Genomic DNA, 55,365 nt, shown 5'->3' on the forward strand with positions numbered 1-55,365 from the left:
GAGCACCGAGGCCAACCTGCCCGACCTCACGACGGCCTATGCCGAGGCGGTGCATCGCCTGGCGGTGCTGACCGGCCGGGCGCCGGCCGAGCTCGACGCCCGCCTCAACAAGCGCGGGCCGATCCCGCGGCCGCGCAAGCCGGTGCCGACCGGCCTGCCGGCCGATCTCCTGGTCAACCGGCCGGACGTGCGCGAGGCCGAGCGCCAATATGCGCAGGCGACGGCCAAGATCGGCGTCGCCGCCGCCAACCGCTATCCGTCCGTCAGCCTGAGCGGCGCGCTGGACACCACCGCCAGCAAGGTGGGCGATCTCGGCAAATCGTCGTCCATCTCCTGGAGCTTCGGGCCGTCGCTGTCGGTGCCGATCTTCAACGGCGGTGAGCTGGCCGCCGCGCAGGAGGTGGCCGAGGCGTCGCGCGACCAGTATTTCGTCGCCTACAAGGCGGCGGTGCTGGGGGCGCTGGAAGATGTCGAGAACGCCATCGTCGCCTATCGACAGGAGCGGGTGAAGAACACCAAGCTCGCCGCTTCCGCCCAGTCCTACCGCCGGGCGGCGGAGCTGGCGCGCTCGCTCTACGAATCGGGCTCGTCGAGCTTCCTCGACGTGCTCGACGCCGAGCGGTCGCTCTATTCGGCCGAGGATTCGCTGCTCACCAGCACGGTCGCCATCGCCGACAACTACATCACGCTCAACAAGGCGCTGGGCGGCGGCTGGGATGGCATCGTCGACGCCTCGAAGCCGGAAGTCGTCGATACGAACACCGGCCCGCGCCTGCGGACGGCGTCCACCAACTGACCTCCCCACTGGCCTCGAGCCGCGAGCCGGCGCTTCCCCGGTAAACCCATGAAACGATGCCTTCCGAAACGAACAGCGCAAAGACTTCCGTCAGCACCCTCAGGCTGACCTTTATCCTCGCCGCCCTCACGGCTTTCGCGCCGCTGTCGACGGACATGTATCTGGCGAGCTTTTCCAGCCTGGCCGCCACCTTCGCCACCGACGAGGGGCGGGTGCAGCTTTCGCTGTCGGTGTTCTTCTTCGGTCTGTCGGTCGGCCAGCTCATCTACGGTCCGCTGATCGACCGCTTCGGCCGCAAGCCGCCGCTGATCGTCGGCCTCGTGGTGTTCACGCTGGCGTCGGTGGCCATCGTCGTGGTGCCGACCGTCGACGGCTTCATCGCGCTGCGCCTGTTCCAGGCGCTCGGCGGCTGCGCCGGCATGGTGGTGAGCCGGGCGGTCGTCTCCGACCTGTTCGACGAGCGCGGCACCGCGCGCTTCCTGTCGCAGATGATGCTGGTGCAGGGGCTGGCACCGATCCTGGCGCCGCTTCTGGGCGGCTACATCCTGGCGGTGGCGCCCTGGGAGGGAATTTTCGCCGTCCTGGCGCTGTTCGGCGCCGGCTGCATCGTCGCCGCGGCGCGCGGCCTGCCGGAGACGCTGCCGCCCGAGCGGCGCCAGGCCGCCGGGCTCGGGGGAATCGGCCGCGCCTTCGGCAAGGTGCTCGCCGACCGGGCCTTCATGGCGCCGACGCTGGCCGGCGCCTTCGCGGCCGCCAGCCTGTTCGCCTTCATCAGCGGCTCGCCCTTCGTCTACATGCAGTTGCATGGCGTCAGCCAGCAGCACTATGGCTGGCTGTTCGGCTTCAACGCCTTCGGCATGATCCTGGCCTCGCAGTTCAACCGGCTGCTGCTGCGCTGGCTCTCGACGAGAACGGTGATGGTGGGCGCGCTCCTCTTCAACATGACCATGGCGGTGGTGCTCGTCGTGTTCGCCGCCCAGGCGTCGCTGCCGGTGCTGGTCGGCCTGTTGTGGCTGTGCCTCGCCACCGGGCCGCTGATCGGCGCCAACGCCATGGCGATCGCCATGAGCCGGGCCGGCGACCATCGCGGCACGGCGTCGTCGGTGATGGGCGTCACCCAGTTCGCCGTCGCCGGCCTTGCCAGCGCGGCGGTCGGCCTGCTGCACGACGGCACCGTCTATCCCATGGTCGGCATCATCCTGGCCGGCGGCGTCCTGGCGTCGCTGGCCTACGTTACGGGACGCCACGCATGACCGCCACACCGCGCCAGCGCAAGAGCCGTCGCGGCCTGATCCTCCTCGTGGCGCTGGTCGTCGCGGCGGCGGTCGGCTATTTCGTCAAGGTCCGCTACTACACGACACCGGCCGTCACCATGATGACCGCCAGCGTCGCCCGCGGCAGCATCGAGGAGACGGTGCTGGCCACCGGCCAGCTCCGGCCGGTGAAGCTGGTCGCCGTCGGCGCCCAGGCGTCCGGCCGGATCACCTCGCTGCATGTCGAGCTCGGCGCGCAGGTCAAGGCGGGCGACCTCATCGCCGAGATCGATTCGGCCACCCAGCAGAACAACCTCAAGACGGCCGAGGCGTCGCTCGCCAACATCCACGCCCAGCGTGCCGAGAAGGAGGCCTCGCTGACGCTGGCCCGCCAAACGCTGGCCCGCCAGCGGGACATGGCCTCGCAGAACGCCGTCGCCCGCGCCGACCTCGAGAGCGCCGAGGCGGACGTCAAGACCACCGAGGCGCAGATCGCCTCGCTCGACGCCCAGATCGAGTCGGCCGAGGTGGAGGTGGAGACGGCCAAGGTCAATCTCGGCTATACCCGCATCACCGCGCCGATCGACGGCACGGTGCTGGCCATCGTCAGCCAGGCCGGCCAGACGGTCAACGCCTCCCAGTCGACGCCGACCATCGTCGTGCTGGGACAGCTCGACACCATGACGGTGCGCGCCGAGATATCGGAGGCCGACATCGTCCACGTGAAGCCGGGCCAGAAGGTCTACTTCACCGTCATCGGCGATCCCGAACACCGCTACGACGCGGCGCTGGAAAGCATCGATCCGGCGCCGGAATCGATCCGCAGCGACGCGGCCATCGCCTCGTCGAGCTCGTCCTCGTCTTCGTCGACGAGCTCGTCGTCCACCTCGGCCATCTATTATTACGGCAATTTCGACGTGCCCAATCCGGACGGCAGTCTGCGGACCTACATGACCGCCGAGGTGAACATCGTGCTCGGCAGCGCCGAAAACGTCCTGACGGTGCCGGCGGCCGCGCTGGGCAACCGCGATCGGGACGGGAAATACAGCGTCAAGGTGCTGAATGCCGACGGCAGCACGGCGGAGCGCCGCGTCGAGATCGGCCTCAACGACAAGGTCAACGCCGAGGTGAAATCCGGCCTCGAGGAGGGCGACAAGGTGGTGACCGGCGAGATGACCGCCGCCCAGCGGTCGGCCTCCGCCGCGTCGATGAGGCTCGGCCGTGGCGGCGGCGGGCCGCCGCCGGGGATGTGAGCCATGGCCGAGCTCATCCGGCTGGAAAAGCTGCGGCGCGAATTCCCGTCCGGCGAGGACACGATCACCGTGCTGAAGGACCTCGACCTGGTGATCGAGGCCGGCGAGATGGTGGCGATCGTCGGCGCCTCCGGCTCCGGCAAGTCGACGCTGATGAACATCCTCGGCTGCCTCGACCGGGCGACCGCCGGCAGCTACCGCATCTCCGGGCGGGAAACGGCCATGCTCGAGCCGGACGAGCTCGCCGCCCTCCGGCGCGAGCATTTCGGCTTCATCTTCCAGCGCTACCACCTGCTCGGCGAGCTCGACGCGCTCGCCAACGTGGAGATCCCCGCCATCTACGCCGGCATGACGCCGCGCGACCGGCGGGCGCGCGCCGCGGATCTGCTCGACCGGCTCGGCATGAGCGACCGCACCGATCACCGGCCGGGGCAGCTCTCCGGCGGCCAGCAGCAGCGCGTCTCGATCGCCCGCGCCCTGATGAACGGCGCCAACGTCATCCTCGCCGACGAGCCGACCGGCGCCCTCGACAAGCATTCCGGCGAGGAGGTGCTGCGCATCCTCGAGGAGCTGAACGCCGAGGGCAAGACGATCATCATCGTCACCCACGACATGAACGTGGCGAGCCGCGCCCGCCGCATCATCGAGATTTCCGACGGCGTCATCATCTCCGACCGTGCCAACGCGCCGGAACGGCCGGCTCCCGCTCCGGTGGCGACCGCCGCCGCCGAGCAGACGCGGCGCGGCGGCTACCTGCGCTCGCTGGCCGACCGCTTCAAGGAGGCGTTGCGCATGGCGGTGCTGGCCATGGCGGCGCACCGCCTCAGGACCTTCCTGACCATGCTCGGCATCATCATCGGCATCGCCTCGGTGGTGTCGGTGGTGGCGATCGGCCAGGGCACGCAGCAGCAGGTGCTCGCCAACATCTCCAACCTCGGCACCAACACGCTGGAGATCTTCGCCGGCCGCAGCTTCGGCGACACGCGCTCGGCCCGCATCACCACGCTGGTGGTGGCCGACGCCGAGGCGCTGGCCCGGCAGAGCTACGTCGCCGCCGTCACCCCCACCGTCTCCACCAGCGCGACGCTGCGCGTCGGCTCGCAGGAGGCGAGCGCGCTGGTCAACGGCGTCGGCGAGCAGTATTTCGCGGCGCGCGGCACCAAGCTCGCCGAGGGCAGCTTCTTCGATGCGGCGTCGGTGCGCAACCGGGCGACCGACGTGGTCATCGACGAGAATACCCGCAAGACGCTGTTTGCCGACGGCGCGAGCTCGCCGGTGGGGCAGGTGCTGCTGATCGGCAACGTGCCGGCCCGCATCGTCGGCGTGACGCAGCCGCAGCAGGGCGGCTTCGGCTCCAGCCAGAACCTCTCCGTCTACCTGCCGTACACGACGGTGCAGACCCGCTTCCTCGGCACCATGTCGCTGCGCTCGATCACCGTGCGCGTCGCCGACGAGGTCGACACCAGCCTCGCCGAGCAGGACGTGACGCGCTTCCTGACCCAGCGCCACGGCAGCCAGGACTTCTTCATCCTCAACACCGACGACATCCGCCAGACGATCACCTCGACGACGCAGATGCTGACGCTGCTGATCGCCGCCATCGCCGTCATCTCGCTGGTGGTCGGCGGCATCGGCGTCATGAACATCATGCTGGTGTCGGTGTCGGAACGGGTGAGCGAGATCGGCGTGCGCATGGCGGTCGGCGCCCGGCAGGGCGACATATTGCAGCAGTTCCTGATCGAAGCGGTGCTGGTGTGCCTGATCGGCGGCCTTTGCGGCATCGGCGCCGCCTTCGGCATCGGCCAACTGGTGCAAGCTCTCTCAAGCGATTTCACGCTGATCTATTCGACCACCTCGATCGTCGCCGCCTGCGTCTGCTCGACGCTGATCGGCGTCGTCTTCGGCTTCCTGCCGGCCCGCAACGCCTCCCGGCTCGACCCCGTGGTGGCGCTGTCGCGCGATTGAGGAGTAGCCGCAGGGATATTTCCGGCGGAGCTCCTTTTTGCGGTCCTACGTCTCGGTGTAGGAACAGAATTATATAATGAAAACATATATATAGATTGTTATCCTACGCGAAGGCGTAGGACCTCGGGCAGGAAAAGGCGCCACGCGGATATCGAAGGCCTGTTTCCGGATGCAGCAGTTTTATTCGTAAATCAGTCGATTGACTGAATTGCTGGCGGGTGTAGAGTGAAGGGCATGACGAAGGCACCTTCCACCCGTTCCGCCGGCGATGCCGCCAGCCCCGACGGCACGCGCGAAAAGCTCCTCCTGGCCGCGCTCGAACTGTTCGGCCGATACGGCTTCGAGGGCATCTCGACGCGCAAGCTCGCCGAGCGGGCGGGCGTCAACCTCCAGGCGATCAACTACTATTTCGGCAACAAGCGCGGCCTCTACAACGCCGTCGCCGACTATCTGATCGAGCGGCTGCAGATGCGCCTCGGCGAGCGGCGACGCATGGTGCTCGATCGCTTTGCCGAAGCGCAATCCGGCGGCCGGCCGATCGACGCCCCGGAGGCGCGCGCCATCCTGACCATGCTCGGCGAATCCATGCTGACGCTGTTCGCCGACGACGAGTCGGCCGTCTGGGTGCGCTACATGGTGCGCGAGCAGGCCGAGCCGACCGAGGCCTACGACCGCATCTACGCGGGTTTCATGCAGCCGGTGCTCGCCGCCGCCCGCCATCTGGTCGGCATTCTCCTCGAAGCCGATCCCTTGTCCGAGCGGGTGCGGCTCCGGACGCTGTCGCTGGTCGGCTCGCTGATCATCTATCGCGTCGACCGGGCCACCATCCTGCGCGAGATGGGCTGGTCGGCGGTCGGTCCCGAGGAAATCGCCGCGATCCGCGGCATCGCCGCCGATCTGGTCGCCGGCATCCGTCCCAGCGGGGAAAGCGCAGCATGAACAAGATCGTCCCCGTCGTCCTGCTCGTTGCCGCCGCCGGTGCCGCCGCCGCCTGGTACTGGGGCGTGCCGCAGCGCTACGGCTACCTCCTGCCGGCGCCGCCGACGCAGGAGATCTACGGCAACGTCGACATCCGCCAGGTATCGCTCGGCTTCCGGGTCGGCGGCCGGCTCGCCGCGGTGGCGGTGGAGGAGGGCGACGCGGTGAAGACCGGCGATGTGCTGGCCCGCCTCGATGCCGGTCCCTACGAGATCGCCGTCCGCGCCGCCGAGGAGAACGTCGCGGCGCTCGGGGCGACGCTCGACAAGCTCAAGGCGGGCGCCCGTCCGTCGGAGATCGAGCAGGCGCGCGCCGCCTACGAGGAACAGGTCGCCAGCCTCGCCAATGCCGAGCAGGCGCTTTCGCGCGCCGGGCAGTTGCGCAGCCAGGGCACCGTCGCCCAGTCGAACCTCGATGCGGCGACCGCCACCAGGGATATGGCGAGCGCCCGCGTCGCCAGCGCCAAGGCGGCGCTCGCCCTGATCGAGGAGGGCAGCCGGGCCGAAGACATCGCCGGTGCCGAGGCGCAGTTGCGCGCCGCCGAGGCGCAGCTCGACAGCGCCCGCACCTCGCTCGCCGACACCGAGCTGAAGGCGCCGGCCGATGGGGTGATCCTGTCGCGCGTCAGCGAGCCGGGCGCCATCGTTGCCTCGTCGACCAACGTGCTGGTGCTGGCGCTGACCGAGCCGGTGTGGGTGCGCGCCTATGTCTCGGAAGCGGACCTCGGCCGCGTCCATCCCGGGCTGAAGGTCAAGGTCACGTCCGACGGCACGACGGGCGCCGGCTACCAAGGGCAGGTGGGCTTCATCTCGCCGGTGGCGGAATTCACGCCGAAGTCGGTCGAGACGCCGGATCTCCGCACCGACCTCGTCTATCGCCTGCGCATCATCGTCGACCATCCGGGCAAGGACCTGAGGCAGGGCATGCCGGTTACCGTTCATCTGCCGCCCTCGGCAAGCGAGGCAAGATGAGCACCGTCGCCGACGACGGCGGCGCGTCCGTCCTCGTTCGTCTCGACGGCGTCACAAAGCGCTTCGGCGACGGGCCGCCGGCCCTCGACGACGTTTCGGGCGACATCCGCGGCGGCGAGATCACCGGCCTCGTCGGCCCGGACGGCGCCGGCAAGACGACGCTGATCCGCCTGATGACCGGACTGATGCAGCCCGAGGCCGGCCGCGTCGTCGTGCTCGACCACGACGCGCGCACCGAGGCGCCGGCCATCCAGGCGGCGATCGGCTACATGCCGCAGCGGTTCGGTCTCTACGAGGATCTTTCGGTTCAGGAGAACCTCGATCTTTATGCCGACATGCGCGGCCTGCCGCGCCGCGAGCGGCCGGCCGTCTTCGACGAGCTCCTGACGTTCACCGACCTCAAGCGCTTCACCGATCGCCTGGCCGGCAAGCTGTCCGGCGGCATGAAGCAGAAGCTCGGCCTCGCCTGCGCGCTGATCCGCAAGCCGCGCCTGCTGCTGCTCGACGAACCGGGCGTCGGCGTCGATCCGATCTCGCGGCGCGAACTTTGGAAGATGGTGGAGAACCTCACCGCCGAGGGCATCGGCGTCGTCTGGTCGACCGCCTATCTCGACGAGGCGGAGGCCTGCGACCACGTCCTGCTGATGAATGCCGGCAAGCTGCTCTACGCCGGCACGCCGTCCGGCCTGACCGACCGCGTCGAGGGGCGGGTGCGGCGGCTCACCGGCATCGACGGCAGCCGCCGCCGGCTGCTCGCCCGCCTTCTCGACGACGACAAGGTGGTCGACGGCGTCATCCAGGGCGAAGCGATCCGGCTGGTTCTGGCGAGCGAAGGCGATGCCGAGGGCGTCGCCAGGGCGGCGGGGGGCGAGGCCGATCATCTCGTTGCCGCGACGCCGCGCTTCGAGGACGCCTTCGTCGACATGCTGGGCGGTGGTCCGAGCGGCCGCTCGGCGCTGGCCGAAGCGCAGGCGCCGCGCGAGACGGGCAACGGCCGACCGGTGATCGAGGCGCGCGGCCTCACCAAGCGCTTCGGCGATTTCACCGCCGCCGACCGCATCAGCTTCGATATTCCGCGCGGCCAGATCTTCGGCCTGCTCGGCCCCAACGGCGCCGGCAAGTCCACCACCTTCAAGATGCTGTGCGGCCTTTTGAAGCCGACCGAGGGCGAGGGCAGGGTGGCCGGCTTCGATCTCCGCCGCGACGCCGCCGAGGCGCGCAACCGGCTCGGCTACATGGCGCAGAAGTTCTCGCTCTACGGCGATCTCTCGGTCGGCCAGAACCTCGATTTCTTCGCCGGCGTCTATGGCCTCGCCGGTGCGCGTCGCCGGGAGCGCATCGCCCTGATGCTCGACATCTTCGATCTCACGCCGCAAGCGGCCATGTCGGCCAAGGACCTGCCGCTCGGCCTCAAGCAGCGCCTGGCGCTGGCCGCCGCCGTCATGCACGAGCCGGAGGCGCTGTTCCTCGACGAGCCGACGTCGGGCGTCGATCCGATCACCCGCCGCGAGTTCTGGACGCATATCAATGGCCTCGTCGAGAAGGGGGTGACGGTGCTGGTCACCACCCATTTCATGGACGAGGCGGAATACTGCGACCGCATCTCGCTGATCTATCGCGGCAGGTCGATCGCCCTCGGCTCGCCGGACGAACTCAAGGCCAAGGTGGCGACCGCCGATCGGCCCGATCCCACCATGGAGGACGCCTTCATCGCGCTGATCGAGGCGAGCGAACGGGAGGCCGCCGCATGAACGCCCATCGCCGCGGCCGGGCGCGCCGCCTCGTCGCGCTGATCCGCAAGGAAAGCTTCCAGATCGTCCGCGACCCCTCCAGCATCCTGATCGCGCTGGTGCTGCCGCTGATCCTGCTGTTCCTGTTCGGCTACGGCGTGTCGCTCGATACCACGCGGACGCGCGTCGGCCTCGTGCTCGAGGAGACGACGCCGGTCACGCTCGATCTGGCGGCGAGTTTCCAGAACTCCCGCTATTTCGACGTGACGGTGGGTCGCGACCGGCGCGAGTTCGCCGAGGACCTGGTCGAGAGCCGCATCGGCGGCATCCTCGTCATACCCGGCGGTTTCACCGCCGACCTCACGGCCGCCCGCCATCCGGTGGTGCAGGTGATCGTCGATGGCGCCGATCCCAACACGGCCAGCTTCGTGCAGAACTACGCGGCCGGCACCGTCTCCACCTGGGAGGCGCAGCGGGCGGCCGAGCGGGCGCTGACGGCAACACCGCTCGGCGTCCAGCAGCGCTTCTGGTTCAATCCGGAGCTCAAGAGCCGCTATTTCCTGGTGCCGGGCTCGATCAGCATCGTCATGACGCTGGTCGGCACGCTGCTCACCTCGATGGTGATCGCCCGCGAATGGGAACGCGGCACCATGGAGGCGATGATGGCGACGCCGGTCACCGCCTGGGAACTGCTGGCCGGCAAGATCGTTCCCTATTTCCTGCTCGGCCTCGGTTCGATGAGCCTCTGCGTCGTCCTCGCCGTATTGCTGTTCGACGTGCCGTTCCGGGGATCGATCCTGGCGCTCTACGCGCTGTCGGCCGCCTTCCTGATGCCGGCGCTCGGGCAGGGGTTCCTGATCTCGGCGGTCACCAAGAACCAGTTTCTCGCCTCCCAACTGGCGCTTCTGTCGGGCTTCCTGCCAAGCTTCCTGCTGTCCGGCTTCATCTTCGAGATCAACTCGATGCCGCTGGTGATCCAGTACGTCTCGCTGATCGTGCCGGCCCGCTACCTGATCCCCAGCCTGCAATCGGTGTTCCTGGCCGGCGATATCTGGCCGATGTTCCTCCGCTCGATCCTGATCCTGGTCGGCTTCGGCGTCGTCCTGTTCGCCGTCGCCATCCGCAAGACCGCCAAGAGGATCGCCTGACATGGGCTTGACCCGCCTCCTCGCCCTGGTTCGCAAGGAATTTCTCGCCCTCTTCCGCGACCCGAAGAGCCGCATCGTGCTGATTGCGCCGCCCGTGCTGCAATTGCTGGTGTTTTCCTACGCGGCGACGCTGGAGGTGCGGAACATCGACGTCATGGCGCTCAACCGCGACGCCGGCCATTGGGGCGCCGAACTCATCAGCCGCATCGAGGCGTCGCCGCAGTTCCGCATGGTCCGGCGTACGGATGATCCGGCCGTGCTCCGCGAGGCGATCGACCGCGAGCGGGTGATCGCCGCCGTCGAGATCGGACCGGATTTCTCGCGCGACATCGAGGCCGGCGCGACCGCCGACGTGGCGGTCCTCCTCGACGGCCGGCGTTCCAATGCGTCGCAGATCGTCTCCGGCTACATCTCGTCCATTGCGGCGGGCCTTGCTGCCGACACGCCGGCCGGGCAGCGGCTCGCTGCCGTCCGCGTCGGCACGGTGGCGCGCAATTGGTTCAATCCCAACCTCGAATTCAAGTGGTTCATGGTGCCCGGCCTCGTCGCGTCGATCGCCATGCTGGTGGGGCTCCTGGTGACGGCGCTCTCCATCGCCCGTGAACGCGAGCTCGGCACCTTCGACCAGTTGATGGTGTCGCCGCTCAGGACGCACGAGATCCTGATCGGCAAGGTGATCCCGCCGATCCTGATCGGCTTCGTGCACATCACGCTGTTCATTGTCGCCGCCGTCTGGATCTTCGACATTCCGCTGCGCGGGTCGGTGCTCGCCCTCTATGGCGCCGCCTTCTTCTACCTGATCTCGCTGGTCGGCTTCGGCCTGTTCATCTCGGCGCTGGCGGCGACGCAGCAGCAGGCCATTCTCGGCGCCTTCCTGTTCCTGGCGCCGGCCATGCTGCTTTCCGGCTTCGCCACGCCGATCGCCAACATGCCGGAATGGCTGCAGGTGCTCACCTACGTCAATCCGCTCCGCTATTTCCTGGTGATCGTGCGCGGCGTGTTCCTGAAGGAAATCCCGCTCGCCGAGATCGTCGCCGAGACGGCACCGATGGCGCTGATCGCCGCGGTGACATTGCCGGCCGCCGGCTGGCTGTTCCGCAGCCGGCTCGAGTGAGACGAAAGGGAAGCGGCGGCCGGGGAGGCCGCCGCGAGGTTGCTGCCGAAGTCCGCCTGTCAGGCGCTACGCACCGACGACAGGAAGCGGCTCACCTCGTCGCGCAGCGTATCCGACTGGCGGGCGAGGTCGTCGGCCGAGGCTTGCACCTGGGTCGCGGCGCTGGAGGATTCGGTCGCCGCCTGGGTGATGCCGACGATGTTCTGCGACACCTGGTGGGTACCCGACGACGCTTGGGCGACGTTGCGGGCGATCTCGTTGGTGGCCGCGCCCTGCTGGTCGACGGCAACGGCGATCGACGAAGCGATGGCGTTGAGCTGCTCGATGATCGAGGTGATGCCGACGATCGCTTCGGCCGACGACTGGGTCGACGACTGGATCTCGCCGATCTGGTGGGAGATCTGCGAGGTGGCCTTCGACGTCTGATCGGCGAGCTGCTTGACCTCGGCGGCGACCACCGCGAAGCCCTTGCCGGCCTCGCCGGCGCGGGCCGCTTCTATGGTGGCGTTCAAGGCCAGAAGATTGGTCTGGCTGGCGATGTTCTCGATGAGGTTGACCACCTCGCCGATGCGGTTGGCGCTGTCGGCCAGCTCGCGGACGCGATTGGCGGTGGCCTGCGCGTCGCTGGCGGCGCGGGAGGCGACGCGGGTGCTCTCGTCGGCCTGGCGCTTGATTTCACCGATGGAGGAGGCGAGCTCCTCGGCCGAGGCCGCCACGGTCTCGACATTGGTGGAGGCTTCCTCGGCGGCGCTCGCCACGGTGACCGACTGCCCCGACACCTCCTCGGTGGCCGAGGTCATCGACCGCGCGGCAAGCTGCAATTGCGCGGAGGCGCTGACCACCGACTGCACGACGCCGCCCACCGCCATCTCGAAGGCATTGGCGAGCTGGTTCATCTCGCCGCGGCGGCGTTCCTCTGTCGCCGCCTTGGCGTGTTCCTGCTCGACGCGCAGCCGCTCGTTCTCCTGCAACCCGTCCTTGAACACGTTGAGCGTCGAGGCCATGGTGCCCACCTCGTCGCTCCGGCCGAGACCGGGAATCGCCACCGCCAGCTCGCCCGCCGAAAGGCGCTGCATGGCGCGGGTGATCGAGACGATCGGCCGGGAAATGCCGCGACCGAGCAATACGGCGAGCACGAGGCCGAGCACGAGGCCGCCGGCCGAGATGCCGCCCAGCATGGTTTCCGACGAGGCCAGCATCCGCTCGGACTTGGCCTGCAGCGCCGCCTGGCTCTTGTTGGCGACGCCCATGAAGGCATTGAGCGTGTCGGTGATGGCGGCGACCTTGTCGCTCAGCGCCGCGACGTCCTTGATGTTCTGAAGGCTGGAGGCCTGGATGACCGTGAAATCGGATTCGTACTGGCTGGCCTTGTCGCGCAACTCGGCGAAGGTCGAACGCAGGTCCTTGGGACCGGTCTTGGCGGTGGAATCGATCCAGGTGTCGGCGGTGGTCAGCGTGTCGAGCGCCGCCTGCAGGGATTCGTCGTCGAGGTTGGCAAGGGCGACGTTGACCTGGTTCTGCACCAGCAGCACCAGTCGCAGGATCTCGTTGACGGTGTCGCGCGTGCCGCCGTCGCTGGTGGCCAGCGCAATGGCGGCGATGTCTTCGAGGCCCTTCTGCACGGCGGCGATGGCCGGTTCCATCGACTGGGTGCGCATGGTCGCCAGCTTGGCTTTTTCGGCGCCGATGCGCGTGAGCTCCGTCGCATAGGATTCGAACTCGAGGCTCAGTTCCTGCAGCGTGTCGCGCTGGCCGAAGTCGGAAATCTTGCCGATGCCGTCGGCGATGGCGGCCCGCAGCACCTCGGCCTGCTTTTCGGTCGCCTGGGCCGTGCCGGGCAGCGAGGTGTAGATGAGTTCGCGGCTGAGGCGATGGTATTCGAGGAATTTCGCCTGGATGTCGTTGGCGATGCTGACTTCCAGGTTGCGGACGGCGAGGTCGGTGACCACGCTGTTCGACTGGGAGAAGGTCCTGAGCGCGACGCCGGCGACGATAGCCATTAGCGTTAGCGCTACCAGGAAGCCGAAAACGATCTTTCCCGATATGCCGAGCCGCCAGACCTTTCCCTTGAGCTTGCCAATCGTCCAGCGCATCTCTCTCTCCCAAAAATCCGTTCGGCCAAATGCCTTGTCTGGACCGCGCGTCCAGCGTGTGTCGGGCTCAATTCAGGACCGCACGGGTTAAGCCGCCGTTTATTCGATGGGCGAACTTGAACATCTGATCACGTCGTTTGCACAAATGAACAGGTAATTCTCAATGTAATCTATTTTGGATTGACACGAAACGATACATGGAAAGATTATTCTTTCTGATTTCTGCGTATTTTATTGCCGCAGCAAAGTATATTGTGGCATCGAGTGAAAGGGTGTCGTAATGCCGCTGTAAAGAAGGGGTCGCCTGGCAAACGAGGTACTTCTCGTCGGGCGGCAAGCTGATGTCGTCTGGAGATGCAGAGGGCAGATATTGGCCATAGCGGCCGGCGACAGGCGATCGCACCCCCGGTTTCTTCACCGGATTCTGACGCGAGCGTTGGCCCGCTATCCACTTGGGTGAAGATACGTATAGACCAAAGAACTAGGTGTTTCTGGCCGCCCGGCAACAGCCTGCGAGAGGCGTCGCAGGACACGGGATTCCGATAAGTCCGCCGATTCGACCATGATTTTTCCACCGTGCCGTCTCGTCTTGTGGGCGGATGGAGGAAGTTTCCGGCCCGGTGCCGGCCGTCGTCGAACCGTCACGGGGAAGCAATGCCCCTGTCATATGCCGCTCCTACTGCTTGCCGTCACCGACAACCTCGAAAGTAGGAAGACGCCATGCTGACGCGATCCCTCATCGCCGGGCTTGCCCTGACCTTTTTGTCCAGTTCCTCGTTCGCGGCCACCGAGATCACCTGGTGGCACGCCATGGGCGGCGAGCTTGGCAAGAAGCTCGACGAAATCGTCGCCAAGTATAACGCCTCGCAGGACGACTATAAGGTGACCGCGGTCTACAAGGGCTCCTATCCCGAGACCATGACGGCCGCCATCGCCGCCTTCCGCGCCAAGCAGCAGCCCGACATCGTCCAGGTGTTCGAGGTCGGCACCGGCACCATGATGGCCGCCAAGGGCGCCATCTATCCGGTCTACGAGCTGATGAAGGACACCGGCACCGCCTTCGATCCCAAGGCGTTCCTGTCGGCCGTGGTCGGCTACTATACCGACGCCGACGGCAACATGCTGTCGATGCCGTTCAACTCGTCGACGCCGATCCTCTACTACAACAAGGACGTCTTTCAGAAGGCCGGGCTCGATCCCGAGCAGCCGCCCAAGACCTGGGAGGACGTCGAGGCCTATTCGAAGAAGATCATGTCGTCGGGCGCCGCCAAGTGCGGCTTCACCACCGGCTGGATCTCCTGGGTGCAGCTCGAGAACTTCTCGGCCTGGCACAACAAGCCGATCGGCACCCTCCAGAACGGCATTGGCGGCATGGACGCCGAGCTGACCGTCAACGGCGACCTGCAGGTCCGTCACTGGACCAACCTCAAGACGTGGCAGGACGAGGGTCTGTTCCAGTACGGCGGCCCGGGCGGCGGCAACGACGCGCCGCCGAAGTTCTACAGCCAGGAATGCGCCATCTACATGAACTCGTCGGCCTCGCTGGCCGGCGTGGTCGCCAACGCCAAGGACTTCAAGGTCGGCTTCGGCATGCTGCCCTACTACTCCGACGTCGAGGGCGCGCCGCAGAACTCGATCATCGGCGGCGCCACGCTCTGGGTGCTGAGGGGCCACGGCGAGGCCGAATACAAGGGCGTCGCCAACTTCTTCACCTTCCTGTCCTCGCCGGAAGTGCAGGCCGACTGGCATCAGTATTCGGGCTATCTGCCGATCACCGAGGCCGCCTACAAGCTCGGCCAGGAGCAGGGCTTCTACGCCAACAATCCCGGCACCGACGTCGCCATCAAGCAGATCACGCTCAATCCGCCGACCGACAACTCCAAGGGCCTGCGCTTCGGCAACTACGTGCAGATCCGCGACGTGATCGACGAGGAGTTCCAGAACCTGCTGGCCGGCAAGAAGACGCCGAAGGATGCGCTCGACTCGGTGGTAACGCGCGGCAACAAGCTGATCGCCGACTTCCGCGCCGCCGCCAACGGCTGAGCCGCCTGCCTTTCACCGAAATCCGGCGCCGACGGGCCGCTCCCGTCCGGCGCCGGTGTTCATGCGGGCGAGGGCCGAACCCCCGGCTCCGCCACGCTCCTCGATCCGGTTTCCTCCATGCAGACCAAGCGCACCGTCTTCGGCAACCGCCTGCTGCCCTACGCGCTCCTCCTGCCGCAGCTCGCGGTGACCGTCGTGTTCTTCCTGTGGCCGGCGGCGCAGGCGGTCCTCCAGTCCTTTCAGCGCGAGGATGCCTTCGGCCTCTCCACGACCTGGGTGGGCCTCGCCAACTACGCCGATCTCCTCGACGAGCCGACCTATCTCAATTCCTTGAAGGTGACGGCGATCTTCGCGCCGGCGGTGACGGCCCTGTCGGTCGGTCTCGGCCTGGTGTTCGCCGTCAGCCTCGACCGGCTCGTTCGCGGCAGCCGCATCTACGCGGCGCTCCTGGTCTGGCCCTACGCGGTGGCGCCGGCCGTCGCCGGCATCATGTGGTGGTTCCTGTTCAATCCCACCATCGGCCTTCTGCCCTATCTTCTCGCCGCGGTCGGCTATCGCTGGGACCATGCGCTGCAACCGACCGACGCCATGATCCTGGTGGTGATCGCCGCCAGCTGGAAGCAGGTTTCCTACAATTTCCTGTTCTTCATGGCCGGCCTGCAGGCGATTCCGAAGTCGATGATCGAGGCGGCGGCCATCGACGGCGCCGGGCCGGTGAAGCGGTTCTTCACCATCGTCCTGCCGCTCCTGTCGCCCACCACCTTCTTCCTTGCCGTCATCAACCTCGTCTACGCGATGTTCGACACCTTCCCGGTGATCCACGCCACCACCGGCGGCAACCCGGCCCAGTCGACCAACATCCTCGTCTACAAGGTGTTCGTCGACGGCTTCATCGGCCTCAACCTCGGCTCGTCGGCGGCGCAGTCGGTGGTGCTGATGGCCATCGTCGTGGCGCTGACGGTGATCCAGTTCAAATGGGTCGAGCGCAAGGTAACCTATTGAGGAAACGGCCATGATCGACCGCCATCCCTGGCTCGACGCGCTTGCCCATGCCGTGCTGATCGCCGGCGTGGTGCTCGTCGCCTTTCCGGTCTACGTCGCCTTCATCGCCTCGACGCACGGCCCCCACGACTTCATGTCCGGACTGGTTCCCTTGCTGCCGGGCAGCGAAATGGTCGCCAACTATCGCGCGATGCTGACCGACGGCCTGTCCAGTTCGGGCGCCCCGCCGCTCGGCGGCATGCTGTGGAACTCGCTGATGATGGCGCTGATCATCGCCTTCGGCAAGATCGCCATCTCCATCCTGTCGGCCTATGCCATCGTCTACTTCCGCTTTCCCTTCCGGGCGGTCGCCTTCTGGATGATCTTCGTCACGCTGATGCTGCCGGTCGAGGTGCGCATCGTGCCGACCTTCAAGGTGGTGGCCGATCTCGGCCTGCTCGACAGCTACGCCGGCCTCACCGTGCCGCTGATCGCCTCGGCGACCGCCACCTTCCTGTTCCGCCAGTTCTTCCTGACGGTGCCGGACGAACTGATGGAGGCGGCGCGCATCGACGGCGCCGGGCCGCTCAAGTTCTTCCGCGACGTGCTGCTGCCGCTGAGCCGCACCAACATCGCCGCGCTGTTCGTCATCCTCTTCATCTACGGCTGGAACCAGTATCTCTGGCCGCTGATGGTCACCACCACGTCCAGCCACTACACCATCGTCATGGGCATCAAGCGCATGTCGGACGTCGCCGACGCACTGCCTCAGTGGAACGTCGTCATGACCACCGTGGTGCTGGCCATGCTGCCGCCGGTGGTCGTTGTGGTCGGCATGCAGCGGCTGTTCGTCAAGGGCCTCATCGAAACGGAGAAGTGAGCATGTCCGCCATCGAAATCGCCGCCGTGAGCAAGGTCTACGCCGGTGGTGTCCGAGCCGTTTCCGATGTCAGCCTGTCGATCGCCGACGGCGAGTTCATCGTGCTGGTCGGTCCGTCCGGCTGCGGCAAGTCGACGCTGCTCCGGATGATCGCCGGCCTCGAGACCATCACTTCGGGAACCGTGGCGATCGGCGGCCGGGTGGTCAACGAGGTCGATCCGGCGGCGCGCAACATCGCCATGGTGTTCCAGAACTACGCCCTCTACCCGCACATGAGCGTCTACGACAATCTCGCCTATGGCCTCCGCAATCGCGGCGTGCCCAAGGCGGATATCGACGCCCGCGTCGCCGAGGCGGCGCGCATGCTGGAGATCGCGCCGTTCCTCGATCGCAAGCCGAGGCAGCTTTCCGGCGGCCAGCGGCAGCGCGTCGCCATGGGACGGGCCATCGTCCGCAAGCCCGATGCCTTCCTGTTCGACGAGCCGCTCTCCAATCTCGACGCCAAGCTGCGCGTTTCGATGCGCGGCGAGATCCGCCAGTTGCAGCGGCGGCTCGGCGTCACCTCGGTCTATGTGACGCATGACCAGCTCGAGGCGATGACGCTGGCCGACCGCATCGTCGTCCTGAACGGCGGCCGCATCGAGCAGGTCGGCCGGCCGCTCGACGTCTATCACAGCCCGGCTTCGACCTTCGTCGCCAGCTTCATCGGCTCGCCGGCGATGAACCTCGCTGACGCCGAGGTGGCGGGCGGTGCCGTGGCGATCGGCGGGCAGGTGGTGGCAAGCGGCGTCGGCGGCATCGCCGACGGCAAGCTGACCGTCGGCCTCAGGGCCGAGGACATTCTGCCGACGCCAAACGGCGCCGGCGTGCCCTTTGCCGTCCGCTATATCGAAGAGCTCGGCGCCACGCGGCTCGTGCACGGCTCGGTCGAGGGGCGTCATCTCACCATGGCGCTGTCGCCCGATCTGCCGCTCGCCGACGAGATCAGGATAACGGTCGCCGCCGACCGGCTGCACTTTTTCGACGGCGAAAGCGGCCGCCGGGTGGGACGGTGAGGAAGCCTACGACCGCGCCGCAGGTTTTCCGGAAGTGCTCCATTCGATCTGGCGAAGATCGCGGGCGCCGTCGACCACGCGAACGATCCGCACGAGCATTTCGTCGATGCAATAAAGGACGAGCCAGCGCTCGCTGACGAGAACGCGGGCGGCTTCGGCGATTTCCGGTCGTACAGGCCCCATTTCGGGATGGTTTGCGAGCATCGAGACACGCCGCTCGATACGCTCGATGAGAGTATCGGCCATGGTCGCGCCGCTGGTCTCGGCAATCCAAAGCCACACGTCGAGCATGTCGGCGCGGGCTTGCCGAGAATAGACGACTTCGGCCATGTCTCAGGCTTTCGCCGCCAGCCGCTTGCGGCCCTCGGCCTTGACCGTCTCGATATCCAGCGGCCCAAAATCGCCACTGCTGATGCCTTCGGCCCACGCCTGTTGCAGCCAGCGGAGCTTGTCTTCGTGCTGGTCGTGTTCTTCCAGCAGGCGAAGCGCTTCCCGCACTACCTCGCTGGAAGACGTGTACTGCCCGGATTCCACCTTGGCCCTGACGAAGCTCGCCAATTCGTCGGTCAGTGACACGCTGAGATTCACGGCCAATCTCCTTTTGTTCCACTCTGGGGTCGGCCACGGAAAATGTCAAACCGCGTCATTTTCCGTCGGCCTTCAAACGCGACCGGCAGCGCGGTTGGTTATCTCCTGAAATGACATTCTTCATCCCGGCAGGTAGCCGATTACCTCGTCGGTGCTCATCACCGAGCAGTAGATCATGTTCATGATCTCGAGCTCGCGGTCGTGCAGCTCCAGGGTGCCGGCGGCGCAGGCATCCTCGGCGACGATGACGTCGAAGCTCTCGTCGGCGAGGCTGCGCACCGTCGAGGCGACGCACTGGTCGGTGAAGATGCCGCAGCAGATCACATGGGTGATGCCGAGATTGGCCAGCACCAGGCGCAGATTGGTGCCGGTGAGGGCGCTGTCGGTGGTCTTGGTGACGACGATCTCGTCGCCTTCGGGCGCGATGGCCGCAACGATCTGCGACGGCGCCTCGTCCTTCGGCAGCAGAAGATTGTTCCAGCCCGGCTTCTTCTGGCTGAGCGAGCGGTCGCGGCCGTCGTGGCGCAGCGCCGCGATGCGGGCATAGAGCACGTCGAGGCCGCGGCCGCGGAAGGCGGCGAGCAGCCTTTGGATCGACGGGATCACCGTGCCGTGCATGCGCTCGTGGAACGGCGTCCAGGCGTGATAGCGGCTGAGGTCGTCGCCGGTGAGCGTCGCGGGATCCGGGCGGTCGAGATAGACGTTCTGAACGTCGATGACGAGCAGCGCCACCTTGCCGGCGGTGAGCACGGGATCTTCCGGCTCGGGGGCGCCGTCATAATAAAAGGAACGACGGGCGGTCTTCCAGGTCATTGTCGGTCCTCGGCTTTGGCGTTGCCCTCTATCCCTCGACAGATTTCAGGAAATCGGAAACGGTCGCAAGGCATCTTGCTTCCTCTTCGACATGCGGCATGTGGCTCGACTGCTCGAACAGCACCCAGCGGATGCCCGGCACCTTCTCGACGTAGGGGCGCACCACTTCCGGCGTCGCCTCGTCGTATTTGCCGGAGATCAGCAGCGCCGGCACCTCGATCAGCGGCAGGCGATCCTCGATCGTCCAGTCCTTCATGGTGCCGATGACGTGGAATTCGGTAGGGCCGTTCATGTTGATGTAGACGGTGTTGTCGAGGTCCATCAGCTCGAAGGTGCGGCTCACCTCCTTCGGCCAGGGATCGAGGCGGCAGACGTGACGGTTGTAGAACACCCGCGACGCGGCGACATAGTCGGGATGGGTGATGGTGCCGGCCGCCTCGTGCTTCAGGAGTGTCGCCTGCACCTCGGGCGGCAGGGCCTCGCGCAGGCGATTGGCCTCGCTGACCCAGGTGTGCATGTTGGCCGGCGAATTGGCGATGACCAGCGCTTTCAGCCCCTTCGGCCGGCGCACGGCGTGCTCGGCGCCGAGCATGCCGCCCCAGGACTGGCCGAGGTAGGCGTAGCGATCGCCGATGCCGAGATGCGAGAGGAGGGCGTCGAGCTGGTCGAGGAACAGCCCGATCGTCCAGAAGTCCTTGCCTTTGTCGGGCAGGTGCGTCGAATTGCCGGAGCCGAGCTGGTCGTAATGGATGACGGCGCGGCCGTCGAGGTCGGCGATGCGCTTGAAGCTGTCGACATAGTCGTGCGTGCAGCCCGGACCGCCGTGGGCGACGATCAGCGGCAGTCGGGGCGACGACAGCGAGCCGCTGATCCGGTACCAGGTTTCATAGGCGCCGAAGGGCGCAAATCCTTCCACGACGTCGACCACCGTTCACTCTCCGCGCTGCATATGTGTTAGGCAAAAACATAGCGCGGCGAAAAGCTGAGCAGCAGCTATCAGAAGTTATAGGTCGGGGGTTCGTCGAGCAGCCGATAGTGGATGGCCCGCACCACGGCCTGGGTGCGGTTGCGGGCGCCGAGCTTGCGGATCGCCGAGTTGAGGTGCATCACCACCGTCGGCACCGAACGGTCGATGATGCGCGAGATTTCCTTGGCCGACAGACCGTCGGCGGAGTGGCGCAGGCACTGGCGCTCGCGGTCGGTGAGGCGCGGCATGGCGCCGACGCGGGCCGGCGCGTCGAAGGCGGCATAGGCCGTTTCGTGGAACAGGTGAGCGAGGAGCCCGAAGTCGGCGATGGAGCCCTCGGCCGTGCGCTGGAAGTCGGCGCCGGCGCCGAAGCGGACGCCGGTCACCGTCGCATAATCGCCGCGCGGCAGGTGCACCGGCACGGTGACGCCGGAGGTCAGGCCGCGATCGCGGAGATAGCTCTCCACCGGCCGGCTGTCGTCCGAGAGATAGCGGCGGATCGCCGTATCGGCGTCCCGGTCGTAGTTCCAGAAGAAGGGCGTCGAGGTCCGCAGGGCGAGTTGCTGCACCGGGTCGAAACGGAAGTAGCCGCGGCCGCACCAGTATTCGTGCATGTCCTCCGGCACGTTCCTGAGCTTCAGGAGCGAGGGGATGTTCATGCTGCCGTCGACGTCGTAGGGCACCGGCGTATAGTCGTAGATGAGCGCGTCGAAGCCGAAGCCCTTCACCATGTCGAAGGCCCGGTCGATGCATCCTTCCAGGCTGGTCTCGGTGGCGAGCCGCTGTTTGATGGCGGCGATATCGACGGGCATCTATAGCTTCTCCGGAGTGGAAAACCCCGCGGACGGTGGCTCGTGCTCCTCCATCTCCCGAACCCTATCACTTCTAATAGCTGGTGTTGAGCGACAATTCATCCAAAATTTGGTCACGCTCAAATCGTGAGCTTTGACTCGGATTGCGGAGAACGGCCATGTGGCGGGAAATCGCCCCTGATGCCAGGCATGTGGTGAAGGTCGACGGCTACAACGTCGTCGCCTACGAGTTCGGCACGGGCGACGAGGTGGTGTTGCTGGCCAACGGCGGCCCGGGTCTTCCCTGCGATTATCTGCGCGAGGCCCATTCCTGCCTGATCGATCAAGGCTATCGCGTCATCGCCTTCGACCAGCTCGGCACCGGCGCTTCCGATCGCCCAACCGATCCGGCGCTCTGGACGATCGGCCGCTATGTCGAGGAGACCGAGACGGTGCGGCGGGCGCTCGGCCTCGGCAAGGTGCATTTCCTCGGCCATTCCTGGGGCGGCTGGCTCGCCATCGACTATGCGCTGACCTATCCGGAAGCGCTCAGGACGCTGATCCTCGAGGACACCGTCGCCGACATGCCGCACCTCATCGGCGAGCTCGAACGGTTGCGCGGCGCGCTCGGCGCCGAGACGGTGGCGATGATGCAGGCGCACGAGGCGGCCGGCACCATCGACCATCCCGAATACCTGGCGGCGATCATGCTGCTCAACTACCGCCACGTCTGCCGCCTGAAGGAATGGCCGGCGCCGGTCAACCGCTCGCTGTCGGACTGGAACATGGGCCCCTACGGCACCATGCAAGGCCCCAACGAGTTCCTCTACATCGGCAATCTCAAGGATTGGAACCGAGTGCCCGATCTTCACAGGATCGCCGTGCCGACGCTGATCACCTGCGGCGAGCACGACGAACTGACGCCGGCCTGCGCATTGCGCATGAAGCTCAATCTGCCGGACGCCGAGCTCAGGGTTTTCGCCAATTCGAGCCATATGCCATTCTACGAGAACCCGGGGGATTACTACCCGGCGCTCCTTGCCTTCCTCGGGAAACACAGCCAGCGATGACGTTCGCCCCAGCCATGACGGTCGTCGCCAAGTCCGGAAGCCACGATGCACCGGTATAAGTTCGTCCTCTATCGCCCCTTGCAGTTCCTGCCGGTGCTGTTCGGCATCAGCCTGATCACGTTCATCCTGGTCCGCCTCATTCCCGGCGATCCGGCGCGGGTGCTGCTCGGCACGCGCTCCACGCCGTCGGCCATCGCCGCCATCCGCGCCCAATACGGCCTCGACCAGCCGATCTGGCTGCAATATTTCTATTTTCTCCAGAACCTCGCCCAGGGCGAGATGGGCAAGTCGATCCTCTACAAGATCGATGTGCTGAGGCTGATCGCCACCCGCATCGAGCCGACGCTGGCGCTGGTGCTCTCGGCGGTGCTGCTGTCGCTCGTCATCGCCGTGCCGCTCGCCTCGCTGGCGGCGCGCTCGAACGGCGGGCCGGCCGACCATATCGTCCGCTTCGTCTCGACGTTCGGCATCGGCTTCCCGCCCTTCTGGCTGGCGCTGATGCTGATCATCTTCTTCTCGGTGCGGCTCGACCTGTTCCCGGTCTCCGGCTACGGCGAGACCGTCGCCGACAAGCTCTATCACCTGATCCTGCCGGCGCTGACCATCGCGCTGTCGCTGTCGACCGTGCTGATCCGCTCGCTCAGGACGGCGATGATCGCCGAACTGAAGGGCGACCTCGCCACCGCGGCCCGGGCGCGCGGCATGCCGGAAAGCATCGTCTTCTGGCGGCACGTGATGCCCAACTCGCTGGTGCCGACCATCAACCTGCTGGCCGTCAACATCGGCTGGCTGATCGGCGGCACGGTCGTGGTGGAAAGCGTGTTCGCGCTGCCGGGCATGGGCCAACTGCTGGTCCGCGCCATCTTCTCGCGCGATTACATGGTGGTGCAGGGCGTCGCCATGGTGTTCGCCTGCGCGACGGTGCTGGTGAACTTCATCGCCGACATCGTCACCGTCGCCATCGACCCGAGGGTGAAGCAATGACCGCCGCGCTCGCTCCGGCCTGGAAGGCTGTCCGGCGGCGGCCGACGCTGCTCGCCGGGCTGATCCTGCTCGCCATCTTCCTCTTCGTCGCTCTCATGGCGCCGGTGATCGCGCCCTACGATCCGATCCTGCAGAACGGCGACCTGCGCCTTCAGCCGCCGTCCTGGTCGCATCCCTTCGGCACCGACAACTTCGGCCGCGACATCTTCTCGCGCGTCATCTGGGGCACCCGCGTCGATTTGCAGATCGCGGTGATCGGCGTCGTCTTTCCCTTCCTGATCGGCACGGTGGTCGGCACGCTGGCCGGCTATCTCGGCGGCAAGGTCGACATCGTCTTCATGCGCGTCATCGACATCATCCTGGCCTTTCCCTTCCTGGTGCTGATGCTGTCGATCATCGCCATCCTCGGGCCGGGGCTCCAGAGCTTCTACATCGCCATGGCGCTGGTCGGCTGGGTGTCCTACGCCCGGCTGATCCGGGCGCAGATGCTGGTCTTGAAGACGGCCGATTATGCGACGGCGGCGCTCAGCCTGGGCTTTTCCGGCCCGCGCATCATGTTCCGCCATCTGCTGCCCAACGCCATCGCCGGCTCGGTGGTGTTCTCGATGTCGGATTGCGTGCTGGTGCTGCTGTCGGGCGCCGCCATCAGCTATCTCGGCCTCGGCGTGCAGCCGCCGGTCGCCGAGTGGGGCGTGATGGTGGCGGAGGGCCAGAGCTTCATCACCACCGCCTGGTGGATCACGCTGTTTCCCGGCCTGTCCATCGTGACGTTGGCCTTCGGCTTCTCGCTGACCGGCGACGGCCTCGGCGATCTCCTGGGGGTGCGCGAATGAGCGAGACGCTGCTCTCCGTCCGCAACCTCAGCGTCGTCTTCGCCGGCGAGGACGGTCCGCGCACGCTGATCGACGACCTGTCCTTCGACCTCGGCAAGGGCGAGATCCTCGGCCTGGTCGGCGAAAGCGGCTCGGGCAAGAGCCTCACCTGCCGTTCGCTGGTGCGGCTGATGCCGTCGCCCAACCTCACGATCGCCTCCGGCTCGGTGATGCTCGATGGCCGGGACCTCACCAAGGCGCCGGACAGCGACATCCGCGCGGTGCGCGGCCGCGACATCGGCATGATCTTCCAGAACCCGACCAGCCACCTCGACCCCCTGATGCGCATCGGCGACCAGATCGCCGAGGGCATCCGCATCCATCGCGGCGTCGATGGCAAGGCGGCGAGGGCGGCGGCGCTGGACATCCTGGCGCAGGTGGGCTTCCCGCACCCGGCGCGGCAATACAACGGCTATCCGCACGAATTCTCCGGCGGCATGCGGCAGCGGGCGATGATCGGCGTCGCGCTTAGTTGCGACCCGCGCATCCTGATCGCCGACGAGCCGACGACGGCGCTCGACGTCACCATCCAGGCGCAGATCCTCCGGCTGCTGATGGACCTGAGGGAGAGCCGCGGCCTGTCGGTGATCCTGATCACCCACGACCTCGGCATCGTCGCCCAGACCTGTGACCGCATCGCCGTGCTCCGGCAGGGCCGGCTGCTGGAGATCGGCGACAAGCGCGACGTGCTCGGCCGGCCGCAACATCCCTACACGCGGAACCTGATCGCCTCGCATCCGTCGATGCCGGAACGGCAGGCGGCCTTCGTGCCGGCCCGCGAACCGGCCATCCCGAAGGCGCGGCCGCTCGTCGAGATCGACGATCTTCACGTCCGCTTCCCGGTGACCGGCCGCAGCCTGTTCTCCGGCGGGCCGCGCGAGTTCTCGGCGGTGAAGGGCGTCAGCCTGCAGGTGATGCCCGGCGAGACGGTGGGCATCGTCGGCGAAAGCGGCTCGGGCAAGTCGACGCTGGCCCGGGCGCTGCTCGGCCTGACGCCGATCTCCGAGGGGCACGTCGCCTTCGACGGCGCCGACATCGTCACCGAGCGGGCGAAGGCGCTGAGAAAACTCCGCCGCGAGGCGGCGATGGTGTTCCAGGATCCCTACAACGCGCTCAATCCGCGCCTCACCATCGGCGCCATGCTGGCCGAGGTGCTCGCCGTGCAGGAAAGCGTGCCGAAGGAGCGGATACCGGCGCGCATCGGCGAGCTCCTCGATCTCGTCGGCCTCGAGCGCGAATTTGCCGGCCGCAAGCCGCTTTCCATGTCCGGCGGCCAATGCCAGCGCGCCGGCATCGCCCGGGCGCTCGCCGTCAATCCCAAGCTGATCGTCGCCGACGAGTGCGTCGCCGCGCTCGACGTCACCATCCAGGCGCAGATCGTCGATCTCTTCCGCGACCTCAAGCAGCGGCTCAACCTGACGCTGCTGTTCATCGCCCACGACCTCGCCATCGTCCGCAACCTCTGCGAACGGGTGGTGGTGATGTACCACGGCGAGATCGTCGAGGAAGGACCGACCGACAAGGTGTTCGCCGCGCCGCGCGAGGCCTACACGCAAGCCTTGATCGGCGCCATTCCGGACATTGATCCGGACAGGCCGCTTCTGTCTCCGAGAGGTGGAGACGATTTCGTCGAAGAAACGTCCGGGCTCGTCACGGGCGAAGCATGATAACCAGAAGGGAACTCGACATGACCGCAAAGTGGACCAAACTCAGCGTGGCGACCGTTCTCGCCACCCTCGTCTTCGGGGCCTCGATCGCCGAGGCCGCCGGCGTGCTGACCATCGGCCGCCGCGAGGACGGCACGACCTTCGATCCGATCAAGACCGCCCAGAACGTCGACAACTGGGTGTTCTCCAACGTGTTCGACGTGCTGGTGCGCGTCGACAAGTCCGGCACCAAGCTGATCCCCGGCCTCGCCGAAAGCTGGACCGTTTCCGACGACGGGCTGACCTATACCTTCAAGCTGCGCGACGCCAAGTTCTCCAACGGCGATCCGGTGACCGCCGACGATGCCGCCTTCTCCATCCTGCGCATCCGCGACAACCCGGGCTCGCTGTGGGCCGACAGCTACAAGATCGTCGACACGGCCACCGCCGCCGATCCGAAGACGCTGGTCATCAAGCTGACCGGCCCGTCGGCGCCCTTCCTGTCGTCGCTGGCGCTGCCCAACGTGTCGGTGCTGCCCAAGAAGGTGGTCGAGGACATGGGCGAGGATGCCTTCGGCGAGGCGCCGATCGGCTCCGGCGCCTTCGCCGTCAAGGAGTGGCGGCGTGGCGACCGCGTCATCCTGGTCAAGAATCCCGAATACTGGGATGCCGCCAGCGTCAGCCTCGACGGCGTCGAGTGGATCTCCATTCCCGACGACAACACCCGCATGCTGAAGGTGCAGGCCGGCGAGATCGACACCGCCATCTTCGTGCCGTTCTCGCGCATCGCCGAGCTCCAGAAGGATCCCAACCTCAAGATCCACCTGGACACCTCGACGCGCGAGGATCACCTGCTGATCAACCACGAGCACGGCGCGCTCGCCAAGAAGGAAGTGCGCCAGGCCCTCGACATGGCGGTCGACAAGAAGGCGATTGTTGACGCGGTGACCTTCGGCCTCGGCGAGGTCGCCTATTCCTACATTCCGAAGGGTGCCCTCTACCACTACGCCGACAACCTGCAGCGGCCCTATGACCCGGAGAAGGCCAAGGCCATGCTGGCGGAGGCCGGCGCCGCCGACCTCAAGCTCAACTATGTGGTCAATGCCGGCGACGAGGTCGACGAGCAGATCGCCGTCCTGTTGCAACAGCAGCTCGCCAAGGCCGGCGTCACCGTCGATCTCCAGAAGGTCGACCCCAGCCAGAGTTGGGACATGCTGATCGCCGGCGACTACGACATATCCGTGATGTACTGGACCAACGACGTGCTGGATCCGGACCAGAAGACCACCTTCGTCCTCGGCCACGACAGCAACATGAACTACATGACCCGCTACAACAATCCGGCGGTCAAGGATCTGGTCGCCGCGGCGCGCGTCGAGATGGATCCCGTGAAGCGCGAGCAGATGTACGTCGACCTCCAGAAGATGGCCAAGGACGACGTCAACTGGATCGACCTCTACTACAGCCCCTACCGCAACGTGTCGCGGGCCAACATCGAGAATTTCGACCAGAACCCGCTCGGCCGCTTCTTCCTGGAAGAAACCAAGAAGAACTGAGCCGTCTCAGGTCGGTTCGCCGAACAATCGCCCCGGCAACAAGCTTGCCGGGGCTTTTCTTCGGAGAACCATATTCCGCATCACCGAACCGTCACGGAGGTGTCAATCCACTGACACCCGCGCTTTCTACCAAGGTCGGGCTTTCTCCATTGCTTTTCAGGTGAGCCCGATGAAGACTTTGCTGTTGGCGTCCGTCGCCCTCGTCGTTTCCTCCGCCGTCGTCCTGGCCGACGAAACCGCCTTCAAGGCGACGCTGGTATCGCAGGCCGTGCTGCCGGCCAACACCATCATCGCCGCTCCGGCCGACGCGCCGGAGTTCCTCAAGCAGGCCGGCAAGTTCTCGACGCCCGACCGCAAGCGTGCCACGGCGCTCGGCTCGGTGCCCGGCCTCGACGGCGTCCGCAACACCGGCCTCGGCCTGCCGTTCGACGGCCAGGCGGTGCAGGGCTTTTCCGGCATCAAGACCATGGCCGACGGCACGTTCTGGACGCTCAACGACAACGGCTTCGGCAGCAAGTCCAACTCCAGCGACGCCATGCTGATGCTGCATCACATCAAGTTCGACTGGCAGGCCGGCACGGTCGAGCGCCTCGACACGGTGTTCCTCAGCGATCCCGACAAGGTGGCGCCGTTCCCGATCGTCATGGAAGGCGCCGACACGCGCTACCTCACCGGCGCCGATTTCGACATCGAGTCGATCCAGCCGGTCGGCGACGGCTTCTGGATCGGTGAGGAGCTCGGTCCCTATCTGATCCACGTCGCCGCCGACGGCAAGCTGACCGACGTCGTGCCGACGCTCGTCGACGGCAAGCCGGTGCTGTCGCCCGACAATCCGACGCTCAGCCTGCCGGCCGATCCCAGCAAGCCGCTGCCGGCGTTCAATCTTCGCCGGTCCAACGGCTTCGAGGGGCTGGCGCAGTCGAAGGACGGCAGCAAGCTCTATGGGCTGCTGGAAGGTCCGCTCTACCTCGGCGACGGCAAGTTCGAGCAGGCCGACGGCGCGACCGCCATCCGCATCATCGAGTTCGATGTTGCGCAGAAGGCCTGGACCGGCCGCTCCTGGCTCTATCCGTTCTCGGGCGCCGGCACCAACATCGGCGATTTCAACATGATCGACGAGAGCACGGCGCTGGTGATCGAGCGCGACGGCGGCGCCGGCCTTGCCGACAAGGCCTGCGCCGACCCGGCCAAACCGGAGCCGACCTGCTTCGACAAGCCGGCCGGGCACAAGCGCGTCTACAAGATCGTTCTCGATGACGACAACGTCGGCAAGGCCGTGCGCAAGATCGGCTACATCGATCTCCTGAACATCGCCGACCCCGACGGCAAGGCCAAGCAGGGCACGGTGAACGGCGTCTACACCATGCCCTTCGTCACCATCGAGAACGTCGACGTGGTCGACGCCACGCATATCGTGGTCGGCAACGACAACAACCTGCCGTATTCGGCCGGCCGCGTCGTCGACAAGGCCGACGACAACGAGTTCGTGCTGCTCGAAGTGGGCGACTTCCTCGCCGCCAAATGAGCTGAAGACGACTTGAACGAAAAAGCCCCGGCCGCTTCGCGCTGCCGGGGCTTGGCATTTCAGAAAGTGCCTTTTACTCGAAGCGCTCGGGCAGGTAGTCGTCCTTGGCGAGATCCGAGAAGCGGGTGACGGAGGCGTCGAAGGCGAGTTGCACGGTGCCGGTGGGGCCGTGGCGCTGCTTGCCGATGATCACCTCGGCCTTGCCGGTGACGCGGTCCATCTCGGCCTGCCACTTGAAGAACTCCTCGGTGCCTTCCTTGGGCATGCGCGACTGCAGATAATATTCGTCGCGATAGATGAACATCACCACGTCGGCGTCCTGCTCGATCGAGCCGGATTCGCGCAGGTCGGAGAGCTGCGGCCGCTTGTCGTCGCGGCTTTCGACCTGACGCGACAGCTGGGAGAGAGCGATGATCGGCACCGCCAGTTCCTTGGCCAGCGCCTTGAGGCCGGTGGTGATCTCGGTGATCTCCTGCACGCGGCCGTTCTGGGCCGCCTTCGACGAGCCCGACAGCAGTTGCAGATAGTCGACGATGACCAGGTCGAGGCCGCGCTGGCGCTTCAGGCGGCGGGCGCGGGCGGCCAGCTGGGCGATGGAGATGCCGCCTGTATGGTCGATGTACAGCGGCAGCGTCTGCATGCGCTGGGCGACGGCGGCCAGCTTGGCGAACTGGTTCTCGTCGATGTTGCCGCGGCGGATGTCGGACGACGACACCTCCGACTGCTCGGCGAGGATACGCGTCGCCAACTGCTCGGACGACATTTCGAGCGAGAAGAAGCCGACGATGCCGCCGTTGACCGTCTTCAGCGAGCCATCCGGCTGCTCGGCCGCTTCATAAGCATTGGCGACGTTGAAGGCGATGTTGGTGACCAGCGACGTCTTGCCCATGGCAGGGCGGGCGGCGAGGATGACGAGGTCGGAGCGCTGCAGGCCGCCCATGGTCCGGTCGAGGTCGGAGAGGCCGGTGGCGATGCCGGACAGGTGGCCGTCGCGCTGGTAGGCGGCGGCGGCCATGTCGATCGCCTCGCGCAGCGCGTCGGAGAAGGTATGGAAGCCGCCTTCGTAGCGGCCGCTCTCGGCAATGCCGAAGAGGCGCCGCTCGGCATCCTCGATCTGGGCGCGGGGCGGCATGTCGATCGGCGCGTCATAGGCGATGTTGACCATGTCCTCGCCGATGCGGATCAGGTCGCGGCGGACGGCGAGGTCGTGGATGATGCGGCCGTAGTCCTCGGCGTTGATGATGGTGGTCGCCTCGGAGGCGAGGCGCAGCAGATACTGCGTCACCGGCATCTCGGCGATCTGATAGTCGGCCGGGTAGAAGGTCTTCAGCGTGATCGGCGAGGCGACCTTGCCGCCACGGATGAGCTGGCCGATCTTCTCGTAGATCGCCTTGTGCTGCTCGATGAAGAAATGCGGCGGCTCAAGGAAATCGGAGACGCGGAAGAACGTCTCGTTGTTCATCAGCATGGCGCCGAGCAATTGCCGTTCCGCCTCGACATTATGCGGCGCACTGCGGGTGAGCGCGGCGGCCTGATCTTCGACGCGGCGGATGATGGACATGGGACGGACGGGTTCCTGCTGGCGGATGAAGACGGGACAGTATCAAGCCCTGTCCTGACAGGACGCGGCAGTTGTCATCGACTCCCGCAATCCACACAGGAGTCGGATTTCCCGACAATGAGCATTGACTCTGGCGACCGAACAATGCCCACACAGAAGAATCGGCAGCCTGTTGTTTCGACAAGAAAAACCCCGGGATTTGAGTCCCGGGGTCGATCCTTTGCGCTGGTCTCGGAACCGAAGCCGGCTCAGAGTTCTTCGCGGTCCATGCCCTCTTCGTCGAGCACCGAGCCGACTTCGCGCACGAAGGTCTCCTCGCGGGCGCCGGCGGTGACGTCCTCGCCCTTGGCCTGGCGCTGGGCCTCTTCCTCGGAGCGGGCGATATTGAGGGTGATGGTGGCGTGAACGTCGGCGTGCAGGATGATCTCGACGTTGTGGACGCCGAGGTTCTTGATCGGCGCGTTGATGTTCACCTGCGAGCGGGTGACGGTCTCGCCGGCGGCGGCCAGGATGTCGACGATGTCGCGGGCGGCGACGGAGCCGTAGAGCTGGCCGGTCTCGGCCGCCTGGCGGACCACGACGAAGGAGCGCTGGTCGAGGCCGATCTTGATCTGCTCGGCCGACGACTTGCGCTCGGCGTTGCGGGCCTCGAGGGCGGCGCGCTCGCGATCGAAGCGGGCCTGGTTCTCCTTGGTGGCGCGCAGCGCCTTGCCCTGCGGCAACAGGTAGTTGCGGGCGAAGCCGTCGCGGACCTTGATGGTCTCGCCGAGGGTGCCGTGCTTGCCGATGCGCTCGAGAAGGATGACCTTCATTTTCTATACTCCAGTCTGTCTGTCGTGGCGTCGCCGCCGTTTACGGGGACGGGGCCGTCAGGCGCCCGGTCGTTTATTGAGCCGCTTGGCCCTGAGGCCGAGCGGACCGTCGAGAATGCCGGCGATGGCCAGCGGAATGAGCGGGATGGAGAGGACGAACGTGGCGCCGTAGGTGACGCCGAGGATCAGCGGGGCGGCCGGGTTGCCGCGCACGAAGACGTGGAGGACGGCAAATCCCACCATGGCAAAGCCCATGCCGGCCGCGCCGGCGACGACGCCGGCAATGAGGCCGAACGAATTGTCGAGGCCGGCAAGCAGCGCCGCGACCACGAACACGCCGGCCATCCACAGCGGCAGCGAAAGCGTCTCGGCGATGGCGTCGTCGCCGCGCTTCAGCCGTCCGGAGAGGCGCACGACGCGGCTGCCCAGCCAGAGATTGAACGCCGTCAGCACCAGCCAGAACATGGCGAGCGCGAAAGGCATCAGACGCATGTAGACGAGCAGGGCGGGCAGCAGGTCCTCACGCGTCGGCGCGCCCGGTTCGCCGGAGGTCTGCCCCATGGCGACCAGCATGTCGGCGACGTCGCTGGCCGTTGCCTGGATGTCGAAGCCGATGATCATGCCGACGCCGACGATGGTGGCGGCGGTGATCAGCACCATGGCCAGAAATACGCGGCCGAGCGGATACCACTCGAAGGTCCGGCCCTCGGCGTCGAGCGGCCGGCCGAGGCCGACGAGATAGCCGTAGAAGGCCATGGGGCCGGCGACCACCAGGGCATGCAGCAGCGCCGCCTTCCAGGATATGAAAACCCACAGGCCGACGAGGCCGGCAAGCACGGCGGCGACGCCGGCCAGCGTGCCCCAGCCGATGGTGACGATGGCGATGGGAAGCGCGGACATGAAGAACAGCGGCGTGCCGAGGGCACCGCCACTTGTGACGGCCGCGAAAAGCAGGGCGGAGGCGGCACCCGCTGCGATGCCGAGAAGAAGTCCGTTCACGTTTATCTCGCTGTCCCGCGCGATCGCCGGCAAGGGCGACCGATGCTGTGATCGACGGCCGATGCCGCCGGGCGGTTAGGGGTGCCGAGCCTGATGGCCGCATCCCAACTTTGCAGGAACGGCGCCGCGACCACAATCGCGACGCCGAAAATCTTATACTGCGCCCTCAGGCGCCCGTCATCACTTGATGATGAACGGCAGCAGGCCGAGGATGCGGGCGCGCTTGATCGCCTGGGCGAGCTCGCGCTGCTTCTTGGCCGACACCGCGGTGATGCGGGAGGGAACGATCTTGCCGCGCTCGGAGATGTAGCGCTGCAGCAGACGCACGTCCTTGTAGTCGATCTTCGGGGCGTTGGCGCCGGAGAACGGGCAGGTCTTCCGGCGGCGGAAGAACGGACGGCGAGCGGCGGGGAGGGAGGTGATTTCCATGATTATTCCATATCCCCAGCTTCGGTTTCACGACGGGGCGCACGATCACGGCGCGGGCCACGATCGCCACCACGGAAGCCGCCACGATCGCCGCGGCCGGCGGGGACGCCGTCGCGCTCGTCACGATCGCGCTTCTGGAGCATGGCCGACGGGCCTTCCTCGAGCTCGTCGACGCGAATGGTCATCGTGCGGAGGATGTCTTCGCTGAGGCTCTCCTGACGCTCCAGTTCGGCGACGGCGGCGTGCGGCGCGTCGAGGTTGAACAGGACGTAGTGGGCCTTGCGGTTCTTCTTGACGCGGTAGGCGAGGGCGCGCAGGCCCCAGTTCTCCACCTTCTTCACCGCGCCGCCATTGCCTTCAACAAGGGCCTTGTACTGGTCAGCGATCGCTTCCACCTGCTGGGCGGAAACGTCCTGGCGGACCAGGAACACGTGCTCGTAGAGCGCCATGTCGGTACTGCCTTTCTCGGTTCATTGACCACCCGGCGCCAAGCCTCTGCGAACCCTCCGAAAGGCTCCACAGATACGAGATCGAGAGCGGAGACACGGGAAGACGATCCTTGTTCCGGGATCAGAGACCTCGCCTCGCGACGCGGCCACCTTCCGTTCAGCCCCCAGCCGGGTATCGTACGTTTTGCACGATGGCGGGCTCATACAGGAAACGGGCAGGTGCGGCAAGCAAAATCGGGCTTTTCGTCCTGCTTCCAGTCGCCGGCTCGGCAAGACCGGATATGGACGTGGACCATAGCCAAACAATGGGTGAAGATGATCCCGTCCGAACTTTTTCAAGCGGCCGTGCCCATGAGCGAATATCAGTATTACGAATTCCAGGCTATCGACCGGCCGCTCTCCGCCGCCGACCGTGAGGCTTTGCGGGCCTTGTCGACGCGGGCGCGGATTACGACCAGCAGCTTCGTCAACGCGTATGAATGGGGCGACTTCAAGGGCGATCCGGCCAGATTGATGGAGGCTTGGTTCGACCTGCACCTCTATCTGTCAAACTGGGGTTCGCGGCGGCTGATGATCCGATGGCCGGCGCGCACGGTTGATCGCCGTCTGCTCAATGCTTTCCTGGGCGAGGTCGATACCGCCGAGTTGCGCCTTGTCGGCGAAAACCTGATTCTGGATATTGCTTTCGAGGAAATGGATCTCGAGGATTGCGACGATGGCTCGGGCTGGCTCGCGGCGCTGGCGCCCTTGCGCGCCGATGTCCTCAGCGGCGACTTGCGGCTGTTCTATCTGATCTGGCTGAGCGCGGTCGGAGCAGAGGTGTTCGACCCCGATGAGTTGGAACCCATGCCCGGCATCGGGCCGATGACCGCTGCTCTCGACGCCTTCGCCGAATTTTTCAATATCGACGCCGACCTGGTCGCCGCCGCCGCCGAGCGCCCGTTCAATCCTCATGCCGCCATGCCGTTGTCATCCGAGGCCGTCAGAACGACGATTTCCTCGATTCAGGACGAGGAAAAAGCCGACTTGCTGTTACGCCTGTTCGAGGGCGATCCGACTGTAACGGCCGATTTGCGCGCCCGCGTCCACCGGCACCTGCGCTCCGAAGCCGAAGTCCAGCCGGTCGAGGCCCGCACGGTCGGCGAATTGCAGACCCGCGCCAGCGCGATCCGCCACGCCCGCGAGCGGGCTTTGGCGGAGGCTGCGGCAGCCGCGGACCGGAAGCGGGAGGCGGAAGCCAAGCGCCTTCGCCGTCGTCGCCTCGATGCCCTCGCCAAGCGTGGCGAAAACGTCTGGCGGGAGATCGAGGCCGAGATCGAACGCGGCAACGCATCCGGCTACGACAAAGCCGCCGCTCTTCTCCTTGATCTCAGAGCAATCGCCGACGAAAAAAATACGAGCGAGGATTTCGCCCGGCGCCTGAGAGCCGTCCGAGAGCGCCATTCCCGAAAAGGGCGCTTTATCGAACGATTGAATAAACTCGGATAAGCTTCTCGATGACGATACGCAGGCGCGCAAACTACGATGCGCTCGGTATCGATGCTGCCTCGACCCTCGGGTCGGGACGTTCTTTCAGCGCCTTGCGGCATGCAATGCTGTTGCCCGATGGGCGACCGAACCGGCCGCTTGAACCATTCAGTTTGGTCCACTTGTCCAGTCGTCTGTCTTCAGAGGCGCGGAAACGCGAGCGAATGCCTTGTCGCGCGTGACAAGGGTTGCATCGGCTGCAACCGCATGCGCCGCTATCATCATATCCAGGGGAGCGAGGGTAATGCCCTTGGCTTCGCAGGCTGCTCGCAGATCGCCATATGCTTGCGCCACATCATGATCCCAAGGCAGAATATCGACGCGAAGAAGGAATTGCCTGACCCGTTCCGACAGGGCCTTGGGATAGCCCCGCTTGGCGAGACCGTAAAGCAATTCCCCTTCGGTGACGGATGAAATGACGATATCTGCCATGGGAAGCGAGACAAGGCGATCGATGATTTCGGGACGGTCGCCCTTGATGACATGGCTGGCGATGTTGGTGTCGAGCATCCAGGCCGTCATTCCTGCCAGCCCTCGAACGGATCGCGATCTTGGGAATTCTGGTTGCGATCAGCCGCGCCCATGAAATCTTCCGGCACCTGATCCTTGCCATAGAGTTCGAAGAGGCCGTCCCATGAATCCGGCTTGTACGACAGGATGACGTCGCCGGTTGCGGGATCGCGACGCACGAATACCTCTTTTCCTTCGAAGCGGAATTCCGCGGGGAGCCTGACGGCCTGGCTGCGGCCTGTCGTGAAAATCTTGGCTGTTCTCGTTGGCATAGCGGCCTCCGGCTTTCTGATAGCTATCACGATATATACCTCATCTGATATCTATCAAGAGAGATATCATGCGGATTCGCCACCCTTTCGCCTTGCTGGCCGTCACGGACCTGGCACCATCGCCGCGTCGACCACGCAATCGTACCATTCGTCCGCATGCGGGATCATGTGGGCTCGCAACGCCTGTCGATAGCGCGTCAGTCCACCCTCTGAGCGACGGGGCGATCTGCGGGAAGGTCGGGCTTTATCGTAGTTGGCGTAAAGTGGCGCGGCTGACGGAATGAGATTCGAACTCACGGAGGGCTTGCACCCTCGGCGGTTTTCAAGACCGCTGCCTTAAGCCACTCGATCAATCGTCTTGAGCCTTGCGCTGCCGGAAAATGCGGCAGGGGACCGGGATTTGCCCGGATGGTCAAGGCCGCCGCGCCATGATTGGCTGGCCTTCTTTTATGAAGCAAGCGGCAGGGAGGGCCGACATGGACGTGATGCTCGTCGTCGACATGCAGGTCGGCCTTAGGGAGGGGGCGCCGAAATACGATCTTCTGGGCGTCGTCGGCCGCATCAACGCCCTCGGTGTCGCCATCCGCAAGCGGGGTGGGCGGGTGATATTCATCCAGCATGCCGGCGCGGCGGGCGACAGGTTCGAGCCGGGCACGCCGGGCTGGCGCTTCCTGCCGGAGCTCAGGCGGGCGCCCGACGACCTGGTGGTCACCAAGACGCTCAACGATCCGTTCCATGAAACCCCGCTGTCGGAAATCCTCGACAACCTCGGGGCGAAGCGCCTGTTCGTCACCGGCTGGGCAACCGATTTCTGCGTCGACGCCACGGTGCGCCGGGCGGTGACGCTCGGCCGCCCCGTCGTGCCGGTTGCCGACGCGCATACGGTATCCGACCGGCCGCACCTGCCGGCGAAGGCCGTTATCGAGCACCACAACGCCATCTGGAGCGGCTTGATTGCGCCCGGCGGCGTCGAGGTCCTGCCGGCGCACGCCATCCTGAACGGCGGCGTTTGACCGGCCATCAGGCCGCGAAATCGTCGCCCAGTTTCGGCAGGACTTCCTCGCGCCAGAGCCGCCTTTCCTCGTCCGACAACGCCGCCTCGCCTTCGCTGACCACTTTCTGGGCGGCGAGGTAAGCGTCCGAGCCTTCCCGCAGATCCCCGCGGTCGACCAGCACCAGCAGCGCTTCCGACAAGACGAGATTGGAGTGTTCGACCATGGGAAATATCCTCCGCTATTGATGAGGCGGAGGCATAACGCTTTGCAGGCACGAAAGTTCCAGACGGGGCGAAACCCTTCTAAAGTCAAATATGAGAAGCATCGCGCAACGCAATGATTTCAAATTGATTTTGGAAGAAGTGGCGGGAGTGACGGGGCTCGAACCCGCGACCTCCGGCGTGACAGGCCGGCACTCTAACCAACTGAGCTACACCCCCGCTGGGCCGTATCGTACCGCTCGCTGTCTTGCCGGCAGCGCCGCGTTCCGTGTTGGTGAGCGGTGAATTAGGGGATGCCTCCGGGGAAGTCAAGCGGCCTTTTTCGACTTTTTGGCGGGTCGGCACGGCACTCCCGTGAATGTGGCGGAATCCTCCTGAATTCCCTTGGAAATTTCCTTTGGTGGTTGCCGCTGGGGCCGCTGTCCGGGGCGTCGTGACGCCGTCGCGGGGCTTTGCCGGCGAATCCGGTCCGCCTTGCCGCGCCCCTTCAAGGAGATAAGCCGGCTCGTAGCCGCAGCCCGGGCGAAACGCGCCTTTCCACTTCGTCGGCGATCGCTTCGTGGGGAGCACGGAAATGATAACCAACAGTGCCAGGACGATGTGCGTCTCAGCCGCCGCGCCTCAGGTCGTTGGCGATGGCCAGCCGGGCGCCATCGAGACGCTCGCGATAGACCTGGATATTCTCCAGCACGCGCTGCACGTAGTTGCGCGTCTCGCCGTAGGGGATGCTCTCGATCCAGTCGACCGGATCGACGCCGGGATTGCGCGGGTCGCCGAAGCGCTGCACCCATTCCCGGACCCGGCTCTTGCCGGCGTTATAGGCGGCAAACGTCAGGATATAAGAACCACTGAACTCGTCCAGCAGCTCGCGCAGGTGGGCGGCGCCCAGCGTGGCGTTGTAGCCGGGGTCGCTGGTCAGCCGGTCCTTGGAGAATTTGACGCCGATCGTCTTCGCCGTGTTGGCGGCCGTGGTCGGGATCAACTGGAGAAGGCCGAGGGCGCCGGCCGACGAGCGGGCGCGCGGATCGAAGGCGCTCTCCTGACGGGCGATGCCGTAGACCATCGCCGTTTCGACCAGCTTCTGGTGGCGGGCGCTTTCGGGAATGGCGTCGAGCGGGAAGGCGAGCCGCTCGGCGCCAAGCCCGCGATCGGCCGCGAGCTTGCCGATTTGCAGCGCGAGGCGGTGATCGCCCTGGCTCTCGGCGAAATTCGCCAGCAACGCCACCTGGCCGCCGGTGGGTAGCGTCTTCGCCAGTTCGAGATAAAGAAGGTTGGCGTCGCTTTCCCGGCCGGACCTCAGCAATTGCACCAGCACGCGGGCGAGATCGGTGCGGGCAAAGGCGGCGCGGTCGGCGTCGGTGGGCTTCGGCGCCGGCGGCAGGCCGAGGGTCGGCAGGCCGAGCTTCACCCGCGACAACTGGCCGTAGAAGGTGAAGGCGTCGGCCGCGGCGCGACCGTAGCGGGTGCGCGCGTTGCCGGCGTTGCCGGCCGCCTCCTCGGCGCGGGCGATCCAGTAGTTGGCGCGGGCGCGGGAAATCGGCTTCTGCGACACCTTCTCGAGTTCGCCGAAATGCCTGAGCGCCGCCTGCGGATCCTTCAGGAAGCGCAGCGCGTACCAGCCGGCATGGAAATGGGCTTCCTGCAGCGTCGTCTCGTTGCCGCCCGCCTGGCTGGCCACTACCCTGTAGGCAAGGCGAGTGCTGTTCTTCTCCATGAGGTCGCGCGAGACGATGCGCCGTTCCACCCACCAGTCGTTGCCGTGCAGCACGGTGGCCTTGGCATCGACGGACAGGATGGCCTTGGCCGCCTCTTCCGGCCGGTCGGCGCGGCGATGCCATTCGGCCACCGTGAAGGCGTAAAGCGGATCCTTGCGCGCGGCTTTCGGCACGGCGTCGAGCTTGCGGCCGGCGTCGGCACCGCCGCGCAGCACGGCGGTGCGGGCCGCCGCGAGGGCGGCATAGCCGTCCGGCAGGTAAGGGGTCAGCGCCGACGCCTGGGTGACACGATCGGCATACATCAGCATGTCGTAGCGCGCCTTGTGCTGGGCGCGGGTCAGCACCTTGCCGAACTCGGCGATCACCGCCTTGTCGTCGGCCGGCGACAGCGGCTCCCGCGCCCACCAGGCGCCGAGCAGCGCCGAGGCGTCGGAGGTGCGGCCGACGGCGATCAGCGCGCGGGCCAGCGACTTGATCCCCTTGTCGGAGATCGGCACGGAACCGGCATAGGCGGCGATCTCCTCGGCCGGGGCGAGGTTCATGTCCGAGAGGGCCTGCTCGGCGCGCCGGCGCATCAGCTCCACCGAGGGCCAGTCGGGCCGGCGGCGGGCGAAATCGGTGATGGTGGCCGGCGTCAGCCCTTGCGCGCCGCGCCGGATGGCCATCCAGGTGACGATGTCGCGGTCGAGCTCGGGCAGGCCGGCGGCGATCGACAGGGCGCCGGCGAGGTTTCTGGAATCGAGGGCGTCAAGGGCCGAACGCAACCCGTCGACGCTGCTTTGCGACAGGTTCGGCAGCGCGCCGGTGATGTCGGCGGCGGGGGCGGCAAGGATCGGCGACGCTTCCGACAACACGGCCGGCAGGGCGATCAGCAGTGCGGCAACGAGCGAAGGCGTCTTGAGCATGGCAACCCTCATCAATTGAAAATTAACTTCAAGATGTCGCCATTTTGTTGAGGAAACCTTGACGCCGCCGACGGAGGGAAAGCGGGCGGAGTCTGTGACACGTCTTTGTGGCAAATTTCCACAAAGGCGGGCGGAGCTGTTGTCCTGCGCCCGTCCTCGCCTTATTGTCCGCCGGCTGCGGACCGGGGTGCACTTTCGCATCCTGCGCAGTCCATCATGAAGAGGGATCATGTTCAAGGGATCGATCACCGCGCTCGTCACGCCTTTCCGCGACGGCGCCATCGATTGGGAGGCCTTCGAGGCTTTCGTCGACTGGCAGATCACGGAAGGCAGCCACGGCCTGGTTCCGGTGGGAACCACGGGCGAGAGCCCGACGCTCAGCCATGACGAGCACAAACGGGTGGTCGAGGCCTGCATCAAGGTGACGGCCGGCCGCGTGCCGGTGATCGCCGGCGCCGGCTCCAACAACACGGCCGAGGCCATCGATCTCGCCCAGTTCGCCGAGAAGGCGGGGGCGAACGCGCTTCTGGTCGTCACGCCCTATTACAACAAGCCGAACCAGGAGGGCCTCTACCGGCACTTCAAGGCGATCAACGACGCCGTCGGCCTGCCGATCTTCATCTACAACATCCCCGGCCGGTCGGTGATCGACATGTCGGTGGAGACGATGGCCCGGCTCAACGAGCTCAGGAACATCGTCGGCGTCAAGGACGCCACGGCGAAGCTGGAGCGTGTGTCCGCCCAGCGGCAGGCGATGGGCCCCGGCTTCATCCAGCTATCGGGCGAGGACGGCACGGCGCTGGCCTTCATGGCGCACGGCGGCCACGGCTGCATTTCGGTGACCGCCAACGTCGCGCCGCGGCTTTGCGCCGAGTTCCAGAACGCCTGTCTGGCGGGCGACTTCGGGCAAGCGCTGTCGATCCAGGACAAGCTGTTCCCGCTGCATCATGCGCTGTTCATCGAGCCCAACCCGCAGGGCGCCAAATACGCCCTGTCGCTGATCGACAAGATGCGCAACGAGCTGCGCCTGCCGCTGGTGCCGGTGGCGCCGTCGACGGAAGCGGCGCTGCGCAAGGCGCTCGAGCACGCCGGCCTCCTGAGCTGACGGACGACAGGTGATGGCGCAGAAGAAGAAAAAGGCCGATCCCAACCGGAAGATCGTCGCCGACAACCGGGCGGCGCGCTATCACTATGCGCTCGGCGAGAAGCTCGAGGCGGGCATCATGCTGGTCGGCACGGAGGTGAAGAGCCTCAGGGCCGGCCGCATCAACCTCGGCGAGGCCTACGTCGGCGTCGCCGGCAGCGAGGTCTACCTCTACAACGCCCATATTCCCGAATATCTCCAGGGCAACCGCTTCAACCACGAGCTGAGGCGGCCGCGCAAGCTGCTGCTGCATCGCAAGCAGATCGACCGGCTGATCACTTCGATCCAGCGCCAGGGCATGACCATCGTGCCGCTCAGGCTCTATTTCAACGAGCGCGGCATGGCCAAGTGCGAGATATCCGTGGCCGAAGGCAAGAAGCTGCACGACAAGCGGCAGGCGACCAAGGAACGCGACTGGAACCGCGAAAAGGCGCGGCTCCTCCGCTTGCGCGAGTGAGCGCCGGCCTGGAGCGAATCCCTTGCAAAGCACCCGAAAAGCCGACATGGTCGCGGCGCGCCGGCAAGCGCAGGACGGATGGCCGAGTGGTTTAAGGCAGCGGTCTTGAAAACCGCCGAGGGTGCAAGCCCTCCGTGAGTTCGAATCTCACTCCGTCCGCCATTTCAGTCCGCCTCTGGGCACGCCACTCGCCGCCGATTGCCGCCCTTGACCAGCAATAAGCGTCCTCAGCAGCTCCGATTTTGATCCCACGATGCGAATTGCGTCGTCTGCGACCTCGACGCGCTGCGCCAGCGCGCGCAGGTGATCCCGCCGATAGCCGCCCTCGTGGCCGCGAATGCGCTCCCGCGCGCGGTGGGCAAACCCTTCGATCATTGCGGGGCTGAGGGTGCTGTGGCCGGGATTTTCGAGCAGGGCCTGCGCCCGATCGGCGTCGGCCCGCGCCTGATCGCGGAGAACCTTCAGGCCAGCGATCCGCTCCTTCAGCGCCGGGTCGTCCAGATCGGCAACGCCCGCCTCGATGGCGTCATAGAGCCGCTTGAGACGCGATTCCGATTCGGTCGCCTGCCGCTGTAGAGAGGCAATGTGTTCGCGGCGCCGCTCGGCCTGATCCTCGCGGCGTCCAAGAATGCTGCCAAGCAGCTTTTCCAGACGGTCGGGATCGAGCAAGCGGTTCTCGATATGATTGATCACCATGTCGTCGAGCTTGTCCATGGGGATCGCGCGGCCCTTGCAGCCGGTTTCGCCCTGCCGCGCCTTGATCGAGCAGGCGTAGTAGCGGTAGCGGCCGCCCTTGCCGGTGCGGATGGTCATCGCGCCACCGCAATTGCCGCAGTAGCAGATGCCGGTTAGCAGGGTCGGCCCGATGACGACGCGGGCAGGCAGCTCGGTTTTCGGGTTGCGGGCCTGTAGGAGCTTCTGCACCGCGTCGAACGTCTCGCGGTCGATGATTGGAGGAACCGGGACGACAACAATGTCGTCGGGCGATTGCGCGTCATTGTGCTTGCTGCGCCGTCCCCACTCGTGTTCGCCGATGTAGGTGCGGCGGGTCAGGACGCGATGGACCTGACCGATGCCCCAACGCCCACCGTCGCGGGTGAAGATGCCCTTGCCGTTAAGATGCTTGACGATCGCCTTAACTCCCATCTGGCCGGATGAGCCTTCGCCCTCCAGCGCGAGGCGGAAGATCAGGCGAATGGTGTCCGCATGCAGTGGGTCGAGTTCCAGCTTCTTCTTGGTCTTCGTTCCGCGTTGCTCCGCTGCCACGACACGGTAGCCGACAGGCGGTAGCGCGCCATTCCAGAAGCCCTGCCTCGCATTCTCCTTCAGCGCGCGCGTGACGTGCTTGCCGTTTTCCTTCGACTGATATTCGTCGAACAGCGCCATGATCCGCCGCATCATGTCGTGGATCGGATCGTCTCCCAACTCTTGCGTGATCGAAATGAGCCGGACGCCGTTCTTGGCGAGCTTCCGGTAGTAATATTCCATGTCGAAAGCATCGCGGAAGAAGCGCGAGAAGCTGTGAACCAGCACGACGTCGAACGGCGCGGGCTTCGAGGTGCCTTCCTCGATCATGCGTTGAAACTCGGGCCGGCGATCGTTCGTCGCGGTGTTGCCCGGCTCGACAAACACGTCAACGAGCTGGTAGCCGCGCGCCGCGCAATAGGCTTCACCCTGCTTGCGCTGGTCGGGGATGGACACGTCATGCTCGGCCTGACGGGCAGTCGAGACGCGCAGGTAAAGGGCCGCCCGCACGGCGACGTTGGGCGATTGTGCGTTCATTTGCGGGTTCCTTTCGACTTGCGAGGCTCGATCAGGGGCAAGACCAGCTCCACGCGGTCATGAATGACCTTGGGGACCAGCTTGAGTCCCTGGCCCTTCTCCATGCGGACAAGGCCGAAACTCTCCATCTTCTTGAGGGTGCGCGAGACATTGGGGGTGGCGCGTCCTGTGATCCGCGCCAGTTCGTCCAGCGAGCCAGGCTTCTGTTCATGGATGATGCGCAGCAGCTCTCGATTGCTCGCCGAGAGAAGCCGGGCGAAGGACTCGGTGGATGCGAACCAGACGGTCGGCTCGCCGGGCGCCGGCTTTTCCTCGCCGCGCCCGATCCGCATGGAGCGGGCCTTCATTTCTTCTGGTTCGGCGATCCCAACTTTCAGAGTCGTCACGGCAATTGACCCTGTTTACGTCAGGGTTTATCATTATCATCACGAGATAATATGTTCAAGCCTTTTGGAAGTTCGAGCGCCCCGAACATCTCGTCGAAAACATCGGCGAACCAGCGCTCAAACACTTGAATCTCGGCCTCGGTGATCGGCACTTCATCGGGCCAGTCGTCTATGACCGGCAGCTTCTCGACATCGAAGACATGCGGTGGGCTTCCACGCGGCGGGCTGATGCGCGGCGCGGGATCGTCACTATAATCGTAAAGATCGTCAGGTAGCATTCTGGGGTCCGGCTGGTGTGGGCGGCCCCGTTGGGTGCGGCGGCGTTCTGCACACATGGAATCCTCCGTGGTCCGCTGGAATCCGGTGGCTGGAAGCCCCGGAATTATGCGGACCATGGAGGGGGATCGGTGGTGTGTAGCGTGCCGCATTTACACCTGTGCGCTGGCGGCACCCCACGCACTGTTCAGATTTTTTGCTGAACCGGCGCCGCGAACATAACAAAAAGAATCAGACCAAGAATGCTCCCCGAGCGGCACAGGCTTGCGCGCGGCCTAATATCGCTGCCCAAGGTGTCAATGCCGACACGGATATCCAAGCTGGTGTATTGTTCAGGGGCTTCATCGTCAATTTCCTTTGCAGATTGATGCTTGCTCGCTACCCTCAACCGGAGAACCGAGAGTAAGCGTGATGCGGCTGTCAAAGCATGCACTTGGTCTTATGTAGGGCGACGATGCGATCTGCCTGCGACCGTTGAACCTGCGGCCATGCAACTCCCGTCTGCTTGATCGCCCGCGTGCCTATCGGGATTGCCGCGCAAAATCTCGATCGCATGAGGGGGAAACAGGTGCGCGCCCCGTATAAGGTGCAAGAGCCGGGAAAAGCGAGCAACGCACATGCGGGCACAGGAATTGGCAGGCCATGGCGGGAGATGGAATTCGAATGGGACGCGCTCGCGCTGCTGATCAAGTGGAATTTGGGCGCGGGCATGGTCGAACCCCGGGCTTATAACAAGGCTACTGATGACGAGCTCCTGTTCTGGTCGGCGCAAGGAGACCGGAGAGCCTTCGATGAAATCGTTGTTCGTCACGGTTCGTTTGTTCTAAGCGTTGCAAGCCGCCTAATCCCAAATTTTCGCGATGCTGAGGACATCGCCCAGGATGCAATGGTCAAGGTGTGGCATCAAGCTGACCGCTTTAACCCAAAGCGCGCTCAGTTTAGAACTTGGATTTACCAGATCGTCGTCAATCTCTGTATTGATAGCCGCCGCCGTAAAAAGCCGGAATCCCTTCCAGAGAACTTCGACGCTGTTGACCCGGGAGCCGCAGCAGACGAGATTTTGTCGAATGCCGAGCGCGATGCCGCCCTGGTTGCAGCTATACGGGCATTGCCTGCCAGCCAGCAGGCCGCGATGATACTCGTCTACGAGGAAGGTGTATCCGGCGCTGAGGCGGGACGTATTCTTGGCCTGTCTGCCAAAGCAATAGAGCGTCTGCTTGCCCGTGCTAGAACCACACTTCGTGAACGATTGCTGGCACAGCATGATAAACAGGGAGAATAGCTATGAAGATCGAACGCTTTACGTCGCTGGCGCGAAGTTACGGAGCGAACATCGATCTGTGGCCCGTCGAGGAGCGGAGCGATGCGCTGGCTCTGCTGGGCAGCTCGAAAGTGGCGCGCGCCGTTCTTGCGGAGGAGCGCTTGATGGATGATGCGCTCGCGGCGGCGCGCAGGCATCAAGAGATCTCCCTGTGGCCGCCGGGCGAACGCAATGCCGCCTTGGTGCGCCTGAGAACGAACGTCGCTGCGCGAATAGCGCCGGCACCATCCGGACCTTCCCGGTTCGGTGCACGGCTTTTTGCGCATGTTCGCGGACTATGGCCCGATCTGAATTGGATCGGTCTTTCCTCCAGCGGCGGAATCGCGGTGGCGGCAGGTCTTTTCATCGGGATGCATTTCCCGAGCTTACCCGCCTCCGGTGACCTGCTCTCTACACTTCAGATCGCATCGATCCCAATTTTCATGGAATGAACAGCAATATGGTTCAAACACAGGATGGCACAAGAAAATGGTTGCGAATTGCTCTTCCCGTCTCGCTCGTGTTGAACATGTTCCTTCTCGCTTTCCTGGGGGGGCAAATGCTGCGTGTGACACCGGAGGTTCAAAGAGGTGATGATCCTCTGGCTCGCATTCTGGCTGTTGCGGAAGCGACTCTTCCTGCTTCAGACGCCAGGTTGTTCCGTCAGAGTCTTCTCAAGGAAGAACCGCGATATGCGCGAGCCGTGAGGAAAGTTACCGAGGCTCGGCAAGAAATGCTGAAACAGATGTCTGCTGATCCGTATGATCCTGTCGCAACCCTGGCGGCCCTCAGTGCAACGCAGTCCGCCTGGACGGAGTTCATGGACGCAATCGGCGGTCCATTGGTGGATGCGATTGGTCAAATCTCCCCCGAAGGAAGGCGCACGGTGGTTGCCGACCAAAAGGCAAAGGGAATACTGCGCGTTCCGTAACAGTCGCCGATCCAGCGTGGGCCAGACCGATCAGTTATCGCACGATCGCCTGCCGCGTGTCCGACGGCTTCATCGCACCGGTCTTGACCACCACCGAAAGGGTCTCCTGTAGAAGAGCCATTGTCCTTCCCTGACTGCCGCTCACCATAAGATCTCAGATATGAATGGCGCTCCGAAAAAATCCAGCCGGAATGTCGCATCGGGCGGTGCACTTCGTATCAGTAGCAATTCATCCATCTGCGGGTTTTGCGATACTGGACGGAATAATATGACTGCTGATCAACAGCCCGTTTTGTTGGAATTGGGAGAGCAGAAAACTCTCGAACTGTTTGTTGCTCGGCCCGCTTCTGACAGTTCATTGCGAGGTGCTATTCTCTTTGTCCACGGCCATCAGGATAGCCCTCGCATAGGTGGCCGCGGCATGGCCGAAGATGGAACGTTGGCACGTCTGGCAACCTGGCGTTCGATCATCGCGGCCTCTGTGTCACAACCCGGCTATGGAGGTTCCAGCGGGCCTCCGGACTTCTGCGGCCCCAAGACACAATTCGCAATCCGGATGGTACTCGATCATTTTGAACAGGAACATGATGTCGGGCGCTCGGCAACCATACTCTATGGGGTCAGCCGTGGCGCGATAGCGGGGGCGATGGTCGCCTCTCAGGAACCAACACTCGGTGGAGTTATCCTCGTAGCGGGCATCTATGATCTGGAATCGGCTTATGGAAAAACTATTCCGGGTATCCGCGCAAATATCGAGGCCGAGGCAGGCACTACGCCAGAAGCATTTTCAGCTCGTTCAGCATTTCTCCACGCTGACAAAATTCGAACGGAAACCCGCATTCTGCATGGGCGGCACGATGACCGTGCGCCTGTGGACCAAGCGATTAGATTCGCAGAGATCGTGAAGCGGAACGCCCCTGTTAACGTGGCCTTGTTCGACTGTGGACACTTCGTGCCATTTCCGTTGAGAAGATCGACGGTACTCCCCCTCTACGACAGAGTTTTCGGAGAAACGCCACAGCAACTGCCCAAGCTCTGAACCGTCCTAAAATCCTTGAGGTGAGTCTTGATCAAGTGACGCGTGGTATTGCCGCCAGATCATCAATCATCCGCATCAAGAGTTTTTAGACGGTCTGACGGACTGTCGTGGTAGCGGACGCAAACCCCATCATCCGACAAGTTGAATGTATGCTTGCCAGCCCTGCCATCAGCCGGGTCGGCAGCGGCTGCATACCTGATCCATCCTGAGAGACCTCGCCAACACGCTCTTCCAGAAACGGCCGGACGATCATCTGCGCCAACTGGACCAGCTCTTTTGCATGTCCTTCCACGGCTGCTGCTCACTATGAGATCTCAGATCTGAATGGCAGCCCCGAAAAAAAATCCAGCCGGAATGTCGCATCGGGCGGCGCACTTCGTATCAGTAGCAATTCATCCATTCGGGGAAGCTGCTGATGATTGAAAAATACCGACCGAAACCCACCGCAGCGCTGGCGCGGCCAAGGACCCTTTGCCTCAGCGCCAACCAGTTATGGAATAGGTCAATCTTTCAGAATGCCCCGTTGCCTCGAACCCTTGGCAACAGGCCGGATGGCGATTGCTGATAATTGTCTTTCGCACCGTGGCAAGAAAGAAACTGCCTCGGACATCGACCCTCTATTCAGGATTACAAGCGAGGGACAATGGATAAGAGGAGCGGTTTTACCTTCTTTGCGTTGATGCTGCTTGCCGGCATTTCCGTCTCTGTTAGCGCGGCTGCCCGCGAGCGGACCGTCACTATCCCATGGGCGAACGAATCCACCGAGGCGCTCTGCTTCCCGATGGAAAACGGAATGCCGAATACCGTTTGCGTCACTCTGTATGCCGACGAGGACGGATACGAGCTGTGCGTCGCCGACATGATGGCTTCGAGGGAGAGATGCATCAGCAATTATCGCTCTGCCGATCCCGATGACAGCCCGGAGGAAAATCGTTGGAGCGTATTCGATCCTGTAAACGCCCGGACAAATTTCACCGGTGTGGCCGAATGCCCAACGCACGGGATTGATCACTTCAAAAGGAGAAAGGCATGAACAGAAAAATGTGGCCCACGCGCCGCTATGTGCTTGGCGCATTTGCGGCAGTGTTGGTGGCCGTGATGTCCGGCCCCGCGTTGGCGGCAACGCGAGGCGCGACAGTTTCCAGCGTCAACCTAAGGGCCGGACCGGGGACATGGTATCCGATCGTCATGACAATGCCGCCCAGTGCAGCTCTGACCATCTATGGATGTCTCGACGCGGCCTCCTGGTGCGACGTCTCATGGGGAGGGGCACGCGGCTGGGTCTCTTCCAACTATGTCAGCATCTACTATCAGGGCCAAACAGTAGCTCTTTCGCCGGCGCTCATTCCGATGATCGGATTGACCGTTGTCGCCTTCAACCAGGCTTACTGGAATAACCACTATGGCGGCCAGCCGTGGTACGGACAATGGAACACCTATTATCGCAGCGGCCCGGGTTACGGCGGTGTTGCGCGAGGTGGCTGCGTTGGAGCTGCATGCGGCGGTTCTGCCGTTGTTCGCGGCCCTTACGGCGGCGGCGCCGCAGCACGAGGAGCATGCGGCCCAGACCGTTGCGCCGGTGGCGCGATCTTGCGGCGGCCTGGTGGCGGCCTCGAATTCCGTAGGGGCGTCGTGGAGCGTTAAGACGTACCGCAAGCCGGAGATGAGCACACGCCGTCCCCGTTCATATCCGGATCGTTAGCCATGACGCAGGCCAGGCCGAGGCGGATCACCGCCTCGGGATTTTCGTTCAAAAGCTGAGGACCATTCTGCCGGTGAAGAAAACACCGTGACAGCGGGCCATGCACATGAGGTGAACTTTGGATAATCGCGCAAATAGTCCAACTCCGATTTCCGGTCCGTCCCAGGCACCTCGGAGGCGGCCTTCCAATATTTGGGTGCGTGGCCTGGCGACTTGCGCGATGGCACTCGCCCTCGCCGCCTGTGCGACAACGCCGCCACCGTCTGTAGCGCTGTCTTCGTCGGCGTTTCTGCGCCCGACCTCGGACAAGACGAGGCCTTATGCCTACCGTCGGCCGGATGCGAATTTCGCAGCCTATAGAAGTGTCATTATCCCACCCACAGCGATCTACGCCGGGCCGGACGCACAATTCGGCAAGATGTCGGCCACCGACCAACAGGCACTCGCCAGCTACATGCATCAGGAATTTTCCAAGGTCCTCGGCCGGCGCCTTCAACTCGTTGCACAGCCCGGACCGGGTACGTTGCGCGCCAAGCTGACACTGACCGGTGCAGAAGCAAGCACACCGGTGCTGTCCACCGTTTCGCATGTTCTGCCGGTCGGCCTCGTCGTCAATGCGGGCGCCCAGGCCACTGGCGGTCGCGGCACATTCTCCGGCTGGGTGTCCTATGCCGTCGAGATTGAGGATGCCCAGACCGGCACCCTGCTCTACGCCCACGTTGCGAGCAGGAGCGCCAACGCGCTCGACATCACCGCCAATTTCGGGGGGCTCGACGCGGCAAAGGCCGGGGTGCGCTCGGCGGCGGACCAACTGGACAAAGAGTTGGCCCGCGAAGCCAGATAGCTGAGGACGTCCATTGCGCCAGCCGCTTCACTCACAGCGGCTGAAAGCGTCCTGTCGTCAAGACATGAGAAACGCGGAGGGCCAGAAATCTGTAGGCGCCCAGCCGCGCAACCGATCGCAGGAGATCATACTCTGACCGGAAATTATTTGAAGAAGCAAGAGCGACATAGTGCCGGCAGGTATAAGCATCACGTTCGCCTTTCCACCATTCCGTTCCGCATGATTGGTCTCAGTCTGCTCGGCCTGTTGCTTGCCGCATGCGACGACAATGCCAAGACAACAGCCGCACCACCGCAATCGGTACGCGTGATTCACGCAGCAATGATCGAGCATCAGCGCAGCACGGGCGTCACAGGCGAGATACGAGCACGCATACAGACCGACCTCGCGTTCCGCTCCGCCGGCAAGGTCATAGAGCGGCGGGTGGATATCGGTTCACATGTGCACGCCGGAGATGTTCTTGCGCGGATCGACGACACCGAGCAGCGCGCGGACGTGGAGTCGGCTGAGGCTGGTCTTCTGGCGGCGCAAGCGACACTCAATCAAAAGAACCTCGCGTTTCGGCGCTCTCAGACATTGGTGGAGACACGCGCAATCGCCCAGTCGACCTACGACCAGGCGAAGGAGGAGCTGGCAACGGCAGAGGGGTCGCTCGAATCCGCCAAAGCGTCCCTGGCGATCGCTCGCGATGCACTCTCTTACACCGAACTCAAAGCCAATGCCGACGGCATCATCACTGCGCGCAGCGTCGAGGTCGGGCAGGTCGTATCAGCCGCACAACCTGCCTTAACGCTCGCCCATGACGGTCCCCGTGATGCGGTCTTCGATGTCTTCGAGGCATTTTTCCTGGCGGGGTCACCGGGCGACAAGGCGACCGTGGTGCCGGTCTCGAATCCTGGCGGTGGTATCCCTGCAAAGGTGAGAGAGGTCGCGCCGGTCATCGATACGACGACCGGAACGATTCGCGTGAAACTGGCGCTTCCCGATAATGTCCAATGGTCCCTTGGAACGTCCGTGATCGGCGCTTTTCACACGCCTCCAGACACTGCAATCACACTGCCATGGAGCGCGATGACGTCGGACGGCGGGAAGCCCGCAGTTTGGATCGTGGATGCAGCAACGCGAACCGTCGCGCTTCGCCTCATCACTGTCGCAAGTTACCGGGCAGGCGAGTTCACCGCTGCAAAGGGGATCTCCGCACAGGAACTGGTCGTTACGGAAGGCGGCAAGTTTCTGCGACCCGAGCAGGTCGTGAGTTGGGAGGGCAACTGACATGAAGCACCCCTCCTCGGCCATGCTGCTCGTCATTGTAACGGTCTGCGCCTCCTTCCTACCCTATCATTCCGCTGCTGCGGAAAACGCACCGCCACGACCCGTAATCTGGATGAACGTCGCCGCCGATCGTTCCGAGGCCCTGGATTTTGCCGGTGTCGTTCAGCCGCGCGTCGAGACTGAACTCGCCTTCCGGGCTCTTGGCCGTGTCATCGCGCGGCAGGTTGAGATAGGCGACGTCGTCAGGAAGGGCGACATTCTCGCGGAGATCGACCCGCTCACGCTGAAACTCGCCGTGCTTAGCGCCCAGGCTGATCTCAGAAATGCAAATGCCCAACTGGAGAATGCCGCGATCAACGAGCGACGCAAGCGCATGCTCGCCGCAACCAACACGGCCAGCGCGGCCGATCTCGAACTTGCCGAGCAGGGCCTCAAATCGGCAGAGGCGAATGTCACGAAAGCGCAAGCCAATCTGGCCAAGACCAACGAGCAGCTTGGCTATGCTCGGATAGAGGCCGAGTTCGACGGCGTGATCACCTCGACCTCCGTTGAGGTGGGTCAGACCGTAACAGCCGGACAGTCCGTCCTGAAACTTGCACGCCTCGACCAGCGCGATGTCGTCATCGACGTTCCTGAGGCGCAGGTTTCGTCTATCGGTTCGTCTACTCGTGTCGACATTGCGCTGCAACTCGACGACCGCTTGCGGACGTCTGGACGAGTACGCGAAATCGCTCCGCAGGCCGATACGGACACCCGAACCTACAGGGTGAAGATCGCCCTGGACACGGCGCCTGACGTCTTCCGCTTCGGTGCGGTCGTAACCGCCACATTCACAGACGGCCGGCAGGCTCACGACGTCGTGCTGCCCCGCTCGGCTATCGTCGAGAAGGACGGCGTCCCCGCCGTCTGGGTTATCGATCCGCATGCCCTGACGGTGTCGGCCCGCGCCATTCTCCTAAATCAACCCGGGCCGGAAGACCCGCTGGTGCGGGTCTCTTCGGGTCTGAACACAAACGAAAGTGTTGTGGTCGCGGGTGTCAGTGAACTTCAGGAGGGACAAAAGATCAGGCTTGGACAGGAGTTGCGCCAATGAAGAATTTCAATCTTTCGGAGTGGGCGCTCGAACATCGTTCCTTCGTCTGGTATTTCATGATCGCTTTCGCGGTCGCCGGCATGTACGCCTATCTCAACCTCGGACGCGAGGAGGATCCGTCCTTTACCATCAAGACGATGGTGATCCAGGCACAGTGGCCTGGGGCCTCGGCCGAAGAGGTCACCCAGCAGGTCACCGATCGTATCGAGAAAAAGCTCCAGGAGCTCGACAGCCTCGATCGGACGCGGAGCCTCACGACCGCCGGCAAGACCACGATCTTCGTTGATCTTCTGACGACCACCCAGGCACGCAATGTCCCGGCGACATGGCAACGCGTCCGCAACATGATCGGCGATATCCAGCAGCAGTTTCCGTCAGGCATCGTCGGACCGTTTTTCAACGATCAATTCGGCGATGTTTACGGAAACATCTTTGCCTTCACCGCCGACGGCTTGAATCAGAGGCAGTTGCGCGATCTCGTCGAGGATGCCCGCACCAAGGTCCTTACAGTGCCGAATGTCGGCAAGGTCGATATCATTGGCGCCCAGGACGAGGTAATCTATCTCGAATTCTCCACCCGCAAAATCGCCGGACTCGGCATCAATCAATCCGACATCGTCGAGACACTGAGCGAACAGAACGCTGTCACGCAGTCGGGTGTCATCCAGGCCGGTCCGGAACGGATTGCGTTGCGGGTTGGCGGCCGTTTCTTCTCTGAAGAAAACCTCCGTGCGATCAATCTGCGGATCAACGATCGCTTCTTTCCGCTGACCGACGTCGCAACGATAACGCGCGGTTATGTCGACCCCCCATCGTCGCTGTTTCGCTTCAATGGCAAGCCGGCGATCGGGCTGGCGATCGGTATGAAGGCGGGGGGCAATCTGCTCGAGTTCGGCGAGGCGTTGGACGACATGATGTCTCATGTCGTTCAAGACTTACCCATAGGAGTCTCGGTTGGCCACGTGTCCGACCAGCCAGCGGTAGTCGACCAGGCCGTCTCGGGTTTTACGAAGGCCCTCTTCGAAGCCGTGGCTATCGTGCTCGCCATCAGCTTCATCAGTCTTGGTCTGCGAGCGGGGCTCGTGGTTGCGATCTCCATACCGCTCGTGCTGGCCATCACCTTCATGGTGATGCAGTATTGCGGCATCTCTCTCCAGCGCATCTCGCTCGGTGCGCTCATCATCGCGCTCGGCCTTCTGGTCGACGACGCCATGATCGCCGTCGAGATGATGGTTGCCCGCCTGGAGGCCGGCGACAATCTGCGAAACGCCGCGACCTTCGTCTACACGTCGACCGCCTTCCCCATGCTGACCGGAACGCTCGTCACCGTAGCGGGCTTTCTGCCGATCGGATTCAACAACAGCAATGCCGGCGAGTTCACCTTCACACTCTTCGTCGTGCTTGCGGTTTCCCTCACCGTGTCCTGGATCGTTGCCGTCCTGTTCACGCCGCTCCTCGGCGTGACGATCCTGCCAAAGACGATGAAGAAGCACGAGGATCATAAGAGCCGCTTCGGCGCGCTCTTCTCCTGGCTGCTCCAGCTTTGCCTACGTTTCCGCTGGATCACCATCATCGCGACGGTTGCCGCCTTCGGCCTTTCGGTCGCTGGCATGTCCCTGGTGCAACAGCAATTCTTTCCTGCCTCCGATCGTCCGGAACTGATCGTCGACTGGAACCTGCCGCAAAACAGCTCGATTGCCGAGACCAACCGGCAGATCGCGCAGTTCGAACGCGAAAAGCTCATCGGAAATCCCGACATCGATCACTGGTCGAGCTATATCGGTCGCGGTGCACCGCGCTTCATTCTCTCCTTCGACGTGCAGTCCGACGACCCGACCTTCGGCCAAATCGTCATCGTGTCGAAGAGCCTCGACGTTCGCGACCAGCTCAAGGCCGACCTGCAGGCTTATTTACACAAGACCTTCCCAGGCACCGATGCCTTCGTAAAAACGCTGGATATCGGTCCACCGGTCGGAAGGCCGATTCAATACCGCATCTCCGGGCCGGACATCCAAAAGGTCCGCGAACTCGCGCAGAAAACAGCCGGTATCGTCATGTTGCATCCGTCGCTGACCGGCCTCGTATTCGACTGGAACGAGCCGGCGCGTGTCGTCAAAATCGACGTGCTTCAGGATAAGGCGCGGCAACTTGGCGTTTCGTCGGAGGACATCGCAACCGCTCTCAATGGCGTTGTCCAGGGTGGGACCGTGACCCAGGTGCGCGATGCGGTCTACCTGATCAACGTTGTCGGGCGGGCACAAGCAAAGGAACGCGCCTCCATCGACAACCTGCTCGACCTTCAGTTGCCGAGCGCCAGCGGTAAATCCATCCCACTCTCTTCTGTTGCGAGATTCGATTACGAGCTCGAGCAGCCGACGATCTGGCGGCGCGACCGCATTCCCACGATTACGATCAAGGCCGGTATAAACGACAGCACCCAGCCTGCAACGGTCGTCAACCAACTCGAAGCAAAGATCGACGAGCTGAAGGCCTCGTTGCCGCCGGGATACGACGTCGCGGTCGGCGGAACGGTGGAGGAAAGCGCCAAGTCGCAAGCGCCGATCATCATGGTGGTCCCGGTGATGATCTTCGTCATGACCACGCTGCTGATGATCCAGCTCCAGAGTTTCCACCGGCTGTTCCTGGTGTTTTCGGTTGCTCCGCTGGCCCTAATCGGCGTCGTCGGAGCTTTGCTGCTTAGCCGCGCGCCGCTCGGCTTTGTCGCGATCCTTGGTGTTCTTGCTCTGATCGGCATCCTTATCCGCAACTCGGTCATTCTGATCGTCCAGATCGAAGACCTGCGGAAGACGGGAGTTCCTACCTGGAAGGCGGTCATCGAGGCGACCGAGCACCGGATGCGGCCGATCATGTTGACGGCAGCAGCGGCAACCCTGGCATTGATCCCTATTTCTCATGAAGTGTTTTGGGGGCCTATGGCTTACGCCATGATGGGCGGCATCGTCGTCGGAACTGTCCTGACCCTGCTCTTCCTTCCCGCTCTCTACGTGACCTGGTTCAGGATTCCCCGCGATGTCGAAAACAATTGATTTTACGACCCCGCGGCAGCGGCCCTCGTCGCGGGATGTCGTTGCGGCACCCAAAGCCTGCCCGCTCAGTTCGCGCGCATGGGAAAGGCGCATCTTGGTGTTTCCGCTACTTATTTCCCTGCTCGGCGGCTGCGCCGGCCGGCCGGAGAATGTCCTTCAGCCCGTGGCGGTGACGACCAACGATATAAGCCGCGTCGACATGCTGGTCGCAACCACCCGAAAACCCGCTGCTGATCCCGGCGAGCTTTATTCCGGCGAGCGCGGAACGGCGATCTCGCTGAACAACCTTACCGTTTCCATCCCGCCGGATGAGAATAGAAAGGTCGGGGAGGTCCAGTGGCCGAAGCGCGTGCCCCCGAACCCTGAGAAAGAGTTCGCCGTGCTCAAGGACGAGAAGGTCAGCTCAGAGCAGCAGGCGCTCAACTGGTTTCGCAAGAACCGTAATGCAAAGCGACAGGTGATCATCTTCGTGCATGGGTTCAACAACACCTATGCCGATGCTGTCTTTCGTTTTGCCCAGATCACCCACGACGCGGGAACCGATGCCGCGCCGATCCTGTTCACCTGGCCCTCCCGTGCCAGCGTTCTCGGCTATCTCTACGACAAGGAAAGCACGAACTATTCA

The 55,365-nt window shown here is 64.5% G+C and carries 52 protein-coding genes, 2 tRNA genes and 1 pseudogene (2 of these 55 cut by a window edge); 35 read left to right on the forward strand and 20 right to left on the reverse strand.

Annotation, left to right across the window (positions count from 1 at the left end):
• From CJ014_RS03140 to CJ014_RS03180, 9 genes are all read left to right on the forward strand, one after another.
• A protein-coding gene (locus CJ014_RS03140; protein ID WP_100079334.1) for an efflux transporter outer membrane subunit crosses the window boundary here: on the forward strand, positions 1-796 show its 3' portion. The gene continues 674 nt to the left of window position 1, outside the view; only the last 796 of its 1,470 coding nucleotides appear in the window; its start codon lies off the left edge, out of view; its stop codon occupies positions 794-796.
• A gap of 56 nt (positions 797-852) precedes the next feature.
• Positions 853-2,049, forward strand: coding sequence for a multidrug effflux MFS transporter (locus CJ014_RS03145; protein WP_100079035.1), 1,197 nt, complete (start codon positions 853-855; stop codon positions 2,047-2,049).
• A complete protein-coding gene (locus CJ014_RS03150) occupies positions 2,046-3,302 on the forward strand; it encodes an efflux RND transporter periplasmic adaptor subunit (RefSeq protein ID WP_100079036.1) in 1,257 nt (418 codons plus the stop codon). Before CJ014_RS03145 ends, CJ014_RS03150 begins: the two co-directional genes overlap by 4 nt.
• A gap of 3 nt (positions 3,303-3,305) precedes the next feature.
• Positions 3,306-5,267, forward strand: coding sequence for a MacB family efflux pump subunit (locus CJ014_RS03155; protein ID WP_100079037.1), 1,962 nt, complete (start codon positions 3,306-3,308; stop codon positions 5,265-5,267).
• Between the two features lie 234 nt (positions 5,268-5,501).
• Positions 5,502-6,206 (forward strand): CerR family C-terminal domain-containing protein, encoded by a 705-nt coding sequence (locus CJ014_RS03160; protein WP_100079038.1) that lies wholly within the window; start codon positions 5,502-5,504, stop codon positions 6,204-6,206.
• Positions 6,203-7,216: a secretion protein HlyD gene (hlyD, locus tag CJ014_RS03165; RefSeq protein WP_100079039.1), complete on the forward strand. Its 1,014-nt coding sequence runs from the start codon at positions 6,203-6,205 to the stop codon at positions 7,214-7,216. Before CJ014_RS03160 ends, hlyD begins: the two co-directional genes overlap by 4 nt.
• Positions 7,213-8,967: an ATP-binding cassette domain-containing protein gene (locus CJ014_RS03170; RefSeq protein WP_100079040.1), complete on the forward strand. Its 1,755-nt coding sequence runs from the start codon at positions 7,213-7,215 to the stop codon at positions 8,965-8,967. The genes hlyD and CJ014_RS03170 overlap by 4 nt, the downstream gene beginning before the upstream one ends.
• Positions 8,964-10,094, forward strand: a complete 1,131-nt coding sequence (locus tag CJ014_RS03175; RefSeq protein WP_100079041.1) for an ABC transporter permease — start codon at positions 8,964-8,966, stop codon at positions 10,092-10,094. Before CJ014_RS03170 ends, CJ014_RS03175 begins: the two co-directional genes overlap by 4 nt.
• 1 nt (position 10,095) lies before the next feature.
• Positions 10,096-11,208, forward strand: a complete 1,113-nt coding sequence (locus CJ014_RS03180; protein ID WP_100079042.1) for an ABC transporter permease — start codon at positions 10,096-10,098, stop codon at positions 11,206-11,208.
• A 59-nt stretch (positions 11,209-11,267) separates the two neighbouring features.
• Here the strand turns inward: CJ014_RS03180 and CJ014_RS03185 are convergent, their stop codons facing one another.
• Positions 11,268-13,301, reverse strand: coding sequence for a HAMP domain-containing methyl-accepting chemotaxis protein (locus CJ014_RS03185; RefSeq protein WP_100079043.1), 2,034 nt, complete (start codon positions 13,299-13,301; stop codon positions 11,268-11,270).
• A gap of 720 nt (positions 13,302-14,021) precedes the next feature.
• Between CJ014_RS03185 and ugpB the strand changes: the two genes are divergently transcribed.
• The 4 genes from ugpB (at position 14,022) to CJ014_RS03205 (ending at position 18,260) form a co-directional block, all read left to right on the forward strand.
• The gene (gene ugpB, locus CJ014_RS03190) at positions 14,022-15,344 is read left to right on the forward strand and encodes a sn-glycerol-3-phosphate ABC transporter substrate-binding protein UgpB (protein WP_100079044.1); all 1,323 of its coding nucleotides are present in this window, start codon (positions 14,022-14,024) and stop codon (positions 15,342-15,344) included.
• Between the two features lie 117 nt (positions 15,345-15,461).
• Positions 15,462-16,346 (forward strand): sn-glycerol-3-phosphate ABC transporter permease UgpA, encoded by an 885-nt coding sequence (gene ugpA, locus CJ014_RS03195; RefSeq protein WP_100079045.1) that lies wholly within the window; start codon positions 15,462-15,464, stop codon positions 16,344-16,346.
• Positions 16,347-16,356: 10 nt separating this feature from the next.
• Positions 16,357-17,205 (forward strand): sn-glycerol-3-phosphate ABC transporter permease UgpE, encoded by an 849-nt coding sequence (gene ugpE / locus CJ014_RS03200; protein ID WP_100079046.1) that lies wholly within the window; start codon positions 16,357-16,359, stop codon positions 17,203-17,205.
• 2 nt (positions 17,206-17,207) lie between these two features.
• A complete protein-coding gene (locus CJ014_RS03205) occupies positions 17,208-18,260 on the forward strand; it encodes a sn-glycerol-3-phosphate import ATP-binding protein UgpC (RefSeq protein ID WP_100079047.1) in 1,053 nt (350 codons plus the stop codon).
• 6 nt (positions 18,261-18,266) lie between these two features.
• Here CJ014_RS03205 and CJ014_RS03210 read toward each other — a convergent pair whose 3' ends face one another.
• The 5 genes from CJ014_RS03210 to CJ014_RS03230 form a co-directional block, all read right to left on the reverse strand.
• Positions 18,267-18,590 (reverse strand): type II toxin-antitoxin system RelE/ParE family toxin, encoded by a 324-nt coding sequence (locus CJ014_RS03210; RefSeq protein WP_100079048.1) that lies wholly within the window; start codon positions 18,588-18,590, stop codon positions 18,267-18,269.
• A gap of 3 nt (positions 18,591-18,593) precedes the next feature.
• A complete protein-coding gene (locus CJ014_RS03215) occupies positions 18,594-18,848 on the reverse strand; it encodes a type II toxin-antitoxin system ParD family antitoxin (protein ID WP_100079049.1) in 255 nt (84 codons plus the stop codon).
• A 120-nt stretch (positions 18,849-18,968) separates the two neighbouring features.
• Positions 18,969-19,661, reverse strand: coding sequence for a cysteine hydrolase family protein (locus CJ014_RS03220; RefSeq protein ID WP_100079050.1), 693 nt, complete (start codon positions 19,659-19,661; stop codon positions 18,969-18,971).
• Between the two features lie 28 nt (positions 19,662-19,689).
• The gene (locus CJ014_RS03225) at positions 19,690-20,589 is read right to left on the reverse strand and encodes a proline iminopeptidase-family hydrolase (protein WP_100079051.1); all 900 of its coding nucleotides are present in this window, start codon (positions 20,587-20,589) and stop codon (positions 19,690-19,692) included.
• Between the two features lie 68 nt (positions 20,590-20,657).
• Complete coding sequence (locus tag CJ014_RS03230) at positions 20,658-21,440, reverse strand: helix-turn-helix transcriptional regulator (RefSeq protein WP_100079052.1); 783 nt, start codon at positions 21,438-21,440, stop codon at positions 20,658-20,660.
• Positions 21,441-21,598: 158 nt separating this feature from the next.
• Between CJ014_RS03230 and CJ014_RS03235 the strand changes: the two genes are divergently transcribed.
• From CJ014_RS03235 to CJ014_RS03260, 6 genes are all read left to right on the forward strand, one after another.
• Positions 21,599-22,489 (forward strand): proline iminopeptidase-family hydrolase, encoded by an 891-nt coding sequence (locus tag CJ014_RS03235; protein ID WP_100079053.1) that lies wholly within the window; start codon positions 21,599-21,601, stop codon positions 22,487-22,489.
• A 45-nt stretch (positions 22,490-22,534) separates the two neighbouring features.
• A complete protein-coding gene (locus tag CJ014_RS03240; protein ID WP_100079054.1) occupies positions 22,535-23,473 on the forward strand; it encodes an ABC transporter permease in 939 nt (312 codons plus the stop codon).
• Positions 23,470-24,306 carry an ABC transporter permease gene (locus tag CJ014_RS03245; RefSeq protein WP_100079055.1) on the forward strand — a complete coding sequence of 279 codons (837 nt, stop codon included), beginning with the start codon at positions 23,470-23,472 and terminating at the stop codon, positions 24,304-24,306. Before CJ014_RS03240 ends, CJ014_RS03245 begins: the two co-directional genes overlap by 4 nt.
• The gene (locus CJ014_RS03250) at positions 24,303-26,012 is read left to right on the forward strand and encodes an ABC transporter ATP-binding protein (RefSeq protein WP_100079056.1); all 1,710 of its coding nucleotides are present in this window, start codon (positions 24,303-24,305) and stop codon (positions 26,010-26,012) included. Before CJ014_RS03245 ends, CJ014_RS03250 begins: the two co-directional genes overlap by 4 nt.
• Before the next feature lie 20 nt (positions 26,013-26,032).
• Complete coding sequence (locus CJ014_RS03255; protein ID WP_100079057.1) at positions 26,033-27,547, forward strand: ABC transporter substrate-binding protein; 1,515 nt, start codon at positions 26,033-26,035, stop codon at positions 27,545-27,547.
• A 169-nt stretch (positions 27,548-27,716) separates the two neighbouring features.
• A complete protein-coding gene (locus CJ014_RS03260) occupies positions 27,717-29,072 on the forward strand; it encodes an esterase-like activity of phytase family protein (protein ID WP_100079058.1) in 1,356 nt (451 codons plus the stop codon).
• A gap of 73 nt (positions 29,073-29,145) precedes the next feature.
• Here the strand turns inward: CJ014_RS03260 and CJ014_RS03265 are convergent, their stop codons facing one another.
• The 5 genes from CJ014_RS03265 to rpsF all read right to left on the reverse strand — a co-directional run bounded on the left by CJ014_RS03265 (position 29,146) and on the right by rpsF (position 33,322).
• Positions 29,146-30,633: a replicative DNA helicase gene (locus CJ014_RS03265; protein WP_100079059.1), complete on the reverse strand. Its 1,488-nt coding sequence runs from the start codon at positions 30,631-30,633 to the stop codon at positions 29,146-29,148.
• A gap of 248 nt (positions 30,634-30,881) precedes the next feature.
• Positions 30,882-31,445 carry a 50S ribosomal protein L9 gene (gene rplI, locus CJ014_RS03270; protein WP_100079060.1) on the reverse strand — a complete coding sequence of 188 codons (564 nt, stop codon included), beginning with the start codon at positions 31,443-31,445 and terminating at the stop codon, positions 30,882-30,884.
• A gap of 57 nt (positions 31,446-31,502) precedes the next feature.
• Entirely contained in the window at positions 31,503-32,444 is a 942-nt protein-coding gene (locus tag CJ014_RS03275; RefSeq protein WP_100079061.1) for a hypothetical protein, read from the reverse strand.
• A 180-nt stretch (positions 32,445-32,624) separates the two neighbouring features.
• Positions 32,625-32,873: a 30S ribosomal protein S18 gene (gene rpsR / locus CJ014_RS03280; protein ID WP_084632951.1), complete on the reverse strand. Its 249-nt coding sequence runs from the start codon at positions 32,871-32,873 to the stop codon at positions 32,625-32,627.
• 2 nt (positions 32,874-32,875) lie between these two features.
• Positions 32,876-33,322 carry a 30S ribosomal protein S6 gene (gene rpsF, locus CJ014_RS03285; RefSeq protein WP_100079062.1) on the reverse strand — a complete coding sequence of 149 codons (447 nt, stop codon included), beginning with the start codon at positions 33,320-33,322 and terminating at the stop codon, positions 32,876-32,878.
• A gap of 351 nt (positions 33,323-33,673) precedes the next feature.
• On the opposite strand from rpsF, the gene CJ014_RS03290 reads away from it, so the two are divergent.
• Entirely contained in the window at positions 33,674-34,810 is a 1,137-nt protein-coding gene (locus CJ014_RS03290; protein WP_100079335.1) for a hypothetical protein, read from the forward strand.
• Between the two features lie 147 nt (positions 34,811-34,957).
• On the opposite strand, the gene CJ014_RS03295 is transcribed toward CJ014_RS03290, so the two are convergent.
• Both CJ014_RS03295 and CJ014_RS03300 read right to left on the reverse strand, forming a co-directional pair.
• Positions 34,958-35,371, reverse strand: a complete 414-nt coding sequence (locus tag CJ014_RS03295; protein ID WP_100079063.1) for a type II toxin-antitoxin system VapC family toxin — start codon at positions 35,369-35,371, stop codon at positions 34,958-34,960.
• Positions 35,368-35,631: an antitoxin gene (locus CJ014_RS03300; RefSeq protein WP_100079064.1), complete on the reverse strand. Its 264-nt coding sequence runs from the start codon at positions 35,629-35,631 to the stop codon at positions 35,368-35,370. Before CJ014_RS03300 ends, CJ014_RS03295 begins: the two co-directional genes overlap by 4 nt.
• 476 nt (positions 35,632-36,107) lie before the next feature.
• Here CJ014_RS03300 and CJ014_RS03310 point away from each other — a divergent pair, with 476 nt between their 5' ends.
• A complete protein-coding gene (locus tag CJ014_RS03310) occupies positions 36,108-36,644 on the forward strand; it encodes an isochorismatase family protein (protein WP_100079065.1) in 537 nt (178 codons plus the stop codon).
• Positions 36,645-36,651: 7 nt separating this feature from the next.
• Here CJ014_RS03310 and CJ014_RS03315 read toward each other — a convergent pair whose 3' ends face one another.
• The 3 genes from CJ014_RS03315 to CJ014_RS03325 form a co-directional block, all read right to left on the reverse strand.
• A complete protein-coding gene (locus CJ014_RS03315) occupies positions 36,652-36,849 on the reverse strand; it encodes a hypothetical protein (protein ID WP_100079066.1) in 198 nt (65 codons plus the stop codon).
• A 140-nt stretch (positions 36,850-36,989) separates the two neighbouring features.
• Positions 36,990-37,066 (reverse strand) — tRNA-Asp (locus tag CJ014_RS03320).
• Positions 37,067-37,454: 388 nt separating this feature from the next.
• Positions 37,455-39,467: a lytic transglycosylase domain-containing protein gene (locus CJ014_RS03325; protein WP_100079067.1), complete on the reverse strand. Its 2,013-nt coding sequence runs from the start codon at positions 39,465-39,467 to the stop codon at positions 37,455-37,457.
• Between the two features lie 229 nt (positions 39,468-39,696).
• Here CJ014_RS03325 and dapA point away from each other — a divergent pair, with 229 nt between their 5' ends.
• The 3 genes from dapA to CJ014_RS03340 all read left to right on the forward strand — a co-directional run bounded on the left by dapA (position 39,697) and on the right by CJ014_RS03340 (position 41,230).
• Positions 39,697-40,572: a 4-hydroxy-tetrahydrodipicolinate synthase gene (gene dapA, locus CJ014_RS03330; protein WP_100079068.1), complete on the forward strand. Its 876-nt coding sequence runs from the start codon at positions 39,697-39,699 to the stop codon at positions 40,570-40,572.
• Positions 40,573-40,585: 13 nt separating this feature from the next.
• Complete coding sequence (smpB, locus tag CJ014_RS03335; protein WP_100079069.1) at positions 40,586-41,068, forward strand: SsrA-binding protein SmpB; 483 nt, start codon at positions 40,586-40,588, stop codon at positions 41,066-41,068.
• A gap of 72 nt (positions 41,069-41,140) precedes the next feature.
• Positions 41,141-41,230 (forward strand) — tRNA-Ser (locus tag CJ014_RS03340).
• Here CJ014_RS03340 and CJ014_RS03345 read toward each other — a convergent pair.
• From CJ014_RS03345 to CJ014_RS03355, 3 genes are read right to left on the reverse strand one after another with little or no spacing between them, the layout of a single operon-like run.
• Positions 41,216-42,850, reverse strand: coding sequence for a recombinase family protein (locus tag CJ014_RS03345; RefSeq protein WP_100079070.1), 1,635 nt, complete (start codon positions 42,848-42,850; stop codon positions 41,216-41,218). The genes CJ014_RS03340 and CJ014_RS03345 overlap by 15 nt on opposite strands.
• Positions 42,847-43,236, reverse strand: coding sequence for an HVO_A0114 family putative DNA-binding protein (locus tag CJ014_RS03350; protein ID WP_100079071.1), 390 nt, complete (start codon positions 43,234-43,236; stop codon positions 42,847-42,849). The genes CJ014_RS03345 and CJ014_RS03350 overlap by 4 nt, the downstream gene beginning before the upstream one ends.
• A gap of 20 nt (positions 43,237-43,256) precedes the next feature.
• A complete protein-coding gene (locus tag CJ014_RS03355) occupies positions 43,257-43,514 on the reverse strand; it encodes a hypothetical protein (protein WP_100079072.1) in 258 nt (85 codons plus the stop codon).
• A 503-nt stretch (positions 43,515-44,017) separates the two neighbouring features.
• Here CJ014_RS03355 and CJ014_RS03360 point away from each other — a divergent pair.
• The 4 genes from CJ014_RS03360 to CJ014_RS03375 all read left to right on the forward strand — a co-directional run bounded on the left by CJ014_RS03360 (position 44,018) and on the right by CJ014_RS03375 (position 46,782).
• Positions 44,018-44,794, forward strand: coding sequence for a sigma-70 family RNA polymerase sigma factor (locus CJ014_RS03360; RefSeq protein ID WP_245427030.1), 777 nt, complete (start codon positions 44,018-44,020; stop codon positions 44,792-44,794).
• Between the two features lie 2 nt (positions 44,795-44,796).
• Positions 44,797-45,264 carry a hypothetical protein gene (locus CJ014_RS03365; protein ID WP_100079074.1) on the forward strand — a complete coding sequence of 156 codons (468 nt, stop codon included), beginning with the start codon at positions 44,797-44,799 and terminating at the stop codon, positions 45,262-45,264.
• Positions 45,261-45,743, forward strand: a complete 483-nt coding sequence (locus CJ014_RS03370; RefSeq protein WP_245427033.1) for a periplasmic heavy metal sensor — start codon at positions 45,261-45,263, stop codon at positions 45,741-45,743. The genes CJ014_RS03365 and CJ014_RS03370 overlap by 4 nt, the downstream gene beginning before the upstream one ends.
• A 268-nt stretch (positions 45,744-46,011) precedes the next feature.
• A complete protein-coding gene (locus tag CJ014_RS03375; RefSeq protein WP_245427035.1) occupies positions 46,012-46,782 on the forward strand; it encodes an alpha/beta hydrolase family protein in 771 nt (256 codons plus the stop codon).
• A gap of 98 nt (positions 46,783-46,880) precedes the next feature.
• Here CJ014_RS03375 and CJ014_RS28110 read toward each other — a convergent pair.
• Positions 46,881-47,056 (reverse strand): annotated as a pseudogene (locus tag CJ014_RS28110) (IS5/IS1182 family transposase); the annotation flags it as partial.
• Between the two features lie 369 nt (positions 47,057-47,425).
• On the opposite strand from CJ014_RS28110, the gene CJ014_RS03385 reads away from it, so the two are divergent.
• From CJ014_RS03385 to CJ014_RS03415, 7 genes are all read left to right on the forward strand, one after another.
• Complete coding sequence (locus tag CJ014_RS03385; RefSeq protein WP_100079076.1) at positions 47,426-47,815, forward strand: hypothetical protein; 390 nt, start codon at positions 47,426-47,428, stop codon at positions 47,813-47,815.
• Entirely contained in the window at positions 47,812-48,426 is a 615-nt protein-coding gene (locus tag CJ014_RS03390; protein ID WP_100079077.1) for an SH3 domain-containing protein, read from the forward strand. Before CJ014_RS03385 ends, CJ014_RS03390 begins: the two co-directional genes overlap by 4 nt.
• 278 nt (positions 48,427-48,704) lie before the next feature.
• Positions 48,705-49,328 carry a DUF3313 domain-containing protein gene (locus CJ014_RS03395; protein ID WP_245427038.1) on the forward strand — a complete coding sequence of 208 codons (624 nt, stop codon included), beginning with the start codon at positions 48,705-48,707 and terminating at the stop codon, positions 49,326-49,328.
• Between the two features lie 147 nt (positions 49,329-49,475).
• The gene (locus CJ014_RS03400) at positions 49,476-50,600 is read left to right on the forward strand and encodes an efflux RND transporter periplasmic adaptor subunit (protein WP_341769959.1); all 1,125 of its coding nucleotides are present in this window, start codon (positions 49,476-49,478) and stop codon (positions 50,598-50,600) included.
• Between the two features lies 1 nt (position 50,601).
• Positions 50,602-51,693: an efflux RND transporter periplasmic adaptor subunit gene (locus CJ014_RS03405; RefSeq protein ID WP_245427041.1), complete on the forward strand. Its 1,092-nt coding sequence runs from the start codon at positions 50,602-50,604 to the stop codon at positions 51,691-51,693.
• Positions 51,690-54,740: an efflux RND transporter permease subunit gene (locus CJ014_RS03410; protein ID WP_100079079.1), complete on the forward strand. Its 3,051-nt coding sequence runs from the start codon at positions 51,690-51,692 to the stop codon at positions 54,738-54,740. The genes CJ014_RS03405 and CJ014_RS03410 overlap by 4 nt, the downstream gene beginning before the upstream one ends.
• On the forward strand, positions 54,724-55,365 hold the 5' portion of the coding sequence (locus tag CJ014_RS03415) for an alpha/beta hydrolase (protein WP_100079080.1). The gene runs 666 nt beyond the window's last position; 642 of the gene's 1,308 nt are visible here — the first part of the coding sequence; its start codon is at positions 54,724-54,726; its stop codon lies off the right edge, out of view. Before CJ014_RS03410 ends, CJ014_RS03415 begins: the two co-directional genes overlap by 17 nt.

The organism is Pleomorphomonas carboxyditropha (assembly GCF_002770725.1).
Taxonomy (GTDB): domain Bacteria; phylum Pseudomonadota; class Alphaproteobacteria; order Rhizobiales; family Pleomorphomonadaceae; genus Pleomorphomonas; species Pleomorphomonas carboxyditropha.

Excerpts from the sequence above, each read along its gene's own strand:
- CJ014_RS03145 (WP_100079035.1), top strand. The coding sequence starts at position 853 with ATGCCTTCCGAAACGAACAGCGCAAAGACTTCCGTCAGCACCCTCAGG.
- CJ014_RS03150 (WP_100079036.1), top strand. The coding sequence starts at position 2,046 with ATGACCGCCACACCGCGCCAGCGCAAGAGCCGTCGCGGCCTGATCCTC.
- CJ014_RS03155 (WP_100079037.1), top strand. The coding sequence starts at position 3,306 with ATGGCCGAGCTCATCCGGCTGGAAAAGCTGCGGCGCGAATTCCCGTCC.
- CJ014_RS03160 (WP_100079038.1), top strand. The coding sequence starts at position 5,502 with ATGACGAAGGCACCTTCCACCCGTTCCGCCGGCGATGCCGCCAGCCCC.
- hlyD (WP_100079039.1), top strand. The coding sequence starts at position 6,203 with ATGAACAAGATCGTCCCCGTCGTCCTGCTCGTTGCCGCCGCCGGTGCC.
- CJ014_RS03170 (WP_100079040.1), top strand. The coding sequence starts at position 7,213 with ATGAGCACCGTCGCCGACGACGGCGGCGCGTCCGTCCTCGTTCGTCTC.
- CJ014_RS03175 (WP_100079041.1), top strand. The coding sequence starts at position 8,964 with ATGAACGCCCATCGCCGCGGCCGGGCGCGCCGCCTCGTCGCGCTGATC.
- CJ014_RS03180 (WP_100079042.1), top strand. The coding sequence starts at position 10,096 with ATGGGCTTGACCCGCCTCCTCGCCCTGGTTCGCAAGGAATTTCTCGCC.
- CJ014_RS03185 (WP_100079043.1), bottom strand. The coding sequence starts at position 13,301 with ATGCGCTGGACGATTGGCAAGCTCAAGGGAAAGGTCTGGCGGCTCGGC.
- ugpB (WP_100079044.1), top strand. The coding sequence starts at position 14,022 with ATGCTGACGCGATCCCTCATCGCCGGGCTTGCCCTGACCTTTTTGTCC.
- ugpA (WP_100079045.1), top strand. The coding sequence starts at position 15,462 with ATGCAGACCAAGCGCACCGTCTTCGGCAACCGCCTGCTGCCCTACGCG.
- ugpE (WP_100079046.1), top strand. The coding sequence starts at position 16,357 with ATGATCGACCGCCATCCCTGGCTCGACGCGCTTGCCCATGCCGTGCTG.
- CJ014_RS03205 (WP_100079047.1), top strand. The coding sequence starts at position 17,208 with ATGTCCGCCATCGAAATCGCCGCCGTGAGCAAGGTCTACGCCGGTGGT.
- CJ014_RS03210 (WP_100079048.1), bottom strand. The coding sequence starts at position 18,590 with ATGGCCGAAGTCGTCTATTCTCGGCAAGCCCGCGCCGACATGCTCGAC.
- CJ014_RS03220 (WP_100079050.1), bottom strand. The coding sequence starts at position 19,661 with ATGACCTGGAAGACCGCCCGTCGTTCCTTTTATTATGACGGCGCCCCC.
- CJ014_RS03230 (WP_100079052.1), bottom strand. The coding sequence starts at position 21,440 with ATGCCCGTCGATATCGCCGCCATCAAACAGCGGCTCGCCACCGAGACC.
- CJ014_RS03235 (WP_100079053.1), top strand. The coding sequence starts at position 21,599 with ATGTGGCGGGAAATCGCCCCTGATGCCAGGCATGTGGTGAAGGTCGAC.
- CJ014_RS03240 (WP_100079054.1), top strand. The coding sequence starts at position 22,535 with ATGCACCGGTATAAGTTCGTCCTCTATCGCCCCTTGCAGTTCCTGCCG.
- CJ014_RS03245 (WP_100079055.1), top strand. The coding sequence starts at position 23,470 with ATGACCGCCGCGCTCGCTCCGGCCTGGAAGGCTGTCCGGCGGCGGCCG.
- CJ014_RS03250 (WP_100079056.1), top strand. The coding sequence starts at position 24,303 with ATGAGCGAGACGCTGCTCTCCGTCCGCAACCTCAGCGTCGTCTTCGCC.
- CJ014_RS03255 (WP_100079057.1), top strand. The coding sequence starts at position 26,033 with ATGACCGCAAAGTGGACCAAACTCAGCGTGGCGACCGTTCTCGCCACC.
- CJ014_RS03260 (WP_100079058.1), top strand. The coding sequence starts at position 27,717 with ATGAAGACTTTGCTGTTGGCGTCCGTCGCCCTCGTCGTTTCCTCCGCC.
- CJ014_RS03265 (WP_100079059.1), bottom strand. The coding sequence starts at position 30,633 with ATGTCCATCATCCGCCGCGTCGAAGATCAGGCCGCCGCGCTCACCCGC.
- rplI (WP_100079060.1), bottom strand. The coding sequence starts at position 31,445 with ATGAAGGTCATCCTTCTCGAGCGCATCGGCAAGCACGGCACCCTCGGC.
- rpsR (WP_084632951.1), bottom strand. The coding sequence starts at position 32,873 with ATGGAAATCACCTCCCTCCCCGCCGCTCGCCGTCCGTTCTTCCGCCGC.
- rpsF (WP_100079062.1), bottom strand. The coding sequence starts at position 33,322 with ATGGCGCTCTACGAGCACGTGTTCCTGGTCCGCCAGGACGTTTCCGCC.
- CJ014_RS03290 (WP_100079335.1), top strand. The coding sequence starts at position 33,674 with ATGAGCGAATATCAGTATTACGAATTCCAGGCTATCGACCGGCCGCTC.
- CJ014_RS03295 (WP_100079063.1), bottom strand. The coding sequence starts at position 35,371 with ATGACGGCCTGGATGCTCGACACCAACATCGCCAGCCATGTCATCAAG.
- CJ014_RS03300 (WP_100079064.1), bottom strand. The coding sequence starts at position 35,631 with ATGCCAACGAGAACAGCCAAGATTTTCACGACAGGCCGCAGCCAGGCC.
- CJ014_RS03310 (WP_100079065.1), top strand. The coding sequence starts at position 36,108 with ATGGACGTGATGCTCGTCGTCGACATGCAGGTCGGCCTTAGGGAGGGG.
- CJ014_RS03315 (WP_100079066.1), bottom strand. The coding sequence starts at position 36,849 with ATGGTCGAACACTCCAATCTCGTCTTGTCGGAAGCGCTGCTGGTGCTG.
- CJ014_RS03325 (WP_100079067.1), bottom strand. The coding sequence starts at position 39,467 with ATGCTCAAGACGCCTTCGCTCGTTGCCGCACTGCTGATCGCCCTGCCG.
- dapA (WP_100079068.1), top strand. The coding sequence starts at position 39,697 with ATGTTCAAGGGATCGATCACCGCGCTCGTCACGCCTTTCCGCGACGGC.
- smpB (WP_100079069.1), top strand. The coding sequence starts at position 40,586 with ATGGCGCAGAAGAAGAAAAAGGCCGATCCCAACCGGAAGATCGTCGCC.
- CJ014_RS03345 (WP_100079070.1), bottom strand. The coding sequence starts at position 42,850 with ATGAACGCACAATCGCCCAACGTCGCCGTGCGGGCGGCCCTTTACCTG.
- CJ014_RS03355 (WP_100079072.1), bottom strand. The coding sequence starts at position 43,514 with ATGCTACCTGACGATCTTTACGATTATAGTGACGATCCCGCGCCGCGC.
- CJ014_RS03365 (WP_100079074.1), top strand. The coding sequence starts at position 44,797 with ATGAAGATCGAACGCTTTACGTCGCTGGCGCGAAGTTACGGAGCGAAC.
- CJ014_RS03370 (WP_245427033.1), top strand. The coding sequence starts at position 45,261 with ATGAACAGCAATATGGTTCAAACACAGGATGGCACAAGAAAATGGTTG.
- CJ014_RS03375 (WP_245427035.1), top strand. The coding sequence starts at position 46,012 with ATGACTGCTGATCAACAGCCCGTTTTGTTGGAATTGGGAGAGCAGAAA.
- CJ014_RS03385 (WP_100079076.1), top strand. The coding sequence starts at position 47,426 with ATGGATAAGAGGAGCGGTTTTACCTTCTTTGCGTTGATGCTGCTTGCC.
- CJ014_RS03390 (WP_100079077.1), top strand. The coding sequence starts at position 47,812 with ATGAACAGAAAAATGTGGCCCACGCGCCGCTATGTGCTTGGCGCATTT.
- CJ014_RS03395 (WP_245427038.1), top strand. The coding sequence starts at position 48,705 with ATGGCACTCGCCCTCGCCGCCTGTGCGACAACGCCGCCACCGTCTGTA.
- CJ014_RS03405 (WP_245427041.1), top strand. The coding sequence starts at position 50,602 with ATGAAGCACCCCTCCTCGGCCATGCTGCTCGTCATTGTAACGGTCTGC.
- CJ014_RS03410 (WP_100079079.1), top strand. The coding sequence starts at position 51,690 with ATGAAGAATTTCAATCTTTCGGAGTGGGCGCTCGAACATCGTTCCTTC.